46 protein-coding genes and 1 other annotated feature are annotated in these 45,681 nt (G+C 59.7%); of the genes, 30 read left to right on the top strand and 16 right to left on the bottom strand.

The genetic code is table 11. The features are described 5' to 3' along the window. The 4 genes from QZS13_RS05225 to aspS form a co-directional block, all read left to right on the top strand. The coding region (locus QZS13_RS05225) for a HisS family protein (protein WP_295586441.1) at positions 1–823 on the top strand (823 nt) is incomplete at its 5' end. A 3-nt stretch (positions 824–826) separates the two neighbouring features. After that, complete coding sequence (locus tag QZS13_RS05220; protein ID WP_295586438.1) at positions 827–1,363, top strand: hypothetical protein; 537 nt, start codon at positions 827–829, stop codon at positions 1,361–1,363. Positions 1,364–1,416: 53 nt separating this feature from the next. Beyond that, positions 1,417–2,568, top strand: a complete 1,152-nt coding sequence (locus QZS13_RS05215; RefSeq protein WP_295586436.1) for a hypothetical protein — start codon at positions 1,417–1,419, stop codon at positions 2,566–2,568. A gap of 42 nt (positions 2,569–2,610) precedes the next feature. Continuing rightward, positions 2,611–4,386 (top strand): aspartate--tRNA ligase, encoded by a 1,776-nt coding sequence (gene aspS, locus QZS13_RS05210; protein WP_295586432.1) that lies wholly within the window; start codon positions 2,611–2,613, stop codon positions 4,384–4,386. A gap of 32 nt (positions 4,387–4,418) precedes the next feature. On the opposite strand, the gene QZS13_RS10190 is transcribed toward aspS, so the two are convergent. Further along, the gene (locus tag QZS13_RS10190; RefSeq protein ID WP_366557938.1) at positions 4,419–4,595 is read right to left on the bottom strand and encodes a helix-turn-helix transcriptional regulator; all 177 of its coding nucleotides are present in this window, start codon (positions 4,593–4,595) and stop codon (positions 4,419–4,421) included. Between the two features lie 112 nt (positions 4,596–4,707). On the opposite strand from QZS13_RS10190, the gene QZS13_RS05205 reads away from it, so the two are divergent. From QZS13_RS05205 to QZS13_RS05185, 5 genes are all read left to right on the top strand, one after another. Beyond that, the gene (locus QZS13_RS05205) at positions 4,708–4,875 is read left to right on the top strand and encodes a hypothetical protein (protein WP_295586429.1); all 168 of its coding nucleotides are present in this window, start codon (positions 4,708–4,710) and stop codon (positions 4,873–4,875) included. A 343-nt stretch (positions 4,876–5,218) separates the two neighbouring features. Continuing rightward, complete coding sequence (locus QZS13_RS05200; protein ID WP_295586426.1) at positions 5,219–6,382, top strand: glycoside hydrolase family 3 N-terminal domain-containing protein; 1,164 nt, start codon at positions 5,219–5,221, stop codon at positions 6,380–6,382. A gap of 66 nt (positions 6,383–6,448) precedes the next feature. Beyond that, entirely contained in the window at positions 6,449–7,378 is a 930-nt protein-coding gene (locus QZS13_RS05195; RefSeq protein ID WP_295586424.1) for a hypothetical protein, read from the top strand. A 20-nt stretch (positions 7,379–7,398) separates the two neighbouring features. Then, positions 7,399–8,553, top strand: a complete 1,155-nt coding sequence (locus QZS13_RS05190) for an alanyl-tRNA editing protein (protein WP_295586421.1) — start codon at positions 7,399–7,401, stop codon at positions 8,551–8,553. 14 nt (positions 8,554–8,567) lie between these two features. Next, a complete protein-coding gene (locus QZS13_RS05185) occupies positions 8,568–8,873 on the top strand; it encodes a DUF6881 domain-containing protein (RefSeq protein WP_295586418.1) in 306 nt (101 codons plus the stop codon). A gap of 42 nt (positions 8,874–8,915) precedes the next feature. On the opposite strand, the gene QZS13_RS05180 is transcribed toward QZS13_RS05185, so the two are convergent. The 7 genes from QZS13_RS05180 to rpmH all read right to left on the bottom strand — a co-directional run bounded on the left by QZS13_RS05180 (position 8,916) and on the right by rpmH (position 15,668). After that, a complete protein-coding gene (locus QZS13_RS05180; protein WP_295586415.1) occupies positions 8,916–10,871 on the bottom strand; it encodes an LTA synthase family protein in 1,956 nt (651 codons plus the stop codon). An 81-nt stretch (positions 10,872–10,952) separates the two neighbouring features. Next, on the bottom strand, positions 10,953–12,374 hold the full coding sequence (locus QZS13_RS05175) for a glycine--tRNA ligase (protein ID WP_295586412.1): 1,422 nt from the start codon (positions 12,372–12,374) through the stop codon (positions 10,953–10,955). Positions 12,375–12,433: 59 nt separating this feature from the next. Continuing rightward, positions 12,434–12,639, bottom strand: a binding site (T-box leader). Positions 12,640–12,819: 180 nt separating this feature from the next. Next, positions 12,820–13,653, bottom strand: coding sequence for an RNA-binding cell elongation regulator Jag/EloR (gene jag / locus QZS13_RS05170; RefSeq protein ID WP_295586409.1), 834 nt, complete (start codon positions 13,651–13,653; stop codon positions 12,820–12,822). A gap of 9 nt (positions 13,654–13,662) precedes the next feature. Beyond that, on the bottom strand, positions 13,663–14,823 hold the full coding sequence (locus QZS13_RS05165) for a YidC/Oxa1 family membrane protein insertase (RefSeq protein ID WP_295586406.1): 1,161 nt from the start codon (positions 14,821–14,823) through the stop codon (positions 13,663–13,665). Positions 14,824–14,862: 39 nt separating this feature from the next. Then, the gene (gene yidD, locus QZS13_RS05160; protein WP_295586403.1) at positions 14,863–15,072 is read right to left on the bottom strand and encodes a membrane protein insertion efficiency factor YidD; all 210 of its coding nucleotides are present in this window, start codon (positions 15,070–15,072) and stop codon (positions 14,863–14,865) included. After that, positions 15,069–15,413: a ribonuclease P protein component gene (rnpA, locus tag QZS13_RS05155; RefSeq protein WP_295586400.1), complete on the bottom strand. Its 345-nt coding sequence runs from the start codon at positions 15,411–15,413 to the stop codon at positions 15,069–15,071. The genes yidD and rnpA overlap by 4 nt, the downstream gene beginning before the upstream one ends. A 114-nt stretch (positions 15,414–15,527) precedes the next feature. Then, entirely contained in the window at positions 15,528–15,668 is a 141-nt protein-coding gene (gene rpmH, locus QZS13_RS05150; RefSeq protein WP_091131350.1) for a 50S ribosomal protein L34, read from the bottom strand. Between the two features lie 385 nt (positions 15,669–16,053). Here rpmH and dnaA point away from each other — a divergent pair, with 385 nt between their 5' ends. The 13 genes from dnaA to rnhA all read left to right on the top strand — a co-directional run bounded on the left by dnaA (position 16,054) and on the right by rnhA (position 27,881). Next, on the top strand, positions 16,054–17,376 hold the full coding sequence (dnaA, locus tag QZS13_RS05145; protein WP_295586394.1) for a chromosomal replication initiator protein DnaA: 1,323 nt from the start codon (positions 16,054–16,056) through the stop codon (positions 17,374–17,376). A gap of 257 nt (positions 17,377–17,633) precedes the next feature. After that, a complete protein-coding gene (gene dnaN, locus QZS13_RS05140) occupies positions 17,634–18,746 on the top strand; it encodes a DNA polymerase III subunit beta (protein WP_295586391.1) in 1,113 nt (370 codons plus the stop codon). A 30-nt stretch (positions 18,747–18,776) separates the two neighbouring features. Beyond that, positions 18,777–18,992 carry an RNA-binding S4 domain-containing protein gene (locus QZS13_RS05135; RefSeq protein ID WP_295586388.1) on the top strand — a complete coding sequence of 72 codons (216 nt, stop codon included), beginning with the start codon at positions 18,777–18,779 and terminating at the stop codon, positions 18,990–18,992. Then, entirely contained in the window at positions 18,946–20,085 is a 1,140-nt protein-coding gene (recF, locus tag QZS13_RS05130) for a DNA replication/repair protein RecF (RefSeq protein ID WP_307986753.1), read from the top strand. Before QZS13_RS05135 ends, recF begins: the two co-directional genes overlap by 47 nt. 106 nt (positions 20,086–20,191) lie before the next feature. Further along, positions 20,192–20,515: a hypothetical protein gene (locus QZS13_RS05125; RefSeq protein WP_295586383.1), complete on the top strand. Its 324-nt coding sequence runs from the start codon at positions 20,192–20,194 to the stop codon at positions 20,513–20,515. A gap of 3 nt (positions 20,516–20,518) precedes the next feature. After that, positions 20,519–20,785 (top strand): extracellular matrix regulator RemB, encoded by a 267-nt coding sequence (gene remB, locus QZS13_RS05120; protein ID WP_295586380.1) that lies wholly within the window; start codon positions 20,519–20,521, stop codon positions 20,783–20,785. Positions 20,786–20,798: 13 nt separating this feature from the next. Then, the gene (locus tag QZS13_RS05115; protein ID WP_295586378.1) at positions 20,799–21,122 is read left to right on the top strand and encodes a hypothetical protein; all 324 of its coding nucleotides are present in this window, start codon (positions 20,799–20,801) and stop codon (positions 21,120–21,122) included. Between the two features lie 51 nt (positions 21,123–21,173). Further along, positions 21,174–21,497: a hypothetical protein gene (locus tag QZS13_RS05110; RefSeq protein ID WP_295586376.1), complete on the top strand. Its 324-nt coding sequence runs from the start codon at positions 21,174–21,176 to the stop codon at positions 21,495–21,497. Positions 21,498–21,593: 96 nt separating this feature from the next. Then, complete coding sequence (gene gyrB / locus QZS13_RS05105) at positions 21,594–23,537, top strand: DNA topoisomerase (ATP-hydrolyzing) subunit B (RefSeq protein WP_295586374.1); 1,944 nt, start codon at positions 21,594–21,596, stop codon at positions 23,535–23,537. 116 nt (positions 23,538–23,653) lie between these two features. Then, positions 23,654–24,442, top strand: coding sequence for a hypothetical protein (locus tag QZS13_RS05100; protein ID WP_295586372.1), 789 nt, complete (start codon positions 23,654–23,656; stop codon positions 24,440–24,442). Positions 24,443–24,474: 32 nt separating this feature from the next. Continuing rightward, positions 24,475–26,979, top strand: a complete 2,505-nt coding sequence (gyrA, locus tag QZS13_RS05095) for a DNA gyrase subunit A (RefSeq protein ID WP_295586370.1) — start codon at positions 24,475–24,477, stop codon at positions 26,977–26,979. A 39-nt stretch (positions 26,980–27,018) separates the two neighbouring features. Continuing rightward, complete coding sequence (locus QZS13_RS05090) at positions 27,019–27,267, top strand: hypothetical protein (protein WP_295586367.1); 249 nt, start codon at positions 27,019–27,021, stop codon at positions 27,265–27,267. A gap of 176 nt (positions 27,268–27,443) precedes the next feature. Continuing rightward, complete coding sequence (gene rnhA / locus QZS13_RS05085; RefSeq protein ID WP_295586364.1) at positions 27,444–27,881, top strand: ribonuclease HI; 438 nt, start codon at positions 27,444–27,446, stop codon at positions 27,879–27,881. 357 nt (positions 27,882–28,238) lie between these two features. Here the strand turns inward: rnhA and QZS13_RS05080 are convergent, their stop codons facing one another. Next, positions 28,239–29,324: a hypothetical protein gene (locus QZS13_RS05080; protein WP_295586361.1), complete on the bottom strand. Its 1,086-nt coding sequence runs from the start codon at positions 29,322–29,324 to the stop codon at positions 28,239–28,241. 208 nt (positions 29,325–29,532) lie between these two features. Between QZS13_RS05080 and QZS13_RS05075 the strand changes: the two genes are divergently transcribed. The 3 genes from QZS13_RS05075 to QZS13_RS05065 all read left to right on the top strand — a co-directional run bounded on the left by QZS13_RS05075 (position 29,533) and on the right by QZS13_RS05065 (position 33,614). After that, a complete protein-coding gene (locus QZS13_RS05075) occupies positions 29,533–31,464 on the top strand; it encodes an NAD(+) synthase (protein ID WP_295586359.1) in 1,932 nt (643 codons plus the stop codon). A gap of 394 nt (positions 31,465–31,858) precedes the next feature. Beyond that, positions 31,859–32,293: a MarR family winged helix-turn-helix transcriptional regulator gene (locus QZS13_RS05070; protein WP_295586357.1), complete on the top strand. Its 435-nt coding sequence runs from the start codon at positions 31,859–31,861 to the stop codon at positions 32,291–32,293. After that, on the top strand, positions 32,283–33,614 hold the full coding sequence (locus tag QZS13_RS05065; protein WP_295586354.1) for an MATE family efflux transporter: 1,332 nt from the start codon (positions 32,283–32,285) through the stop codon (positions 33,612–33,614). Before QZS13_RS05070 ends, QZS13_RS05065 begins: the two co-directional genes overlap by 11 nt. A 45-nt stretch (positions 33,615–33,659) precedes the next feature. On the opposite strand, the gene QZS13_RS05060 is transcribed toward QZS13_RS05065, so the two are convergent. Genes QZS13_RS05060 through QZS13_RS05050 form a run of 3 tightly spaced genes read right to left on the bottom strand, consistent with a single transcriptional unit; the run spans position 33,660 to position 36,267 of the window. Then, positions 33,660–35,621 (bottom strand): heavy metal translocating P-type ATPase, encoded by a 1,962-nt coding sequence (locus QZS13_RS05060; protein WP_295586351.1) that lies wholly within the window; start codon positions 35,619–35,621, stop codon positions 33,660–33,662. Between the two features lie 26 nt (positions 35,622–35,647). Beyond that, positions 35,648–35,866 (bottom strand): cation transporter, encoded by a 219-nt coding sequence (locus QZS13_RS05055; protein WP_295586348.1) that lies wholly within the window; start codon positions 35,864–35,866, stop codon positions 35,648–35,650. Positions 35,867–35,904: 38 nt separating this feature from the next. Continuing rightward, on the bottom strand, positions 35,905–36,267 hold the full coding sequence (locus QZS13_RS05050) for a helix-turn-helix transcriptional regulator (RefSeq protein ID WP_295586345.1): 363 nt from the start codon (positions 36,265–36,267) through the stop codon (positions 35,905–35,907). Between the two features lie 148 nt (positions 36,268–36,415). On the opposite strand from QZS13_RS05050, the gene QZS13_RS05045 reads away from it, so the two are divergent. Further along, positions 36,416–36,844 carry a PaaI family thioesterase gene (locus QZS13_RS05045; protein WP_295586342.1) on the top strand — a complete coding sequence of 143 codons (429 nt, stop codon included), beginning with the start codon at positions 36,416–36,418 and terminating at the stop codon, positions 36,842–36,844. Between the two features lie 49 nt (positions 36,845–36,893). On the opposite strand, the gene QZS13_RS05040 is transcribed toward QZS13_RS05045, so the two are convergent. Next, entirely contained in the window at positions 36,894–38,243 is a 1,350-nt protein-coding gene (locus QZS13_RS05040; RefSeq protein WP_295586340.1) for a helix-turn-helix domain-containing protein, read from the bottom strand. A 141-nt stretch (positions 38,244–38,384) separates the two neighbouring features. Here QZS13_RS05040 and QZS13_RS05035 point away from each other — a divergent pair, with 141 nt between their 5' ends. The 3 genes from QZS13_RS05035 to QZS13_RS05025 are packed head-to-tail and all read left to right on the top strand — an operon-like array spanning position 38,385 to position 41,668. Then, positions 38,385–39,512, top strand: a complete 1,128-nt coding sequence (locus QZS13_RS05035) for a M20/M25/M40 family metallo-hydrolase (protein ID WP_295586337.1) — start codon at positions 38,385–38,387, stop codon at positions 39,510–39,512. A gap of 33 nt (positions 39,513–39,545) precedes the next feature. Next, on the top strand, positions 39,546–40,745 hold the full coding sequence (locus QZS13_RS05030; RefSeq protein WP_295586335.1) for a hypothetical protein: 1,200 nt from the start codon (positions 39,546–39,548) through the stop codon (positions 40,743–40,745). Between the two features lie 17 nt (positions 40,746–40,762). After that, entirely contained in the window at positions 40,763–41,668 is a 906-nt protein-coding gene (locus QZS13_RS05025) for an AEC family transporter (RefSeq protein WP_295586332.1), read from the top strand. A gap of 55 nt (positions 41,669–41,723) precedes the next feature. Here the strand turns inward: QZS13_RS05025 and QZS13_RS05020 are convergent, their stop codons facing one another. Genes QZS13_RS05020 through QZS13_RS05010 form a run of 3 tightly spaced genes read right to left on the bottom strand, consistent with a single transcriptional unit; the run spans position 41,724 to position 44,728 of the window. After that, complete coding sequence (locus tag QZS13_RS05020; RefSeq protein ID WP_295586329.1) at positions 41,724–42,968, bottom strand: cell wall metabolism sensor histidine kinase WalK; 1,245 nt, start codon at positions 42,966–42,968, stop codon at positions 41,724–41,726. Positions 42,969–43,028: 60 nt separating this feature from the next. Then, the gene (locus tag QZS13_RS05015; protein WP_295586327.1) at positions 43,029–43,709 is read right to left on the bottom strand and encodes a response regulator transcription factor; all 681 of its coding nucleotides are present in this window, start codon (positions 43,707–43,709) and stop codon (positions 43,029–43,031) included. A gap of 23 nt (positions 43,710–43,732) precedes the next feature. After that, positions 43,733–44,728 (bottom strand): DUF4340 domain-containing protein, encoded by a 996-nt coding sequence (locus QZS13_RS05010; RefSeq protein ID WP_295586324.1) that lies wholly within the window; start codon positions 44,726–44,728, stop codon positions 43,733–43,735. A gap of 316 nt (positions 44,729–45,044) precedes the next feature. On the opposite strand from QZS13_RS05010, the gene QZS13_RS05005 reads away from it, so the two are divergent. After that, positions 45,045–45,681, top strand: a 637-nt coding sequence (locus QZS13_RS05005) for a 4Fe-4S dicluster domain-containing protein (protein ID WP_295586322.1), incomplete at its 3' end; no start/stop codon positions are given.

Genomic DNA, 45,681 nt, shown 5'->3' with positions numbered 1-45,681 from the left:
GACGGAAAAGGCGGGCGACATTATGCGCACCGTGGACAAGCTGGACAAGATCGGCGCGGAAAAGGTGGGCACGCTGCTGGTGGACGACTGCGGCCTCACCCGCGAGCAGGCCGATGAGATTTTGCAGTTCATGGCCATCACCGGCACCAATGCCGAAGTCCTCACCGCCCTGGAGGGCTACCGGGGCCGCAGCGCCGCCTTCGATCTGGGTCTTGACGAACTTTCCACCGTGGTGCGGTACCTGGGCAGCTTCGGTGTCCCGGCGGAGAACTTCGCCGTGGACCTGACCATCGCCCGTGGCCTCGACTACTACACCGGCACTGTGTACGAGACCACCCTGCTGGACCACCCGGAAATCGGCTCCGTGTGCTCCGGCGGCCGGTACGACAACCTGGCCGAGTACTACACGGACCGTCAGCTGCCCGGCGTGGGTATCTCCATCGGCCTGACCCGTCTTTTCTACGTGCTGGGTGAGCAGAAGATGCTCAACCCCGACCTCCCCACCGCCCCGGCGGACGTGCTGATCCTGCCCATGACGGAGGACCTGACCGCCGCCATCTCCCTGGCCACGGCCCTGCGGGAAAACGGCATCCGGGCCCAGCTCCACTGGGAGGACAAGAAGTTCAAGCAGAAGATCTCCTACGCGGACAAGCTCTCCATCCCCTACGTGATCTTCCTGGGCGAGGACGAGATCAACGCCGGTGTGGTGGCCTGCAAGGACATGGCCACCGGTGAGCAGACCAAGCTGGACACCGCTGCCACCATCTACCGCATTAAGGCGGGTCTTGCCGAGCGGGAAAAGGGCAGCGTCATCGTGGAATAAGCCATGAAACGGGAAAGACTATTTTACGGCGGAGCCATCGTCCTATTGGTGGCAGTGCTGATCCTGGGCCTTTGGTACAAGCAGCCCAAGACCATCCGGGAGATCACCGGCATCGCTGAGCCGGATGACATCCATATCAGCATCATGCTCTTAGACGAAAACCTGAACGCGGAGCAGCGGGAGCTGACCCTCTCCGCCGGAGACGATGGCTTCGATGCCCTCATGGCCCAGCTGGACGAGCTGGAGTTCCGCCGTCCCCCCACCAACCTTCTGCGCATCGCCCTCCCCTTCCTGCCCGGTCTGGATGAAAGCTCCAAGGAATGGGAGGAGGGAGACTTCCAGCACCTGTACATCACCCTCTCCACCTCCGCCCAGGGCGAATCCTGGCCCAGGGGTGAGGTGAGCTTCTGGGTAGACCAGTGGCTCTATCGGGACTTTGGCCGTCAGCTGACGTTGCCCCTGGCTATGGTGGACGGCAAGGCCACCGGCCAGGACCTGTGCGCCCAGCTGTGGGAAATATCACAGCCAGCTAAATCCTAATTGGAATATTCCATTGTAAATTTACCATTTGTATTGGATTTGGAGGTGTTTTTATGAAGCTTACCCGCTTTGCCGCCCTGACTTTATCGGCAGCGCTCATGGTGTCCCTGGCCCTGCCCGCCCAGGCTGCGGAGGGGGACGACTGGCTGGTGCCCCCCATCCAGGAGGCCACCACCTTCACCGACACGGCAGGCACCATTTGCGAACAAGCCGCAGCCATCTGCTGCCGCACCGGGCTTATGGCCGGTGTGGACGCGCGCCACTTCTACCCGGAGTCTGGGCTGACCCACGCCCAGATCACCGTCATTGCCGCCCGGCTCCACGCGCTGCTCACCGGCGGCACCGCTTCCTTTACCGCCGCCTCTGGGGAGGAGTGGTGGCGCCCCTGCGACACCTATCTGCAAGCGCAGATCCCGTCCCTGGCGTCGGACACGACCTACGCCTCTATGATCGAAAACCCCACCATCAGCTGCAAACGGGGCGAGTTTTTCACGCTGCTGGCCAAAGTCCTGGCGGATACGGCCACTACCCTGCCGGAGATCAACACCGTCACCGCCGTGCCGGACTGCCAGGATGAAGCCATCTTGGACTTTTACCGCTGGGGCGTGCTGAGCGGCAAGGACGAATACGGCACATTGGAGGGCTCCGCTTCTCTGTCCCGGGCCGCGGCCGCCGCCATGCTGGCCCGGCTCATCGACCCCGCCCAGCGGCTGACTCTGTCGCTCCGCCCCCTGGACCTTTGTCGGGATCTGTTGGGCGCGGAGCCGGAGACGGTGATCCTCACCATCGGCGGCCAGGACATCACCGTGGAGCAGTTTGCCCCCACCATCGTCTCCGTGTGCAGCGTCTATAACCACAGCCACTTCGGCGCCATGAGCCTGGAGATGAGCGGCCGCACCACCACGGGCGAGGCCGTGGATACCCTGCGCCGCTACGTATATGCCGAGACCCTGGCCGCGGAGCTAGGGCTGGAGACGCCGGAGCTGGACGTCACCTATGCCGACGGCTACCGGGGCCTCACCGCCGCCGGCCAGACCTGGCGGGAGACCCACATCCGCCTGGTGGATTCCGTCACCAAGGCCCTGGGTGCCTTCCCCACGGAGGACTTGCCCCAGGTCACCTACGCCCCCGCCTGGGACACGCTGAACCTGACCGATCTCAGCCCCCGTGTGGCCCAGCTTCCCTACTGGGGCGGCACATTCTGAGTTATATCCATCACTTTTCAAAATAGAAAGGAACAACCAATCATGATGCAGAATCGTACCCACACCTGCGGGGAGCTGCGGCTCTCCGACGCCGGCGCTTCCGTCCAGATCTGCGGCTGGATGGAAAACGTCCGGGTCGTGTCCGCCAGCCTGGCCTTTGTGGTCGTCCGGGATTTCTACGGCACCACCCAGGTGGTGGCAGAGACCGAGGACATGGTGAACACCTTCAAGGCCATCACCAAGGAGTCCACCATCTCCGTGGCCGGCACCGTCCGGGAGCGGGACAGCAAGAACACCAAGCTGCCCACCGGCGAAATCGAGATCGTGCCGGAGAAGGTCACGGTCCTGGGCCGCTGCCGCCACAATGAGCTGCCCTTCCAGATCAACCGCAGCCGGGAGGCCGACGAGGCCCAGCGGCTCAAGTACCGCTATCTGGACCTGCGCAACCCCGAGGTGAAGAAGAACATCATCCTGCGGTGCAACGTGGTCTCCGCCATCCGCAAGGCCATGACGGAGCACGGCTTCCTGGAGATCACCACCCCCATCCTGACGGCTTCCTCCCCCGAGGGCGCCCGTGACTACCTGGTGCCCGCCCGGAACCACCCCGGCAAGTTCTACGCCCTGCCCCAGGCCCCCCAGCAGTTCAAGCAGCTGCTCATGACCTCCGGCTTCGACCGCTACTTCCAGATCGCCCCCTGCTTCCGAGACGAGGACGCCCGCGCCGACCGTTCTCCCGGCGAGTTCTACCAGCTGGATATGGAGATGGCCTTCGCCTCCCAGGAGGACGTGTTCGCCGTGTGCGAGGACGTGCTGCCTCCCATCTTCGCCAAGTACGGCACCTATGACCGCGCCTCCAGCGCTCCCTTCGTCCGCATCCCCTACACCGAGGCCATGGAGCGCTACGGCTCCGACAAGCCGGACCTGCGCATCGACCTGACTGTCCAGGACGTGACGGAGACCTTAAGCAGCTGCGGCTTCGGTCCCTTCGAGGGCAACCGCGTCAAGGCCGTGGTGGTCAGCGACTTCCACGAGACCCGCAAGTTCATCGACAAGACCCTGGCCGATGTGGAAGTGGTCTCCGGCGGCAAGCCCTACTGGTTCCGCCTGGACGAAAACGGCGAGATCGTGGGCGGCATCGCCAAGTTCGTCGCTCCCATCAAGGAGCAGGTCGTCGCTGCCCTGGGCCTGAAGCCCAATGACTTCGTGGCCCTGTCCGCCGGCAAGCTGACCCAGGCCCAGAAGACCGCCGGCGTGCTGGTCAAGACCCTGGGCGCCGCCGTGCCCGGCCACATGGACAAGGAGCAGTACGCCTTCTGCTGGATCGTGGACTTCCCCATGTACGAGATCGGCGAGGAGTCCGGCGAGCTGGAGTTCTGCCACAACCCGTTCTCCATGCCCTCCGGCGGCCTGGAGGTGCTGCTGAAGGCCGAGCGGGGCGAGATCGATCCCCTCTCCATCACTGCCGACCAGTACGACCTGGTGTGCAACGGCGTGGAGCTCTCCTCCGGCGCCGTGCGGAACCACGACCCCGAGATCATGATCAAGGCCTTTGAGCTGGTGCGTCTGGGCGAGGAGGACGTGAAGGCCAAGTTCCCCGCCATGTACAACGCCTTCACCTACGGCGCGCCCCCCCACGCGGGCATCGCCCCCGGCGTGGACCGCATGGTCATGCTGCTGGCCGGCGAGGACTCCATCCGGGAGATCATCCCCTTCCCCATGAACAAGAACGCCCAGGACGTGATGATGGACGCCCCCAGCGCCGTCACCCAGAAGCAGCTGGACGAGCTGCACATTGCCCTGGTGAAGCCCGAGGAATGAGAAAACGCCCCGCTCCTGATGGAGTGGGGCGTTTAATCTTCTTCAGATTCCTGATAGCAAATCAAGTCCTCCGGTGCGCAGTGCATGATTTTACACAGCTTGCCAAGCGTCGCCGTGGTAACGGGCTGGTCATGCCGGATTCTTTGCAAGGTCGCAGACTCGATTCCCTGATTTGCCAGGTAATAATAAGAAATCTTGTGAATCCGCATATATTCCCGCATGGGCGCGAAAGAAATCGGCATCCAATCACCTCACGCCAATTATATGTGACTTGACGAAAATCATTATAGTAATTATAATGACTATATTGAGGTGACGCAGATGGACTATCAAATGCTCTATCACAAACTTTTCAACGCCTGTACAAACGCGATCTCTGCGCTGGAACAGCAGAATTTCGGACAGGCCAGGGCACTCTTGATTACCGCACAACAGGAGGCGGAGGAGTGCTACATCTCTCAGGAAACCCCCACAGAGGCGGAGCCGTAAGGCCCCGCCTTTTTCGCGCCAGCGGCAGCGGAAAGAGGAGAAACCGGTGTCCGCCCACCGCCCCGGCAGCCTGAATACTTTCCGGCGCGGGCAGCGCTTTTGGCCCGCACCGCGCCCGGACGCGCCCAACGCTTTACCTCCGGGTTCGCAACCCACTGTTTCTCCGGCCCGCGTCCCCCATCGGCCAAAAGGCCGATGGGGCCGGGCGCTTTTCTTTTGGACCGTCCACGGCCCGTTTTCTTTTGGCAAGACAAAAGAAAATGGGGGGTGGAGCTCTCTTTTTTTCCCGGGAAAAATATGATACACTGCTCATACAGCCCGAACGGGCAGAAATGGAGGCACTATGAAACGACTTCTCGCGGCGGCCCTGGCCGTCCTTTGCCTTGCCGCCCTGCCCGGATGCGGCACATCAAAACCGGAGGAGAGCGTCCCCATTCAGGAAGAAGCCCCCGCCCCGCCTCCCGAGCCTACGCCGGAGGAGCTGGCGGCCCAGGAAATCGACGATCTGCTGGCCTCCCTGACCACGGAGGAAAAGGTGGGGCAGCTGTTCTTTGTCCGCTGTCCGGCGGAATCCGCCGTGGAGGACGTCACCACCTACCATCTGGGCGGCTATGTGCTCTTCGGCCGGGATTTTGCGGACAAGACCGCCGACTATGTGATCCAGACCCTCCGCTCTTACCAGGACGCCGCAGCGGCGGACACAGACATCCCCCTGCTTCTGGGCGTGGACGAAGAGGGCGGCACGGTGGTGCGGGTCAGCTCCAATCCCCACCTGCGGGGGGAAAAGTACCGCTCTCCCCAGAAGCTCCTGGCCGCGGGCGGCACAGAGGCCCTGACGGCAGACACGGAGGAAAAGGACGCCCTGCTCTCGGCCCTCGGCATTAACGTGAACCTGGCCCCGGTGGCGGACGTCTCCACCGACCCGTCGGACTTTATTTACGACCGTACCTGCGGCCTGGACGCAGCGGGCACCGCTGACTGCGTGGCTGCCGTGGTGGGGCAGATGGCTGATGACAACATGGGCAGCGTCTTGAAGCACTTCCCCGGCTACGGCAATAATGTGGACACCCACACGGGCATCGCCGTGGACAAACGGCCTCTGGAGCAGTTCCGGGAAAATGACTTCCTCCCCTTTTCCGCCGGCATGGAAGCCGGCAGCGGCAAAACTGCCGTACTGGTAAGCCACAACATCATGACGGCGGTGGACGATTCCCTGCCCGCCTCCCTCTCCCCCGCCGTCCACGATCTTCTGCGCACGGAACTGGACTTTGACGGCGTGGTCATGACGGACGATCTGGCCATGGACGCCGTGGCCGCCTACGCCCAAGACGGCGCTGTGGCCGTCATGGCCCTCCAGGCGGGCAACGATCTCATCATCACCACCGACTACCGCACCCAGATTCCCAAGGTGCTGGAAGCCGTGGAGGACGGCACCCTCTCCATGGACACCGTCGACACCGCCTGCCGCCGGGTACTCACCTGGAAGCAGAGCCTGGGGCTGCTGTAAAACGAATCCCCCGTTTTCCCGTCTTAACTTTTGGAAGGTATCGGAAGATTGGAAAAGGAGGCACTGATGAAACCGACACTGCGTATCCTGCTGCTTGTCGCCCTGGCTGCCCTGACACTCACCGTCTCCGCCCTGGCGGACATGGGCCCCAAGCCACTTTTGACCCTCCGGGTGGAAAACGCCCCTCAGGAGCCCTACTATCTGGACATTCTGGCGGAGGGGGAGTTCCCAAAAAAGGACTACAACGGCATTACCTGGAACTATGACGAGGAAGAACGTGCGGAACTGGACCAGGACCTGCTCGCCGCCCTCCGGGACGCCGTGCCGGAGGGGTGGCACGCCTGCACGGCGGAGGGCTTTGACGGCGCCCCCACCTGGGGAGATCTGTACGCCGAGGCGTGGGCGGAGGACGGCGCTCCCCTCCACAGCTTCGGCTATGTGGGTCTGCCTCAGACCTACCGGGTACTGATCGTGACCCAAAGCGGAGACATCTGGCTGTCTGACCCGGCGGAGCGGGTAAGTCTCCAGTGTACCGCCACCGTGGACTATGCGGCTGGCACTGTGTCTGAGGCACAGATGCTGCGCAACGGCAAGGTGGTGATGAAGCCTGTGTGGCAGGCCTACGCCGTGGAGCTTCTGTGCACCCTGATCCCCACACTGATTGTGGAGGGCATATTGCTGGCGCTCTTCGGCTTTGCAAAGTCCCGCCGCAACTGGATTGTCTTTTTTGCAATGAATCTCGTCACCCAGCTGGGTGTATTCCTCAGTCTGGGGGTGACCGCCGTTCAGGAGGGCGTGGGCCTCGGATACTTTTTGCTGCTGATCGTCGTGGAACTGGTGGTAGTCTTTGCGGAGACCGCCGCCTTCTCCCGCCTCCTGACAGGCCGCACCCGTGCCCGCGCCGCCGCCTACGCCATCACTGCCAATCTCTGCTCTGCCGTACTGGGCTGGTTCCTGGCCGAGCCCGTATGGCGTCTGGTAGTTTCGATCTCTTGATACAGAAAGGAATGTTCCCCATGGAAACGGAAAAGCTCTACTATGAAAATCCCTTCCTGCGGCAGTTCGCCGCCACGGTGCTCTCCTGTGAGCCGGGCAAGGGCGGGTATCTGGTCACGCTGGACCGCACCGCCTTTTACCCCGAGGGCGGCGGACAGCCCGCCGACCACGGCACCCTGGACGGCATTGCCGTCACGGACGTGCACGAAAAAAACGGCGTCATTTTCCACACCTGCGAGGAAAAAGTGGAAATCGGCACCGTGGTCACCGGTATCATCGACTGGGACCGCCGCTTCGACCACATGCAGCAGCACTCCGGGGAACACATCCTCTCCGGCATTCTCTGCGATCTCTACCACTGTGACAACGTGGGCTTCCACCTGGGCGCCGACACGGTGACCATCGACTACAATGCGGACATTACCTGGGAACAGGCCATGGCCGCCGAGCAGCGGGCCAACGCCGTCATCTGGGCCGACACGCCGGTGAAGGTCCTCTATCCCTCTCAGGAGGAGCTGAAGGCAATTCACTACCGCAGCAAAAAGGAGCTCACCGGTCAGGTGCGCATCGTGGCGTTTCCGGGAGCGGACTGCTGTGCCTGCTGCGGCACCCATGTGCTCTCTGCGGGACAGGTTGGCATCATCAAGGTGCTCTCCTGTCAGAAGTTCCGCTCCGGCGTCCGCATGGAAATTCTTTGCGGAAAGCGGGCCTGGCGCTATCTCTCCGCCGCCTACGACCAAACCCACGCCATCGGGCAGCGTCTGAGCGTCAAGCCCCTGGACACTGCCGCCGCCGTGGAGCGCCTGGCGGAGGAGCTGTCCTCCGTCAAGCAGCGGGCGTCCTCCTTGGAGACAGAGCTCTTTTTCCACAAAGCGGAAGCATTTCGTGGAAAAGGGGACGTGCTTTTGATGGAGCCGCCCATGAGCGGCGACAGTGCCCGGCGCCTGGCCGACGCGGTGGCAAAAGCATGCGGCGGACTTGCGGCGGTGTTTGCCGGGGAAAGCGGGCAGTATCACTACGCCCTGATCCGGGCCGACGGAGCGGACATTGCCCCCTTGGTAAAATCCATGAACGCCGCGCTCTCCGGACGAGGCGGCGGCCGCAGCGGCTTTGCCCAGGGCAGCGTCCAGGCGGAGGAAGCCGCCATCCGGGACTTTTTCAACAAACTCTCCTGAAAGGTGGATCACTCATGCGCTATATTCTGGTGGAATACGCCCACGCCCAGGACGACGACCCTGTCCGGGTCTACTCGGAGGTGGACCGGGAAGATTTGGAGACCCGCCGGGTGGAGTTTTACGACAACGGACTGTGGTTTGCCTACGGAGAGGAGCACGGCGGCGACGAGGCCCTCTCCAAGGCCCCCTTCCCTGCCGACGTGCGGGCACTGAACGTGCCCGGTGAGGTGACGGCCCGGACCATCCCCGCCTCCGTATTCCGGGAGGTGTGGGACCAGGCGGCTGAGCGGCCTGACGGCTTCATGGGCATGTTCTTTTAAATCATTAAAAAAACGCACCCGGCATGAGCCGGGTGCGCTTTTTTACGAGCCGGCGGGCTCGTTCATTTGTTTTGTGATGTACTGCTCCCCGTAAAAGGCGTCGTAAGTGACAGCCCGCCGCAGCTCCAGCAAGTGGCGCTGCTCCTCCGTCAGCGGCGCAGCTGCTTCCGAGGCATAGGCCGTTCCCTGACCGTCCACAAAGTAGAGGTCCGTATCCGTCAGGGAGAACTTCCGCTGCTCGTTGAGCAGCGCCCACCAGCGACTCCAGCTGCTGCCGGTCAGCTCCAGCAGCTGGGGCCCCAGGGCCGTCACGCTGCTCTCCTGGCGGGTTCCCGCCTGGCCCTTCAGCAGCGCCGGATCATTGGCCCAGATCAGGTAATCCGTGGAGTACAGGTCATTGACCTGTTCCGGCGTCCACTCGGCCGCGTCGTTGGATGGGCACAGGCCCAGCTTGGTGTATACGGTGTCTCCGTCCGTCATAAAGAGATTGGGCCGGTGGTCGCCGAAAAACACCACGATGGTGGGCCGGTCCACCTGACGCAGGGCGTCCGTCAGCTGTCCCAGAGCCTCATCCGCCCGGGTGATGCCCTCCAGCATGACCCGGACAATGGCCATGTTCTCATCGCTGAGAGTCTGGCTCTCCACACCGATCTGACACTCATAGTTGAACTTCTCCGCGTCGAAGGGCTGGTGGTTCTCCATGGTGATGGCGTAGAGGAACGCGGGAGAGCCGCTCTCGTTGATCTCCTCCATCTGATCCAGCAGTCCGGTGAAGAGATAGGAATCCTTCATGTAGTAGCCTCCGTAGATGCTGCCCTGCCAGTCAAGGCCCAGATTCTGGATGTCCTGGGAGAATAGCAGCTTGGAAAAGCCCATGCGGGGATAAGTCACCGTGCGGTTATAGAGACTGTCGTTGTAGCCATGGAGCATCCGGGCCGTGTAACCCCGGTCCACAAAGGCCTGCGGCATGGAGTCCAGCCGGGAATAGCTTTCGTCGGACAAAAAGCAGAGATTGGTACCGGCGTTGAAATCCAGATCCGCAATCCCCTCCAGCATGGACATCTCGATATATCCGGTGCCGTAGCCCAGATAGTGGGAATGGAATATACCGCTGATGCTCTCTTTCTCCAGGGCGTGGAAATTCTCCAGCGGGTCCCGCTCGTAGGTCAGATCCGGCAGCCTCGTCAGATCGTAGAAGGACTCGGAGAGAATCATGATGACGTTGGGCGTCTCCTGGGACACATTCTGGTTGTAATCTGCCGTCATCTGGTCGATCTCATGGAGTACATCCTCCATGTATTCCTGACTGTACCCCTCCGGTCCCGCCATGGACTGCAGGAAGCCGTCCCTCCAGAGACTCAGGGTCAGCCCGTAGCGGTCATGGCTGACGGAGGCAGCGGTACGGGTGTAGATATCCACTCCGAACACCGGTCCCACCAGCCTCGCGCCCACACCACTGCACAAAAACGCCCCCAGCACCAGACATACCGCACCGCCGGCCAACCGCTCCCGGCCCTGCAGCCGTGTAAAACGCCGGGTCAGCACCAAAATCGCCACACACAGGACCAGGGCAAGAAGCGCCAGCCAGAAGTCCCTGGGAGGACGCAGCTCTCCGGCCACACCGGCCACCGCCTTCAAATGCGAGGCAAGGTTAAAGTCCGCTACCTCCAGCGGCGCACCGTTGATGGCGGTCTTGAAATAATCAATCAGTGCCAGGGTCATTGCCAGCACCACCGTAACGGCGCTGCCGGCGGCCAATGATCCCAGAGCTGCCCCCAGGAATCCCACGACCACGCCGCACAGAATTCCTGTCAGCAAAAGATAACCGGGATTTTCCACAAACCAGGGAAAAACCTCCTGAAATACGGAGCCGGTGACGATCCACTGTACCGCCACCGTCACCGCAAGGCCCATTACCCAAGCCCCGCAGGCAAACAGGCAGCCCCGCACCCAGCGCCGGGGAACCGGCTGCTTTTGTACTCTTTTTCCTACTTTCATGTTTCTTTCCACAAAACCTCAGAAATTGTTGAAAGCGGGACCGCGGCTTTCGCGGCCCCGCCGGAAAAATCACATGCTGAATCAGTAAGCCAGCTTTTCGGCAAGATACGCCTTCAGCTCGCTGATGGGCAGGCGCACCTGCTCCATGGTGTCACGGTCACGAACGGTGACACAGCCGTCGCCTTCCTTGTCCGCGTCACCCACGGTATCAAAGTCCACGGTGACGCAGTAGGGCGTGCCGATCTCGTCCTGACGGCGATAGCGCTTGCCGATGGAGCCGGTCTCGTCAAAGTCCACCATCCAGTCCTTGGCAAGCTCGGCCTGGATCTCCCGGGCCTTGTCGGAGAGCTTCTTGGAAAGGGGCAGTACCGCTACCTTGAAGGGAGCCAGGGCGGGATGGAAGTGCAGCACCACGCGCACGTCGTTCTTGGCCTCGTCCACGACCTCCTCGTCGTAGGCTTCGATCAGGAACGCAAGGGTCACCCGGTCGGCGCCCAGAGAGGGCTCCACCACATAGGGGATATACCGCTCGTTGGTCTCGGGATCGAAGTAGGTCATATCCTTGCCGGAGGTGTTCTGGTGCTGCGTCAGGTCGTAGTCGGTGCGGTCCGCCACGCCCCACAGCTCGCCCCAGCCGAAGGGGAACAGGAACTCAAAGTCCGTGGTGCCCTTGGAGTAGAAGCACAGCTCCTCGGGGCTGTGGTCACGCAGCCGCAGGTGCTCCTCGCTCATGTTCAGGTTCAGCAGCCACTCCTTGCAGAAAGAGCGCCAGTACTGGAACCACTCCAGGTCGGTGCCGGGCTTGCAGAAGAACTCCAGCTCCATCTGCTCAAACTCCCGGGTGCGGAAGGTAAAGTTGCCCGGGGTGATCTCGTTGCGGAAGGACTTGCCGATCTGGCACACGCCGAAGGGCAGCTTGCGGCGGGTGGTGCGCTGGACGTTCTGGAAGTTGACGAAGATGCCCTGGGCGGTCTCAGGCCGCAGGTACACGGTGTTCTTGGCGTCCTCGGTGACGCCCTGGAACGTCTTGAACATCAGGTTGAACTGCCGGATGTCGGTGAAGTTGTGCTTGCCGCAGCTGGGGCAGGGAATGTTGTGGGACTCGATGAAGTCCTTCATCTCCTCCTGGGAGAAAGCATCGATGGGCTTGCCCAGCTCCACGCCGTTCTCATTGGCCCAGTCCTCAATGAGCTTGTCGGCCCGGAAGCGCTCCTTGCACTCCTTGCAGTCCATGAGGGGATCAGAGAAGCCGCCCAGATGGCCGCTGGCCACCCAGGTCTGGGGGTTCATCAAAATAGCGGCGTCAAGGCCCACGTTATAGGGGTTCTCCTGGACAAACTTCTTCCACCAGGCCTTCTTGACGTTGTTCTTGAGCTCCACGCCCAGAGGACCGTAGTCCCAGGTGTTGGCCAGGCCGCCGTAGATCTCGCTGCCGGCGAAGATAAAGCCCCGGTTTTTGCACAGGGCAACCACTTTTTCCATGGTCTTTTCGCTGTTTTTCATGGTGTTTTCTCCTTCTATCTTCATTTTGATTGGAAACAAAAAACGCCCCGAGCCTCTCGGCTCAGGGCGAACTTTCCTCAGTCCGCGGTTCCACCTGATTTTCCCCCGCAGGGGACACTCTGCCCGGTAACGGCGGGGACCGGCGGGGCATTTCCGCTCCGCGGCTCCAGGGTGCCTTCCCGCCTCTTCTCCGGAAGGGCTCGCACCGTCCGCCCTCTCTCTTCGCCGGAAAACAAGGGGTACTCCTCCCTGTCGCAGCCTTTTGCATATCGTCTGCACTCTACCACGTTTTCCCCGACCTGTCAAGAAGTTGGCCGCTTTTTTTGAAAAAGCAGAACAATCCGGCCGTTAATTCAAGATTTTTCCCCGCTTGACAGGTATGTTTTCCACAATCTATAAAAAATTGTGCAAAAGAAAACCGCCGCATTTTGCGGCGGTTTTCCTCTTACTTTTTCTCCCGGTCATAGGCCACGATCACGCGGCGATTGGGCTCCGTGCCGGTGGAATAGGTGGTGACACCGGGCACATCCTGCAATGCCGTGTGGATCACATGGCGCTCATAGGCATTCATGGGCTCCAGCGTCACGCTGCGGCGGTACTTGGTCACCTTGCCGGCCACCTTGCGGGCCAGGTGCTGGAGGCTCTGCTCCCGCTTTTCCCGGTAGCCCTCGGCATCCAGCTGCACCCGTACCCGGCCGCTGCCGCTGCGGTTGACCGCATAGCTGGTCAGCTGCTGGATGGCGTCCAGGGTCTCGCCCCGGCGGCCGATGAGTGCACCCAGGTTTTCACCCTCCAAAATGACCTTGTAGCGGCCCTTTTCCGGCAGATATACCCGCACCTGCGCGGGATTTTCCATCTGCTCCAGCAAGCCGGAGAGGAACGCGCGGATGGCTGCGGCCTTTTCGTCGTCCACTTCAGGGCCGAAGTCCTGCTCCGCCTTGGGGGTCTTTTCCGCCTTGGGAGCTGCCGCCTTCTCCTCCTTGGGAGCGGCAGGCGTCTCCTTCTTTTCCCTCTTCTCCGGTCTGTTCTCAGGCGCCTTTTCCGCTTTGCGGACCGGCTCTTCCGGCACAGCGCTTACCGGTTCCACCGGAGCAGCCTCTTCCTCCGGGCCGTAGCTGACCCGGATTCTGGCCGGGCAACTGCCAAGGCCCAAAAAGCCGGACTTGGCGCGCTCCAGAATCTCCACGGACACATCATCCCGCTCCAGCCCCAGCTGGGCCAGAGCCTTGGCAATGGCCTCTTCCTCCGTCTTGCCCGTTACCTCGATATACTCTCTCATAACGGCTCCTTACTGTTCACTGTCATAGCGATCGGCCTTGTAGGAACGGCCCCGGGCATAGGGACGGTCCCCGATCCGGCCGGCCTCGCTGGTGGTAATCTTCTTCTTGGTGGCCTTGGCCTCCTGGGCAGCCCGCTGCTTTTCCTTGAGCGTCATCTTGGGGGCAGGCTCCTGACGCAGCTTCTCCTGCTGGCGGCGCCCCTCCTCCATCCGCTTCTGGCGGTCGGCCTGACGGGCCTCATAGCGGGCAGCTTCCTCTTCTTCCAGCTTCTTGTTGTAGAACTTGCCCATGATGAGCTCCTGGACCATGGAGATCAGGCTCTGGGCAATCCAGTAAACACCCAGGGCGGCAGGCATGATGAACGCAAAATAGATACTCATCAGCGGCATCATGTACATCATGGTCTTGGTGCTGCCGGCGCCGGGGCCTTCCATAGCGGGCTGCTGCTTCATGGTGATGCGGGAGAACAGCAGCTGGCTGCCGCCGGCCAGCAGGGGGATGAGCAGCATGCCGATGAACACGCCCGTGATGGCCCAGGTGGACACCACGCTCCAGGGCGTGGAGGACAGGTCCAGTCCCAGGAAGTTGTAGTTCATGTTGATCCAGCCGTCCACACCGGAGGTAAGCTCAGGCATGGAGCTGGCGATTTTGGCAAGGCCGATCTGGCCGTAGGGGGTCAGCTGGGTGATGCCGTCGGTCACCACGGCCACGCCGTCCTTCATCTGTACGATGGAGGACATATCCACGCCGGTAGCGCTGACCGCGGTCACCAGCTTCTGCACCACGTCCTCGCCCAGCATCATGAAGTGGGTGATGGGCTGACGGATGATGGAGTACAGAGCCAGCAGGATGGGCAGGGGAAGGAAGCTCCACAAGCAGCCGCTCATGGGGTTGACGCCCTCCTCGGCATAGAACTTCTGGATCTCCTCGTTCATTTTCGCCTGGTTGTTGGCGTACTTCTTCTGGATCTCCTTGATCTTGCCGCTCATCCGGTTCATGCGCACCATGCTCTTTTTGGACTTCATCTGGAAGGGCAGCAAAATGAGCTTGATGGCAAGGGTGAAGAGGATAATGGCGACGCCGTAGGAGCCTGTCAGGTTATAGAACAGACGCAGCAGCGCCGCAAACGGGATACAGATGTAGTATCCGATGGTACCGAAAAATCCCATTGGATTTCCTCCGTCATTCTTTTGTTTTGAGTCCTGTGCTCAGGGTACCGGGTCGTAACCGCCCTTGTGAAACGGATTGCAGCGGAGGATTCTGCGAAAAGACATCCAGCCGCCCTTGAGGGCGCCGTATTTTTCGATGGCCTCCAGGGCGTATTGGGAGCAGGTGGGGATATAGTTGCAGCAGGGCGGACGGTACGGCGAAATTGCCCGCCGGTAAAACCGGATCATGGCCAGCAAAATTCTCTTCATACCGTCTCCTCCAGCAATGAGAGCTTGCGGCAAAGCCGCAGGAAGGATTCGTTGAGTTCCTTCCAGGGCGCACTGACCGCGCGGCCCCTGGCCACCAGGACAAAGTCATAGCCCTGGCGCAGCGCGCCGCTGTTGAGCCGGTATACCTCCCGCAGCCGCCGGCGGGCACGGTTGCGCACCACCGCGTGGCCCAGCTTCACGGACACCGTAATGCCCAGTCGGTTATGGCCCAGCTTGTTTTTCCGGCAATAGAGCACCATGCTGCCGCACACCGCCGAGTTGCCCCGCCGGTACAGATTGCGGAACTGATGGTTTTCCTTCAGTGTCACCGCTCGCTTCATGCTTCTCCCCTGTTCAATCTGCCTGGAAACTCTTCTAGGGACGGAGGAATCCAAAGAAAATTCCCGCCGTCCCTAAGATGTCTTATCAAGTGTCTCCCGCGCGTTCCGTTTCGCTCAGTGGGTCAGGCGGGCGCGGCCCTTGGCGCGGCGACGGGCCAGGACCTTGCGGCCGTCAGCGGTAGCCATTCTCTTGCGGAAGCCGTGAACCTTGGAGCGATGCAGCTTCTTGGGCTGATAGGTACGTTTCGTTGCCATGTTGAGACACCTCCTGTCAGTATTCCGGCCGCCCTTGCGGACGGCACTTACTCGACGCCGGCCTTTTGGGCCGACGCAGTAAACATTTCTCGCGCGTCATTGTGACGCACACGATAGTATACAGACTTTTTCAATTTGTGTCAACAAAAACTTGCAATTTTTCGAAAAAAACCGTAGTTTTGGCCGCTTTGCACACCGGTTTCAAAATGTTGTGGCCGAGGCAGAATTTTGATCAACATGTAGTTTTCCGGTTCTATCGAAGCGCGGTACATTTTTTTCGGTTTCCACTTTTATATTTAGAATAAGTATTGCCAGCCATTCGTTTTTTTGCTATAATATTTTCGATTTGTTTTGTCCATTTTTAACTAGAGAGAGGTGTTTCTTTTTGAATTCCGTCGCTGACGTGTGGGACAACGTCCTGGCCCAGCTGAAAGGTGAGCTGTCGGAAACCACCATCAACACCTGGTTCGATGAACTGGAGGCTGTGGACATCCAGGGCAATACATTCATCCTGCACTGTACCAACGATTTTAAAAAACGATACATTGAGACGCTGTTTCTCAAAAGCATCAAGGCGGCATTGAAGGACATTTTCTCCGTGGAGTTTGAAGTGCGCATCTGGGACGACGCCGAATTTGCCGAGCGCAGCGGCGCCGCGCCCAAAAAGCAGAACGACCGCTTCACCTCCGACGAGTTTACCTTCGAGACCTTTGTAGTGGGCCCCTCCAACAAGCTGGCCTACGCCGCCTCTGTGGCAGTAGCCGAGCATCCCGCTCAGAACTACAACCCTCTTTTGATCTACGGCGACTCCGGCCTTGGCAAAACCCATCTCATTTACGCCATCGCCAATGTCATCAAGCGCAACGACCGCTCTGCCAAGATCGCTTACGTCAAGGGAGACGATCTGACCAACGAGCTGGTGGCCGCCATTCAGGCCGGTCCCAACAAAACCGCCGAAATGCGGGAGAAATACCGCCAGGCAGACCTGCTGCTGGTGGACGACGTGCAGTTCATCGCCGGCAAGAAGCAGACCCAGGAGGAATTTTTCCATACGTTCAACAACCTCTACGAGTCCGGCCGGCAGATTGTCCTCACCTCCGACCGTCCCCCCTCTGAGATGACCCAGCTGGAAGACCGGCTGCGCACCCGGTTTGAGTGGGGATTGCTGGTAGACGTGGCGCCCCCGGATTTTGAGACCCGCCTTGCCATTGTCAAGACCAAAGCCGCCATGCTGGGACTGGACCTGCCGGACAAGGTTTCCGTGTACATTGCGGAAAACGTCACCGCCAACGTCCGTCAGCTGGAGGGCACCATTAATAAGATCATGGCCTTTAAGGACTTGCTTGGCAATGACACCGACGAGGAAACCGTCACCCGGGCCATCCAGGACATGCTCAAGCGCTCCAACGAGTATATTCCCTCCCCCGAAGCCATTTTGGAGTACATCAGCAAGTACTACAACCTGGAGGAGTCTGTTATCCGCGGACAGCAGCGGGTACGGGACGCCGTGGCCGCCCGGCAGATTGCCATGTATCTGATCCGCTCCATGACCAATCTTTCCCTGGACGACATCGGCAAACAGTTCGACAACCGGGACCACTCCACCGTTCTCTATTCCATCAAGCAGGTGGAAAAACAAATGAAGAAAGACGCCGCCTTTGCCGAGACGGTCAAGGCCATCAAGACCAACATCAACGCCCGGAAATGAGGCGTTTTTTCTCCACTTCTTCTGTGGAAAACTAAAAACTTTGGTGTGGATAAGTTTTGTGAAAAAAAGGCCGGTGAAAAACGACCTGATTTTTCAACAACCCCTGTGAATCTTCCAACCCTTGCAATTTCCGGGGTTTCCCGCCTTTTCCACAGTTTTTCCTTCTACGGCTGCTTTTTCTAACAAATAATTTTTCTTTTTTCTCTTTAAGCAGACAACCAACGACTCAATCCTCCTACATGAAAGGAAGTGCAACCATGAAATTCTCCTGTGAGAAAGCCCTTTTGCAAAGCGCCATTGCCGTCACCAGCCGGGCCGTTGCGCAAAAGAGCTCAATTCCCGCCCTGGAAGGTCTCTTATTGCAGGCAGATCACCAGCTGACCATCTCCGGCTACAACATGCAGACCGGAATCCGGACAAAACTCTCCGCTGATGTTGTGGAACAAGGTGAAATCGTACTCAACGCCCGTCTTTTCGGCGACATTGTCCGCCGCATGCCTGACGACGTAGTTACTTTCAGCTCCGATGATAAGCTGGTTGTCCACCTTCACTGTGGAGACGCGGACTTCGACATCCTGGGTCTTTCCGCTGCAGACTATCCGGAACTCCCCGCTGTGGAAGACGAGTACTCGGTCACCATCCAGCAAAAATCTCTCCGGGCCATGATCGAAGAGACCGCCTTCGCTGTGTCCACCAACGAAAGCCGCCCGGTACACACCGGCGCACTGTTCGAAATTACGGACAAAGGACTGACCATGGTGGCGGTGGACGGCTTCCGCCTGGCAATCAGAAGGGAAAAACTGGAAAAAATTGAAGGCGGCGCATTTTCGTTTGTGGCTCCCGGCTCCGCACTCAGCGAGGTCAAGGGCATCTGTGCCGACACGGAGGACACTGCCTCCGTCACGCTAGGCAAGCGCCACATTCTCTTTGAAGTAGGCGATACAGAGCTGATCTGCCGGCGGCTGGAAGGAGAATTTTTGGATTATAAAAATGCCATTCCCCGGAAAAACCCCATTGCCGTGGTAGCGGACACCAAGCGCCTCATCGAGAGCATTGACCGGGTGAGCGTGGTCATTTCCGACAAGCTCAAAAGCCCGGTTCGCTGCATGTTTGACCAGGATCGCGTCTTTTTGTCTGCAAAAACCGGCAACGGCGAGGCCAAGGATGTGTGTCCCATCAGCGGGGACGGCCGCGGGCTGGAGATTGGCTTCAACAATCGCTATTTGATGGAGGCACTGCGCTACGCACCCGCCGATACCGTGCGGATTGAGCTGAATACCGGAGTCTCCCCTGCCATCATTGTGCCGGTGGACGGAGAGGAAAATTTCCTTTATATGGTGCTTCCCGTGCGGCTTAAGTCCGCCGATTAAACCGTCCCGTACAGGACAGTCAGGAGTGTTATGGAAACCATTATCATCAAAACAGAGTTTATCAAGCTCCAGGATCTGCTGAAGTTTGCCAACCTTGTGGAAAGCGGCGGAGAGGCCAAGGAACGGATTCAGTCCGGTGAGGTTACCGTGGGAGACGAGGTGTGTACCCAGCGGGGAAAGAAGATCCGCCCCGGAGACGATGTGTGCTTCCAGGGTAAGCACTATACCGTGGCCTATGCGGATTGATTCTCTGGAGCTGACGTCTTTTCGCAATTATTCCGCAGTAAAAGTAAAGTTTGACAGCCGTTGCAACGTGATTTTCGGGGAGAACGCCCAGGGAAAGACCAATCTTCTGGAGGCACTGTTCTACCTCTCCTGTGGAAAATCTCCCCGGGCCCGGACAGACCGGGAGCTGATTGCCTTTGACGCCGACTGTGCCGCCCTTTGTGCCCAAGTGACGGCCAGGGAACGGACGTTCCAGGTGCTGGCCCAGCTGTATCGGGGCAAACGCCGCCATCTGGCGGTCAATCAGGTGACGGCCAGATCCGGCGCTGAGCTGAGCCAGGTTTACAACACGGTGTTCTTTTGTCCCGATGATCTGAGTTTGATCCGCCAGGGCGCCGCTGCACGGCGAAAATTTTTGGATATAGCATTATGTCAACTTCGCCCCCGGTACGCCTCCGCCCTCTCCGACTACGGCCGGGCCTATGAACAAAAGACCCGGATTCTCCGGGACGCGGAGGAGCGGCCGGATCTTCTGGCGGTGCTGCCGGACTTCAACGAGCGGCTCATCCATTTGGGCGCCATTCTCATCCACTACCGTGCGCAGTTTGCCCGGCGGCTGGGAGAGTATGCTGCCATGCACCACCGGGAGTGCTCCGGCGGGCGGGAGACACTGGAGGTGCGCTATCAGACCGTGTCCTCCGTCTCCGCCCCTGACGCGCCGCTGGATGTGCTGGCCCGGCAGCTGCGGGAGCACATGGATGCCCACGCCCAGGCCGAGCGGGCATCCCGGCTGTGTCTGTCCGGTCCCCACAAGGATGACCTCTTGGTGTATATTAACGGCCGGGAGGCCCGGCAGTATGCCTCTCAGGGACAGACCCGAACGGCGGCACTGTCCCTGAAGCTGGCCGAGCGGGAGATCTACCACAGCGCCGTGGGCGAGTATCCGGTGCTGCTGCTGGATGATGTTCTCTCGGAGCTGGACCCCAAGCGGCAGGAATTTGTTCTGAACCGCATTGCCGGCGGACAGGTGTTCATTACCTGCTGTGAAGACGACCGTCTGGCGGAGCTGCTGGGCGGCAAGGTGCTCCACGTCCACGACGGCGCGCTGGTGTGAGCGGGAGATGAACGCGCGGCCGAGCGTTTCCCATTGCCATGTCCCACAGATGAAATGATGATGTAAACTTTCACGAACCTGTACGGATTGAAGAGGAGGCACGGATATGTTTCATCTTCTGCTGGCGCTGCCGGCTTTGACGGTTTTCGGCGCTGCTGCGGCGATGGTGCTGGCAGCCATGCTGACGCTCTGGGGCGCGGCCTTCGGAGTGGAGCTGCTGCTGGGGCTTTTCTGTCGGAAGCGGCGGTGGCTGCTGGCACTGCCGGTTCTTGTTGGTGCAGTTGGCTTTTTGCTGACGATCTTTGCAAGGTTCTATCCCATAGAGCTGACATTTATCCTGATTTTATGGGGAGGATACGGCCTTTGCCTGCTGCTGGGGTGGGCAGTCAGTGGGGCGCTTCGCAGTCTGTACCGCTGGATCAGGAGGTAAGCCATGTATCTGCACATCGGACAAAACGAGATCATTCCGGATAAACGGATCATCGGCATTTTTGATCTGGACAAGTGCAGCTATGAAAAAAGAACCCGGGAATACCTGGCCGCCGCGGAACAAGAGGGCGTGGTGCTGGATGTGTCCGGGGAGCTGCCCAAGTCCTTTGTGGTATGTGACCATCCCTATCACCGGCAGATCGTCTATCTGAGTCAATTGAATTCCGTCACCTTGAAAAACCGCGCCGAGAGCAAAAAGCCGGAGTTTTGAGAGGAGGCTGCCTATGAATCAGTTTCTGACCCTGTACTTTTTTGAGTCGATCCGGACATTTTACGCCTGGGCGTTCCCCCTGAACGTGATGGTAAGCGTCAGCATGCTGCTGGGCCTTGCCGTGGGGCTTTTTTCCCGGCGGGGCGGTTGGCTGCGGCGGGTCTTTGCAGTAGTGTGCCTGGTGATCCTGGCGGCTGCGGAACTGATCGGACAGCTGTACCCCTCGGAAGATATGATTTTCTTTTATGTCTGCGGCTGGTGCGGCGAGGCGGCGTTTCTTTGCCTGTGCATTGGCATGGCGGTCCGCTTTCTTTGGAACAAGGTCCGCGGACGATAAAAATTTCGTGATGTACTGAAGCGCCAAAAGCCGTCGTTTGGGAGGTGCCGCATGAACTTCATCACATTGGATTTCTTTTACACGATCCGGGCGTTTTACGCCTGGGTGTTTCCACTGAACGTGATGGTAAGCGTCAGTATGATCGCGGGCCTTGCGGTGGGCCTTTTCTCCCGGCGGAAGTCCCGGCTGCGGCGGGGCTTTGGGGCGGTGTGCCTGGTGAGCCTGGCGGCCACGGAGCTCATCTGGCAGCTGTACCCTTCGGAATATTTGATTCTTTTCTTTTATATCTGCGGCTGGTTCGCGGAAGCGGCGTTTCTCTGCCTGTGCATTGGCATGGCGGTCCGCTTTCTTTGGACCAAGGTCCGCGGACGATAAAATTGCATTGTATTGTAGTTTGGCGCAAGGCAGGGAGAAACGGGCCGGAAGTGTCCGGCCCGGCTCTTTCTGCCCTGCTATGGAAGGAGTTATTCTATGGAAGAAAATGAGATCCTGACCACATCCCAGACCGAGCACGAGTATGATGCCTCGGAGATCCAGGTGCTGGAGGGGCTGGAGGCCGTGCGCAAGCGGCCCGGCATGTACATCGGCTCCACCTCCCTCTCCGGCCTGCACCATCTGGTCTATGAGATTGTGGACAACGCCATTGACGAGGCTCTGGCCGGCTACTGCACGGATATCCTGGTGCAGATCAACGCCGACAACACCATTACCGTGGTGGACAACGGCCGCGGCATCCCCGTGGATATCCAGGCCCAGACCGGCAAGCCCGCTCTGGAGGTGGTGTATACCGTGCTCCACGCCGGCGGTAAGTTCGGCGGAGGCGGCTACAAGGTGTCCGGCGGCCTTCACGGCGTAGGTGCCAGCGTGGTCAACGCCCTGTCCGAGTGGCTCACCGTCCAGGTCCACCGGGACGGCAAGATCTACGAGATGAAGTTCTCCCGGGGCCATGTGACGGAGCCCATGACCGTGGTGGGTACCACCGATCACACCGGCACCACCGTCACCTTCAAGCCCGACCCGGAGATGTTTGAGGATACGGTGTACCACTATGATGTGCTCCACACCCGTATGCGGGAAGAGGCGTTCCTGAACGCGGGACTGCGCATCCGTACCGTCGACAAGCGTCCCGGCCAGGAGCAGGAGGACAACATGTGCTATGCCGGCGGCATCCGGGAGTTTGTCACCTGGCTCAACAAGTCCAAGGACCCCCTGCACAAGGACGTCATCTATATGGCCGGCGCCAAGGAGGACTCCATGGCGGAAGTGGCCATGCAGTATAACGACGGCTACAACGAGACCATCCTCTCCTTTGCCAACAACGTCCACACCCCCGAGGGCGGCATGCACGAAGAGGGCTTCAAGCGGGCGCTGACCAACGTGCTCAACGCCTACGGCCGCAAGATCAAGCTGCTCAAGGACGATGAAAAAGTCTCCGGCGAGGACTGCCGGGAGGGCCTCACCTGCGTCATCTCCGTCAAGCTGACGGAGGCCCAGTTCGAGGGCCAGACCAAGGCTAAGCTTGGAAACAGCGAGATCCGTACTCTGGTGAATAATATCGTCTCCGACAAGCTGGAGACATTCCTGGAGGAGAATCCCCAGGTGGGCCGTATGATTCTGGACAAAGCGCTGACGGCAAACCGTGCCCGGGAGGCCGCCAAACGGGCCCGGGAATCCATCCGGAGAAAGACGGCCCTGGGCGGCGCGGCCATGCCGGATAAGCTGCGGGACTGCAACGAGAATAACCCCGAGCTCACCGAGCTCTACATCGTCGAGGGCGACTCCGCAGGCGGCTCCGCCACCCAGGGGCGGGACTCCCGGTTCCAGGCCATTCTCCCCCTGTGGGGCAAGATGCTCAACGTGGAGAAGGCCCGGGCCGACAAGGTCTACGGCAACGACAAGCTCCAGCCGGTCATTACGGCCCTGGGCGCCGGTATCGGTGACGAGTTTGACCTTAACAAGCTGCGCTATCACAAGGTGGTTATCATGGCCGATGCCGATGTGGACGGCAGCCACATCCGCACGCTGCTGCTGACCTTCTTTTTCCGCTTCATGCGTCCCCTGCTGGAGCACGGCTACGTCTACTCCGCCGTTCCGCCTCTCTATAAGCTCACCCGGGGCAAGACCACCCGCGTGGCCTTTGATGATGCCGAGCGGGAGAAGATCGCCGCAGAGCTGCGGGGCGACAACCCCAACGCCAAGATCGACATCTCCCGGTTCAAGGGCCTGGGCGAAATGAACCCCCACGAGCTGTGGGAGACCACCATGGACCCGGAAAAGCGTACCCTGCGCCGCATCACTTTGGATGATGCCGTCAAAGCCGACGAGACGTTCACCATTCTCATGGGCGAGAAGGTGGAGCCCCGCAAGGAGTTCATCGAGAAAAACGCCAGGTACGCCGTGAATCTGGATTACTGAGGAGAAAATCCATCTGGCTGCCTCCGGAGAGTACAGAGAAATAAGCCTGTCCTTTATGACAGTTTTATGGGAAGGAGGACCATGCGATGCACTGCCCCCTACGATCGGATTTATGGGTGACTGGAAAGAGAGCTGCATGGTCTGCCGTACTGCTGGGGACCCTTGTCCTGACCGGATGCGGCGCAGATCCGGAGCCTTCCCGCCCGGAGGAACTTTCACCTGCTTCCGACCAGGAAAAATCCGACAGTCCCTCCAGCGCCCGGGAGGCGTATGCCCAGGCCCTGGAGCGTCTGATGAGTGACCATATTCTTCCGGACGGCACCGACCGTTCTGCGGATTTTGACCCGATGTACGGAAATGAGAGAGTGGACATCGGGAAAAATCAATTTGCTGTGGCGGATGTGGACGGTGACGGCACCGAGGAGCTGGTCATTCAATATCTCTCCACTGACGGAGCCGGAAAGAGAGGCCTGGTGTCCTCCTGGGATTCGGAGGACGGATTGAGCACTGCGGTATTTGCCAACTCCTCTTTGACTTTCTATGAAAACGGCGCTGTCCGGGAGGACTGGGGACACAATCAGGGCCGGAGCGGCCGGCAGTGGCCCTTTTTCCTCTACCGGTATCTGCCGCAGACAGACAGTTATGAGGAAGTCGGCGCCCTGGAAGCCTGGGACATCCGCGTCTGTGAGGATGATTTTCCCCGGGAAACCGACACCAGCGGCAGCGGTATGGTCTACTACATCTATCCTGCGGAGCTGGATGCCAGCCAGTGGGATATGGTGGAGCCTGTGGACCGGTCTGTCTATCAGATCTGGTTGGACGAGACGCTGCAGGGTTCACCGGAGCGGGCGCTCACCTATTTTCCCCTGACGGAGGAGAACATCCGGCAGATTTGTCAGGAATAATCACTCCTTCTGCAAAAGAAAGGTTGTTTGAAATGTCTAAAAAACCCCAATACGATCCCGAGGAGATCCGGTATCCCGATCAGAAGATCGTGGAATCTCCTCTGGTTCCAGAAATGGAGAAATCCTACATTGAATACGCCATGAGCGTCATTGTGGGCCGGGCCCTGCCCGACGTACGGGACGGTCTCAAGCCCGTCCATCGGCGCATCCTCTACGCCATGTACGAGGATAATCTCACCTACGACCATGCCTTCCGCAAGTGCGCCACCGCCGTGGGCGACGTGCTGGGCCGGTATCATCCCCACGGCGACGCCAGCGTCTATGACGCCCTGGTGCGTCTGGCTCAGGACTTTTCCATGCGCTATGTGCTGGTGGACGGCCACGGCAACTTTGGCTCCGTGGACGGCGATCCCCCGGCTGCCTACCGTTACACGGAGGCCCGGATGTCCCGCATTGCCGACGAAATGCTGCGGGATATCGAAAAGGACACCGTGGACTGGGACCCCAACTTCGATGAGACCCGCAAGGAGCCCCGGGTGCTGCCCTCCCGGTTCCCCAACCTGCTGGTCAACGGCTCCTCCGGTATCGCCGTGGGCATGGCCACCAACATCCCGCCCCACAACCTGCGGGAGGTCATCGGCGCGTGCATCTGCGTGCTGGACAATCCGGAGGCTCAGCTGAGCGACCTGATGCAGTATATCAAGGGACCGGACTTTCCTACAAAGGGCATCATTATGGGACGCAGCGGCATCCGCGCCGCCTACGCCACCGGCCGGGGCCGCATCGTCATCCGGGCCCGGCATGAGTTCGAGGAGTTCGGCAAAGACCGCACCCGCATCGTCATCACGGAAATCCCCTACCAGGTTAATAAGCGCATGCTCATCAAGAACATGGCCGAACAGGTGGAGGACAAGCGCCTGGAGGGTATTTCCGACATCCGGGACGAGTCCGACCGCAACGGCATGCGCATTGTCATTGAGCTCAAACGGGACGCCAATCCCCAGGTGGTCTTGAACCGCCTGTTTGCCCAGACCCAGCTGCAGACCTCTTTTGCCATCAATATGCTGGCCCTGGTGCAGAACCAGTCCCAGCCCAAAATCCTCTCCCTGCGCCACATCATCGACGAGTACCTTGCCTTCCAGGAAGAGATCATCGTCCGGCGGACCCGGTACGATTTGAAGAAGGCTCAGGAGCGGGCGCACCTGCTGGAGGGTCTGTTGATTGCCGAGGACAACATCGACGCGGTCATCAAGACCATCCGGGAGTCCTATGACGACGCCAAGCAGAACCTGATGAGCCGCTTCGGTCTGGATGATGTCCAGGCCCAGGCCATTCTGGACATGCAGCTCAAGCGGCTCCAGGGATTGGAGCGGGAGAAGCTGGAGGCGGAATATAAGGAGCTGGAGGAGAAGATCGCCTATTATAACCGCATCCTCTCCGACGACGCCCTGGTGCGCCAGATCCTCAAGGAAGAGCTTCAGGCCATCGCCGATAAGTTCGGCGACGACCGTCTCACGGAGATTCAGGACGTGGAAGATGAGATTGACATCGAGGATCTCATTGAGGAAGAGGAGTGTGTGTTTACCCTGACGCAGGCGGGCTACATCAAGCGTACCCCCGTCAGCGAATATACCGCCCAGTCCAAGGGCGGTATGGGCAAAAAGGGCATCACCACCCGGGAAGAGGACGTGGTGACAGATCTGTTCACCGCCTCCACCCACGACTACCTCTTCTTCTTTACTGACAGCGGCAAGGTCTACCGGAAGAAGGGCTATCAAATCCCTGAGTCCGGCAAAACCGCCAAGGGCACCAACATCGTCAATATTCTTCAGGTGGAACAGGGCGAGCGGATTCAGACCATGATCCACACCCGGGAGCTGGAGGATGAAAACCGTTTCCTGGTGATGGTCACCCGCAACGGCACGGTCAAGCGCCTGCCGGTGATTGCCCTGAAGAATATCCGGGCCAGCGGCATTCGGGCATTGCGGATGGACGAGGGCGATCAGCTGATCTCCGTCCGGGAGACGGATGGCACCCGGAAGATTCTCATTGCCACCCACGACGGACAGGCGATCTGCTTTGACGAAAACGATGTCCGGCCCATGGGCCGTGACGCCATGGGCGTCCGGGGCATCCGTCTGCGCCAAGGCGACTACGTGGTAGGCGCCGCCCGGGCCCGGGCCGGCAAGACCGTCCTCTCCATTACGGAGAACGGCTACGGAAAGCGCACTCCCGTGGAGGAGTACCGTATTACGGGCCGGGGGGGTCTCGGCATCCGCAACTACGCCGTGACGGAAAAGACCGGCGGCGTGGTAGGCATCAAAGTGGTGGACGGCAGCGAGGATCTGCTGCTGGTCACCCAAGCAGGTATTCTGATCCGCACTGCTGTGGACAACATCCGTGTGGCGGGCCGTTCCACTCAGGGCGTGATCGTCATGCGCTTCAAGGAAGAGGGCGACCAGGTGATCTCCATGGCCCTGACCGACCACGAGGAGGAGACCGCCGAGGAAGTGACGGAGGGCGAGCCCCAGGCGTAAACACGTTCCATCGTTCCATGTGTGCAAGGGGGGGAGAAGATGTACGGTGTTTTTCTGAACCCATCCTCTGCCAGTGCCGAACAGGCTGGAGTCATTCTCGTCTTCGGTCTGGCGGCGTTTGGACTGCTGCTTCTCTTCAACACTTACCAGAAGAAAACCTTCAAAAAGGGCGGCGGCCGCACCAAACGGCCCAAAACGCCCCGGGAGAAAGCCGTCCTTGTGATAGGCGGCGTCCTGGCGGGACTGCTGCTCGTCATGGTCCTGGGAATGTATCTGGAGAGGACCTGAAGATGCAAAAAAGTGAGGGCACGGGAAACCGCGCTCTCACTTTTTACATTGTATTTTCGGGCGATCCAGTGTATTCTATTTTTACCTTGCGGGGAGAATGGGACATTGGTCCTCTGGACAAAAGAACCGATGTTGCCACCGGCACAAACATATACAGGAAGAGGAATCCCACCGACATGAAAACCGTTACCATCTATACCGACGGCGCCTGCTCCGGCAATCCCGGCCCCGGTGGCTGGGGCGCCATTTTGATGTATGGCGCCCATAAAAAGGAGATTTCCGGCGGCGCGCCGGACACCACCAACAACCGCATGGAGCTTACCGCCGTCATTTCCGCCCTGTCCCTTTTGAAAGAGCCCTGCACGGTGGAGCTGTGGTCGGACTCCAGATACGTGATCGACGCCCTGGAAAAGGGCTGGGCCCGGGGCTGGCAGAAGCGTGGCTGGGTGAAAAGCGACAAAAAGCCCGCGTTGAACCCGGACCTCTGGGAAAAGCTCCTGGCCCTGGCGGAGATCCATACCCTTCGTTACCACTGGGTCAAGGGCCATGCAGAGAATGAGTATAACAACCGCTGTGACGAACTGGCAGTAGCAGAAAGTCGGAAATACAAGTAATTTTCCCTTTGTGATGCTTGAACTGTAAGTTTTCCCACAAAAAACGGGCTTTTGAGGAAAAATAGGCAGCATCCAATGGAAAATTCACAAAAAAACTTCAAAAATCACGGTTCTTTTCCACATTTTTTAAAATATTGTGGAAAAACATACGAATTTTGGGAGAACTGAAAGGTAATCGATTTCTTGCGAAAACATTCACAAACTGTTCATAAGAAGAACATAATTCGGTAAAAATTATCCGGTATCTTAATACTCAAGCAAAGGGTCCTCCCAAACCCGATGCGTTTTCTCCCTCCTAAAACACACACACAGCAAAAAGAGCCGCCATTGGCGGCTCTTTTTGTGCGTTTTTTTGCCTTACATCAGCTCCAGGCCCTTGCTCAGGTTGACAATAAAGTCCTGGGCGTTGGTAACGATGCCCCGGGCGGAGAGACTTCCCCGGTCCGAGAGTTTGTTGACGGTGAACTCGGAGATATCCACACAGTAGAAATACACCTGCCGCACGGTACCGTCCGGCAGCACCCGGTAAGAGGGGGTCATGTTGCCGGTGGCGATAGTGTGGAGGGCGGTGGCCATGCAGATGACGGTGGTGGCGGAGCGCACCTGGTTGCGCATGGCGTCCTGGGCGTCGTATACATTGCCGATCACCGGCGGCAGGGGGCCGTCGTCCCGGATGGAGCCGGCCAGCACATAGGGCACGCCCATTTTCTCGCAGGCCCACAGGATGCCCCCGTGGATGCCCTCCCCTTTCAAAAAAGCGGGAATGGAGCCGTAGCGGCGCACGGCGTTGATGGTGTCCAGGTGGTTGTAATGTCCCAAGGGGCGGCTTTCCTGGGTGTAGATGTCCTGGCCCAGGGCGGTGCCCAGGTACGCCGCTTCCAGATCGTGGGTGGCCAGAGCGTTGCCCGCCAGCACCGCGTGGACATAGCCCCCCTCCACCAGCCGGGAAAAGGCGGTGCGTGCGTCGTGGTCAAAGGCAAAGGCCGGGCCCATGACCCAGACAACCTTTCCGTGTGTCCGCTCATGGCGCAGCAATTCGTAGAGCTCGTCATAGTCCCGGGAAAAGGCCGTTTCCCGGGAGCGGCCCTGCCGGAAAGCAAAGGACTCCCGCTGGGCAGAGGGCTCGTGGAAGCCATTGGGGTGGACCAGAATGCCCTCCTCCCCCTGTTCCGTCCGGCCCACCGCCACCAGGTCGCCCCGGCGCAGGTGGCGGAATTCCCGCACGATGATGCGGCCCTCTTCCCACACGGCCACGCAGTCCATGCGGCTTTCTTCGGCCAGGTGCCACATTTCACCGATGTGGAAGTACTCCGGGAAGATGCTCATGGCGTGATAGCCCTCCGGGGCCACGCCGTCGGCAGGGGCGGGACACAGCCGGACCTGGGGCGCATCGTGCAGGCCGGAGAAATCCGGCGGCGTGTAGGGACGGAGCTGAAAAGACATGGGAAAACGCCTCCTTGTTGAAAATAAAAAACCGGCGGCGGCGCAGGGCCGTCTCCGGGCACATCCGCCCCAAAATCGGAGCGGGGGATGTTCTTTCCATCAGCATAGCAGAACGGGACGGAGGAATCAACCCCGCGCCTTGTAAAACAGCGCCGGGCGGTGTAAAATAACAAAAGCAGAAATTGCTCTCGTAAGGAGGTTTTTCCATATGAAAGACGGATTTGTCACCGTAGCTGCCGCTACTCCCAAAATCCGGGTGGCCGACTGCCGCTACAACGCCGAGCAGATCTTTACCCTGATGCGTCAGGCGGACCAGCAGGGCGTGAAGGTGATCGCATTCCCGGAGCTGTGCCTGACGGGCTACACCTGCGGCGACCTTTTTTTGCAGGATACGCTGCTGCGGGGCGCTGAGGAGGGCCTTCAGACGATCCTGGAAGCTACGAAAAATCTGGACATGGTGGCGGCCATCGGGCTGCCGGTCCGGGATAAGTGGAACAACAAACTGTATAACTGTGCCGCAGTTATACAAAAAGGAGAGATTCTGGGGCTGGTGGCCAAGACGTATATTCCCAACTACGGGGAGTTTTATGAGCAGCGGTGGTTTGCACCCTCCGGCGGTCCGGGCGGCGTGGACCACAATGTGACGCTCTGCGGCCAGGACGTGAATCTCAGCTGCAATGGAATTTTCGCCTGCACCGGCATGGAAAACCTGGTGGTGGGTGTGGAGATCTGTGAGGACCTGTGGGCACCGGAGCCTCCCTCCGCTGCGCTGGCCAGGCAGGGTGCTACCATTATTTTGAACCTGTCCGCCTCCAACGAGACTGTGGGCAAGGCCGCGTATCGCCGCTCTCTGGTGACGGGCCAGTCCGGACGGCTGGTGTGCGGCTATGTGTATGCCGACGCCGGAGAGGGAGAATCCACCACGGATCTGGTGTTTGCGGGACATAACCTCATTGCCGAGAACGGTACGCTGCTTTGTGAGCGCCGTTTCGCCACGGGGCTTACCGTCAGCGAAATCGATGTGGACAAGCTGGCGGCAGAGCGCCGCAGGATGAACACTTATACCGCTGCAGAAAAGGGGCCGGAGATCTGGCGGGTACACTTTGACATGGATCTGACCAAGACCCGCCTGACCCGCCACATCTCTCCCACCCCCTTCGTGCCGGAGGATGCGGAGAGCCGGCAGGACCGATGCAGCGAGATTTTGTGCATTGCGGCTCTGGGCCTTAAGAAGCGTCTGGAACACACCGGTGCCAAGACGGCGGTGGTGGGTCTGTCCGGTGGGCTGGACTCCACTCTGGCAGTGCTCATTACGGCCCTGGCCATGCAGATGCTCTCCCGCCCTGCTACGGATATCATCGCCGTCACCATGCCCTGCTTCGGCACTACGGACCGCACCAAGTCCAACGCGGTGCTGCTGGCGGAGCGGCTGGGTGCCACGCTGCGGACAGTGGACATCTCGGGCAGTGTCCGCACGCACTTCAAGGACATTGGACACGATATGGAGGATCACTCCGTCACCTTTGAAAACGGTCAGGCCCGGGAGCGCACCCAGGTGCTTATGGACATTGCCAATCAGACCGGCGGCCTGGTCATCGGCACCGGAGACCTCAGTGAGCTGGCGCTGGGCTGGTGCACTTACAACGGCGATCATATGAGCAACTACGCAGTCAATGCCGGCATACCCAAGACGCTGGTGCGGCATCTGGTGAGCTTCATCTCCGACGACAAGGAATCTGAGGACCCCAAGCTCTCCGGTGTGCTGGAGGATATTTTGGACACCCCTGTCTCTCCGGAGCTGCTGCCTGCGGTGCAGGGAGAGATCAGCCAAAAGACGGAGGATCTGGTGGGTCCCTACGAGCTTCACGACTTCTATCTGTATTACGCCATCCGCTGGGGCTTTGGCCCGGGCAAGGTGCTGCGTCTGGCGGAGCGGGCCTTTGCCGGGAAGTACGACCGGGCGGTGCTTTTGAAGTGGCTCAAGCGGTTCTATGTCCGCTTCTTCTCCCAGCAGTTCAAGCGCTCTTGCTTGCCCGACGGGCCCAAGGTGGGCTCTGTGGCCCTCTCCCCCCGCGGCGACTGGCGGATGCCCAGTGATGCGTCCGCTGCGCTGTGGATGGCAGAATTGGAGACGCTGTAAGAAGAGCCTATGTTCCGCCAGTCGCCTTGACGGGCCCCCGGATTAAACCAGCGAAGCGTTTGAGACGGGGAAAGGAGGCGCAAGGAAGCGGGCGGAGTTTCTGCCAAAGGCGGAAAGGAAGCAAAGCGGACTTTGCGCCGACGCGGCGGATGCCCAGCGATGCGTCGGCCGCGCTGTGGATGGCAGAGCTGGAGACGCTGTAAGAAAAAGCTACGCCCCGCCAGCCGCCTGAAAGGGCGGTCCTGCGGTAGAATATCCCCCTGCCTGGATCGTTTCCGGGCAGGGGGTGTTATTATGAGGAAAAGACCTTCACTTGACAATAGTCCGATTTCGTACTATACTGCTCCCTGCACTCAATCGTCCGAAATCAGACTTTTTTAAGGGGGGGAAAACCATGAACCTCAGAGAGCAAAACGAGCTGATCTGTACGTGCATCTGCCGTCAGACAGAGCTTTACTGTGAGTGGGCCAAACGCAGCGGAATGAGCTACAATACCATGATGACCCTCTACGCATTGCACCTGGAGCCGGGGATCACCCAAACGGCCATCACCCAGGGGTGGCTTTTGCCCAAGCAGACGGTGAACACCGTAGTCAAGGAACTCCAGCGGCAGGGGTATGTGCGCCTGGAGGTGGGAAAAGATCGGAAGGAAAAGCGCATCTTTTTCACGGACAGCGGCCTTGCCTACGCCCAAGAGCGGCTGGGGCCGTTATTTGCCCTGGAGGACCGGGCCCTGGAAGCCATCGGGGCCCAGGCGGCCCAGGCGGTGGTGACGGGCCAGCTGGCATTTACCGCTGCCTTTGAACGGGAGGTACACCGTGGAACGTAACGCACTGGAGCGGCATTTCACGGCTGCCTCGCTGCTGCGCTTTGCTCTTCCAAATATTGTCATGATGGTGTTTTTATCCCTTTACACCATTGTGGACGGCATGTTTATCTCCCGGTATGTGGGGACACTGGCACTGTCGGCGGTCAATATGTCCTACCCGCTCTCTTCCGTTCAGCTGGCAGCTGGCATCATGCTGGGCACCGGCGGCAGCGCCGTCATTGCCAGGAAGCTGGGCGAGGGCAAGGAGGAAGAGGCCCGGCAGGACTTCACCTGGATTGTACTGGCTGCCGCAGGAGTGGGCGTAATTTTTATGCTGCTGGGAAATGGCTGCCTGCCACGGATTCTGAAACTGCTTGGAACTAGTACTGCCCAGTTTCCCTTTTGCCTACCTTACACCCGGATTTTGCTGTGGTTTGCACCAGCTATGTTCTTGCAGACGGCATTTCAGGTGCTGTTTGTCACAGCGGGACGTCCGGGCCTGGGGCTTGCGGCTACCGCGGGCGGCGGTTTGAGCAACATTGTGCTGGATGCGCTGTTTATGGGCCCCATGGGCTGGGGCATCACCGGTGCTGCCGTGGCCACAGGGATCGGCTACTGCGTGCCTGCCGTGACGGGAATTGTGTATTTTTCCCTGGAAAAACACTGTCCTCTGCGCTTTACCCGGCCTGTACCCCGGTGGCGCATGCTGGCAGGTGCCTGCGGCAACGGAGCGTCGGAGATGGTGTCCAATATTGCTGTAGCAGTGACCACCTTCCTGTTCAATATTCTTTTCCTGCGCTACTGGGGCGAAGACGGCGTGGCGGCCATCACCATCGTTCTGTACTTCCAGTTTGTGTTCAGCGCCGTGGACCTGGGCTTTTCCATGGGCGTGGCCCCGGTGGTGAGCTACAAGTACGGTGCCGGGGATCTGCCGCAGCTGCGGCAGGTGCACCGGGTGTGTATGGGATTTATCCTCTGTACCTCCGCAGCTATGTACGGTCTGAGCCGGTTGGTCATCTCCGCCTGCCTGGGCCTGTTCACAGAGCTTGAAGGACCCGTGGCGGCCATCACCCTGGAGGGCTTCCCACTTTTTGCAGTGAGTTTTCTCTTTATGGGAGTGAACATCTACGCCTCGTCGCTGTTTACTGCATTTTCCAATGGTGTGGTGTCCGCGGTCATCTCCTTTGCCCGGACGTTCCTCTTTCTGGTAGGGGCGCTGCTTCTGCTCCCCTCCCTGCTGGGCCGCACCGGTATCTGGCTGGCGGTGCCCGTAGCGGAGCTGCTGGGCCTTGCGGTATCCGGAGCTTTTTTGCTGTGGGGAAAACGGCGATACAGATATTGAAACAAGCCGGCAGTCTCAAGGACTGCCGGCTTGTTTATGGGGAAATCAGGACTTGCTCAGATGGAGACAGCGGGTGGCATTGAGGATGGCCAGAAACGCCACGCCTACGTCGGCGAAGACGGCCTCCCACATGGTGGCACTGCCCAGAGCGCCCAGCACCAGCACGGCTCCCTTCACGGCCAGCGCCAGTACGATGTTCTGACGGACAATCCGCAGCGTCTTGCGGGCGATGCGAATGGCCAGGGGCAGTTTGGTGAGCTTGTCGTCCATAAGCACTATATCTGCGGCCTCAATGGCAGCGTCGGAGCCCAGAGCGCCCATGGCGATGCCAATGTCCGCCCGGCTGAGAACGGGGGCGTCGTTGATGCCGTCCCCTACAAAAGCCAGCTTTCCGCCGCTGCTCCGCCGGGCGAGAAGCCGTTCCGTCCAGTCCACCTTGTCGGCAGGCAGCAGCTGGGCATGGTATTCATCCACACCCAGGGCGTCTGCTACGGCTTTTGCGGCATTTTCCGTATCGCCGGTGAGCATGACCACCCGTTTGACGCCGGTGGCCTTCAGTGCGGCGATGGCGGAGGCGGCTTCCTCCTTGGGAAGGTCCGAGATCACAATGGAACCGGTGTACACGCCGTCCACCGCCGTATACACCACCGTGCCGCCGTCTTTCGGGGCGTCCACGGAAAGACCCTGTTGTTCCATGAGGCGGTGGTTGCCTACCAGCACCTGCCGTCCGTCTACCACGGCGCTGACACCGCAGCCGGCGATTTCCTCACACTGGGACATGCGGCCCGGGGCGGCAGTTTGGCCCCAGGCATTGCGCAATGACAACGCAATGGGATGGCTGGAATCCTGCTCGGCCAGAGCGGCGAAGGCAAGCAGTTCCTCCTGGGAAAAGCCTTCGGCCGGATGGACGGCGGTGACGGCGAACGTACCATGGGTCAGTGTGCCGGTCTTGTCAAAGACCATTGTTTCTGTGCGGGCCAGTGCCTCCAGATAGTTGCCCCCCTTGACCAGAATGCCGCACTTGCTGGCACCGCCGATGCCGCCGAAAAAGCTCAACGGAACGGAAATCACCAGAGCACAGGGACAGGAGACCACCAGGAAGATCAGCGCCCGGTGGAGCCATTCCGACCAGACGGTGCCTGCCAGAAATGCGGGCTGGACCTCCGGCGGGATCAGGGCCAGAGCCAGAGTGGGGAGCAGAAACAGCGCCGCGGCAAACAGTACCACACAGGGGGTATAGTACCGGGCAAACCGGGTGATAAACGCCTCACTGGCGGCTTTTTTCTCACTGGCAGACTCCACCAGCTCCAGAATTCTGGACACGGTGGATTCCTCACAGGGCTTGGTGACCCGGACACGCAGGGTGCCGCTCTGGTTGACGCAGCCGCTGATAACGTCCTGTCCCGGCCCCACGTCCCGGGGGACGGATTCGCCGGTGAGGGCGGCGGTATCCAGAGACGAGGTGCCGGTGAGCACCACGCCGTCCAGAGCCACCCGCTGGCCCGGACGCACCACGATCACGTCCCCTACGGCCACGTCCTCCGGGTCGGCCTCTTCCACGGACCCGTCCGCCTGCTCCACCAGCGCCGTGTCCGGACGGATATCCATCAGGGCGGCAATGGACTGGCGGGAGCGGCTGACGGCGTAGTCCTGAAACAGCTCGCCTACCTGATAAAAGAGCATGACAAAGACGGCTTCGGCATATTCGCCGGTGAAGAAGGCACCCACGGTGGCCAGCGCCATGAGGAAGTTCTCGTCAAACACTTGGCCGTTGAGGATTCCCCGCACGGCCCGGCTCAGCACATCGCAGCCGATGACGGCGTAGGGGATCAGATACAAAGGCCAGAGCAGCAGCGGATAGCCGCCTCCGTCCTCTGCCGGCCCGGTGAGCAGTGCCACAGGGTGGGAGACGTACCAATCCGGCAGCAGAGAGATCACCGCCAGCAGCAGCGCGGCGGCAAGGATCCGCAGCGCGTTTCGCCGCTGCTTCCGGGTGAGCGTATGCATGGAAAAGACCTCCTTTGAGCCTGCCCTTACAGATGGATCTCGCAGTCGGGCTCCACTTTCTTACACACGGAAACCACCTGCGTCATAATATCGTCAAACCGGTCGTCGTCGGCGTCGATGGTGAGCTTTTGGGTCATGAAGCTGACGGTGGCGTTGTGGACGCCGTCGATCTTGCGGATGGCAGCCTCCATTTTGGCGGCGCAGTTGGCACAGTCCAGATCGGTCATGGCAAAACGCTTTTTCATGATGAATTCCTCCCAATATTTTATAAGATGTGGAAAACTTACTCGCTTACATGTTCCAGTCCCTGGTCCAGGATGGCTTTGACATGCTGGTCGGCCAGGGCGTAAAACACGGTTTTTCCGTCCCGGCGGGCTTTCACCAGCCGGGCGTTTTTCAGCGCCCGCAGTTGGTGGGAGATGGCGGACTGGGTCATGCCCAGCAGCGCCGCCAGGTCACATACGCACATCTCCGATTCCAGCAGTACATACAGAATACGGACCCGGGTGGAGTCGCCGAAGATGCGGAACAGCTCCGTCAGATCATACAGGGTGTCCTCCCCCGGCATTTTGCTGCGCACCTTTTCCACAATCTCCTCGTGGGCGTGGATAAAGTCACAGCACTCTACGTTGTAGCGGTCCTCCATGGCACCGGCCCCTTTCATATGAATATCTGTTCATGTGTTCAGTATAGCAAGGGAAACGGATTTGTCAACCCCTAGGTGAAAAAAAGTGGAAAGTAGGCACGGAACGTGGTAGAGTAAAGGACGAGATATTATAAAAAGGAGCAAATTCATGAACGAACTGGAACAGGAAATGGCCCGGCGCGAGGAGAAAAACGGCTTTATGCACCACAACCATATTGAGATGGAGCTGGTGGAAAAGGACCATGCGGTGTTTCGACTGACCATCCGTCCCGAGAGCAAGAACCCTTACGGGATGGTGCACGGCGGTGCCATCTATACGCTGGCGGACAACGCCACCGGTGTGGCTGCCCATACGGACGGCCGCTATTATGTAACGCAGACCAGTGCGCTGCACTTCCTGCGCAATCAGTCGGAGGGCACGGTGCGGGCCTCGGCCATCGTCCGCCACCGGGGCAAGTCCACGGTGCTGACGGCAGTGGACATCACCGGAGAGGGCGGCAAGCTGCTGGCCACCGGAGAATTTACCTTCTTCTGTGTGGACAAGGCGCTGATGGACTCCAAGGTGGCCCAGAAGTAACAGCGACGGACATAAAAAGAGAGCCGGGAGCATTGCTCCCGGCTCTTTGTCACTCTGTTCTGAAAAACGGATTTTCCCGCTCCTCCCAGCAAAGGCTGTCCGGCAGGGTGATTTTCATAACCCGGGCGGGGCGGCCCTTTCCGGTGGAGCGTCTGCCCACCACGGTGACGCAGCCCTCCTCCTCCAGCCGGGTGATAATCCGGTTGACGCTGCGGGCGGTAATGCCCATGGCCTGGGCCAGTTCGTCGGAGGTGAGGGTGTCCCCCTTGGTCCGCAGGCATTGGCGGATCTTGGACAGGGTATCCATACTGACCTGAATCTTCCGGGCAAAAAAGGCGGCCGCCTGCTCCGGCTGGGGTGCAGGGGTGGTATCCAGAGGCGTCAGCGCGCAGCCCTCCTCCTCCATCAAAAACGAGGTGCCCGAGTGCTCCCGTACCGCGTGATTGAGGGCCATGGCGGCCCGGGACTTGGACTCGAGCATGGTGTTTCCGATGCCGATGCCCATCCACACCTGAAACTCCGCAGACCGCTGGCCAAACTGCAGCAGTTTCCAATGCTCCTTATTCTTCAAAAAGGCGTTCATGAGCATGCTGCGGGTGGTGACGATAAAAAAGTGGTTCAGCCCTTCACCGAATACCGCTGCCTCCATCCGCTGGGCGGCGGTGTATACCCGTTCCCGGAATTCGTTTTGGTACTGTACCTTTTCCCATTCCCGGATAAACAGGTCCTGCTCGCTGTCAAAGGTGTAGTCAAAGTGAATGGCGATGACCGCCAGCTTGCCCTGGTTCTCCCGGGCCGACAGGTTGAGCACCTGCAGGTGGTATACCTGTTCCTGGACAATTTCCTCTGCTGGATAGATCCGCACGCAGGGGATTCCCTCCGCCACCAGCGGCTCCATAATGTGCTCCATGCTGGTAAAGCAGGCGCTTACTTCTCCGCGGAGATAACAGCCTCTGTGGAAATCCTGAAGCTTTTTCTCATAGCCCGGCTCTTCAAAGTCATAGGGGGCCAGAAGAATCTCCGAGTTGTGGATGCCGGCCCGTTCCAGAACCTGCCGCATGAGAGGCGGCTCATACCGGTCCAGACTGATGGCTTTCAGATCGCTGCCGTGGACGGCCACGGCTTCCAGCAGTGCCTGCAGCGCTGCCGTGCGGCTGTGGGGCAGGTAGCTCCAGGGGATAGTGGGCGCCACCCGTTTGCGGGCGTAGGCGAAGTTGGTGGGGCCGGTGAAGAGAATGGCATCCACCTCCCGGTCCGCTTGAAAGGCGGCGGCCATTTCTGCGGACTGTTCATAAAATTCCGAGCAATGATAGATAAATTGCACATCAGAGAGATCCCGCTGAGCTACATTTTTGATGATATTGACTGTGATGGAGGGACCAATAACACCAATTTTCATGGGGATATTTCTCCTTTTTTAACGATTAAAGACGTAAAAAATCATTTTGGACATAATTTTACGCCTATTAAAGACATTAGTCAAGTGCTACTTTAAAGAAATAAAATACATTGCGCTGCAATCCAACGGGAGGGAGAAACTATGAAAAATGATGCAATGTACCAGGAGCTGCTGGAGCTGCTGAAAATCGGCTCTGCCTCCGGAAAGGAGTCCGACATCGCGGACGTGCTGGAAAAGAAGCTCACCGAGCTGGGCTTTTCCGTTACCCGCGACAACGCCGGCGAGACATTCGGCGGCGAGTGCGGAAATCTGATCGGCATCCTGGAAGGACAGCTGGACGGCTCTGTGATGTTCAGCTCCCATATGGACCGGGTCCCCAACGGCTATGGGATCAAGCCGGTGGAGAAGGACGGAATCCTCTATTCCGACGGTACCACCATTCTGGCGGCGGACGACATTTCCGGCGTGTGCGCCATTTTGGAGGGCGTGCGCCAGGCCAAGGCCTCCGGCAAGCCCATGCCCCGTCTGGAAGTCATTTTCTCCGTGGGCGAGGAGACGGGACTCTACGGCGCCAAGGCCATTGACGTCTCCAAGCTGAAGTCCCGCATCGGCTACATCTTTGACTCCCCCGGCGGAATCGGCCGGTTCGTCAACGGCGCGCCGGGCATGTATCATTTGAATGTAACGCTGACTGGCCGGCCGGCCCACGCGGGCAACGAGCCGGAAAAGGGCCTGGATGCGGCCCACGCCATGTGCGACATGCTGGGAACCCTGAAGCAGGGCCGCCTGGACCCCCAGTCCACGTCCAACTTCCCCATCCTCTCCACCGGCTCCACCTCCCGCAATGTGGTGTGCGACCTGGCTTCCTTCAAGGGCGAGGCCCGCAGCCGGGATCTGAAGAAGCTGGAGGACTATGTGGCATATTTTGATGCTCACTGCCGCGAGGTGGCCCAGAAGTACGGTGTCGGCATCGAGATCGAGAAGATCCAGAACTTCCTGCCCTTCCTGATCCCCGAGGACGACCAGGTGCTCCAGGTGGCCAAGGCGGCCAGCGAGAAGCTGGGCCTGCCTTACCGGGTAGAGGTCGGCGGCGGCGGTATGGACGCCAACATCTACAATGCCCAGGGCATGGCCACCGTAGGCGTGGCCACCGGCTACACCAAGAACCATACCAAGGCCGAGCAGCTGGTGCTGGATGACTTCTTCCAGTCCGGCAAGCTGTGCCAGACCCTCATTGAGACGTTCGCGGAAACCTGCGCGTCTAAATAAATTGTGTTGTGTAAAACCTGAGGAGGCAAGAAAATGGAAATGTCAACCTATCAGGCAGTATTTGCCGTACTGCTCATCTTCTTTGTGGGCGACTTCGTGGGCGCCATTACCAAGGCGAAGATCTCGTCCATGTTCGTCATCATGATGGGATTCCTGGTTCTGTTCCTGACCGGAATCTATCCCGCCAACATCATGGAAGTCTCCGGCTTTGCCGGCGTGGCCAGCCTGGGCCAGTACTTCCTGCTGTTCAACATGGGCACGTCCGTTGATATTGCCACGCTGAAGAAGGAGTGGCGGACCGTGCTGTGCGCCGTGGTGGGCATGGCTGCCGCCATTTTGGGCTGCGCCGTGGTCATCCCCCTGATCGGCAAGGACTTCGCCCTGGCCGCCGCTCCCGTGGTCAACGGCGGCATCGTGGCCACCACCACCATGGTGGACGCGTGCAGCAAGCTGGGTCTGGATACCGCTGCAGCTCTGGCTACCTTCATCTACGCCGTGCAGAAGTTCGTGGGCACCCTGCCCGCTTCCAACTGCGGCCTGGGCGTGGCCAACGCCCTGGTGGCCGACCTGCGGGCCAAGCACGCCGCCGACCCCAACTACAGCTGGTATGCCGAGCAGGCTGCCTCTGTGGGCGGTGAGAAGAAGAGCTACTTCTGGGAGAAGTACAAGAAGTACTACACCACCTTCATCTGCCTGGCCATTGCCGCTTTGTTCCTGTGGATTTCCAAGATCCTGGGCGACCTGTGCCAGGGCTGGGTGAACATGTCCATCTGGTGCATGGTGTTCGGCATCATCGCCCGCAACACCGGCCTGGTTCCCTCCAACCTGCTGCGTGACTATGCCAAGGCCAACGGCTTCTTCTCCTTCCTGTCCCTGTGCACCATCATCCCCTCCCTGGCCAAGGTGGACCTTTCCATGCTGCCCACCATCGGCTTTGCCACCGTGGTCATCTTCGTGGCCGTGCTGGTGTTCACCTTCATTGTGTTCTATCTGACTCCCGCCTGGAAGATCGTGGGCAGCAAGAACCTGTCCATCGGCATTGCCATGTGCCAGATGATCGGCTATCCCGGCACCGAGCTGATTGCCACCGAGATCACCAACGCTGTGGCCCAGACTCCCGAGGAGCGGGACGCCGTGTCCGCCAAGATTCAGACGGCCTACGTGATCTCCGGCTTCACCTCCGTCACGATCCTCTCCGTGTTCATCGCCAGCGTGCTGGCCAATATGCTGTAAGGATCTGAGACGGCGGTATGACTTTGATTCTGCTCAGGCAGATCGCCATTATGGCGCTGCTGATCGCGGTAGGTGCGGTGCTCAGCCGCAAGGGCTTTTTGTCGGAACAGGGCACCAAGGATCTGGGCGCGATCTTACTGCGGATCATCATCCCCTGCGTCATCATCAAATCGTACATTGTGGACTACTCCCGGGAGCGCCTGCTGGCGCTGGCGCTCTCGGCGGGTCTGGCACTGGTCGCCTCTGTGGCAGCCATGGCCGCGGCCTATGTGGTCTACGGTCAGCGCCGGCGGGTGGAGAACTTTGCCGCGTCCTTCTGCAACGCGGGCTTCATCGGCATCCCCCTGGCCCAGGCGGCCATCGGAGACGAAGGCGTTTTCTATGTGGCGGCTTCCGTGGCGCTTTTGAACCTGTTTCAGTGGACCTACGGCGTCTATATCCTCACCGGCCGTCGGGATGCCGTCCGCGTCCGGACGATCCTGAAAAACCCGGTGCTCATTGCCATTGTCATCGGTGTGGCGCTGTTCATCAGCGGACTGCCGGTGCCGGAGATCTTCACCAGCACGCTGGGTTACATCGCCGGCATGAATACGCCGGTGGCCATGATCCTCATGGGAACGTATCTTGCCAAGCTCTCATGGCGGGAGCTGCTGGATCGGCGGGCTTACAGCTGCGTACTTATGCGGCTGGTGGTGGCTCCCCTGCTGACGCTGCTGATTTTCTGGATACTGCCGGTGTCCAATGAAAATGTGATTCTGGCCGCTTTCCTGGCCGCTGCCACGCCGGTGGGCGCCAACATCTGTGTGTTTGCCCAGCAGTACGCGTGTGACTACAAGCTCAGTGTGGTAACCGTGTGCCTGAGCACGGTGGTGTCCATCGTCACGGTGCCTGCCATTGTGGCCCTGGCGCAAATGGTACTGTAAAACAGAAAAAGAAGCCTCCCGCTCAAGGCGGGAGGCTTCTTTTTTCAGCGTTTTTTCACTTGCGCAGAGGCATGGTGAAGATAAACCGGGTGGACACGGCGTCGCTCTCGGCTCGCAGCGTCCCCTTGTGCTGGGCGGCAATGGTGGCGGCAATGGCCAGACCAAGGCCGAATCCGGACTTCTCACCCCGGGAGTCATCAGCCCGGTAAAACCGTTCGAACAGATGGGGAAGCTTGTCCGGCGGAATGGGATCACCGGGGTTGGACACGGTCAGCCGTACCTGCCGGTCCAGTTTTTCCAGTGTCAGCGTGATGGTACCGCCGTCGGCGCCATACTTGATGGCGTTGTCCAGCAGAACGGAGATCAGCTGCCGCAGCCGGTCGGCGTCCCCCTGGACCAGGACCTCCGGCGCGATGTCGTAGTTCAGGGGCTTGCCGGCCTCAAAGGCCACCGGCTCGAAGGCCAGCACACAGTCCTCTGCCGTTTCGGACAGGGAGACCTGGGAAAAGACCGGCGCGGCGGTCATGTTGTCCGCCCGGGCCAGGGTCAGCATCTGCTCCACCAGGGATTTCATCTGCCGGGCCTCGGAATGAATGTTGTCCGCCCAGCGGGCGGGGCGCTGTTCCAGACCGGCTTCTTCCAGAAGCTCTGCGTTGGAGAGAATGACGGTCAGCGGTGTCTTCAGCTCGTGGGAGGCGTCCGAGAGGAACTGGCGCTGCTGGCGCCAGGCCTTTTCCACCGGCGCCGTGGCCCACCGGGAGAGCACCACCGACGCGCCCAGCAGCAGCAAAAACGCCCCCAGGGCAATGGGCAGATAGGAAAGCAGCGTCCGCCGCAGCATGGCCTGCTCCATGGACATGTCCACAAAGGCGATCTTTTCGTACATGCCGTTGTCCTGGCGCAGGTATCGCAGGCCGTAGCTGGAGATAGTGCCCTCTGTCTCCTCCTGGCGCAGGCACTCATTTAGGATATCCCGCAGCACGGCGGTATCCTCCAAATTGGAATAGGTGCCGCCGGTTACATAGGCCACGCCGTTTTCCGGCCAGACGTTGACAGTGAAGTAGGGCAGCAGTACCCGTTCTTCCCCCCGGAAAATGGCGATGTCCGGCCGGTCCTCCCGGCCGGAGTAAGGCACGGTATCGTCCTGAATTACCTGATAGAGCACCTGGCGGCTGATGGCCTCAATGCTGCGCTGTACGGAAAAATTGACGGAAAAGAAGATGCACGCCAGCACCACGGAAACCAGCGACATGCTCAGCGCCACAAACTTGATCCGCAGTTTCCGGATCAACGGGATCACCCCCCTTGTGGAAAAGCTTGTTGAAAAAGTGGATAATTCTGTGGAAAAGTGGAAAAAAGGTCATTCCTTTGGAAATTCCAGGCAATAACCTACCATACGGATGGTCTTGATCCGCACCTGAGAGTGCAGATGTTCCAGTTTTTTGCGGAGAAAAGAGATATATACCTCCACATTGTTGTCCTCTGCGTCGGACTCATAGCCCCAGATCTTCAAAAGCAGGGATTCCTTGGTGATGACCTGCTTTTGATTGAGCATCAAAAGTTCCATCATGTCGAATTCCCGGCGGCTGAGCCGTACGCTGCGCTCCCCGCAGGAGAGGGTGAAGGAGCTCTTTTCCAGTGTCAGATCCCCGCAGGTAATTAGATCGGTCTGCCGCAATTCCGGCTGCCGGCGGGTCAGAGCCCGCACACAGGCCAGCAGTTCCTTGGGTTCAAAGGGCTTGGTCAAATAGTAATCCGCCCCCTGATCCAGGCCCTGCACCCGGTCGGAAAGCTCGCTGCGGGCGGTGAGCATCAGAACCGGCGTGGCGCATCCGCCGGCGCGCAGCTGCCGCAGCACCGTAAAGCCGTCCATTTTGGGCAGCATCACGTCCAGAATCATCACGTCGTAAATACCGGTCAGGGCGTTGTCCAGACCGGATTCCCCGTCGTGGCAGATGTCGGCCGAATAGCCCTCCAGCTCCAGCAGATCCTGGAGCGTGGCGGCCAGCCGCACTTCGTCCTCCACAATCAATACGCGCATGGAAGCCTCCTTTTCAGATTCAATCAGCCGCCCAGCCCGTTCTGGGCGATGGAGAGAATGGTGTCCACACCATCGGAGGAGAGCTGGTAGACGGCGGTGTCATCGTTCAGGCGGGCGTAGCGGCCGCTGCCGTCCACGGCGGCGGCACCGATGGTCAGCGTCATGGTCTGCTCCGCACCGGCGTCGGTCAGGTAGACTACCTCCACCTGGGCGGAGGGTGCGTCAAAGCCGCAGATGCTCACGGCCTTGTCGGAGGGACGATAGTCCACGCACTTGGTAAAGGTCAGAAGCTCCAGCTCCGAGAGAAGGTTTTTCACGGTGTCGCTGCCGGATACGTCCTCCCCGCCGCACGTCCAGGCCTCTGCCGCTCCGTCGCCGGTGCGGGCGGCGGTGATGGTGGTCTCGGCGGCACCGGTGACAAGGACGGAGCAGATGGTCCGGTCCGTCAGGGCCGGGGGTACCGGCAGCTTCATCATGTCGTAGATGGCCACAGACAGCTTGTCCACCAGGGCACCGTCAAAGATGTACAGGGTGGACGGATCGTCGTCTTTGAGCGCGTAGTAGCTCTTTCCGTCGGTGGTGGTCTTGCCGAAGGTCAGGCGCAGCGTGGAGCCGTCGGCCCGGGTCGCGGAGATAAACACGGAGTCCGTGTCCAGATTGTAGTCCTCCAGGGCACCGTCGGCCTCGAGCGTCTGCTGAGGGGTCAGATCCGTCAAAAGGGCGCAGATCTCCTCCACGGTGGTATCGTCCAGGGGGAAGGAAGGGTCATCGGTCCAGATCCACTGGTCCGTCTCCGGGTCCACGGAAAATGAGAGCGTGGTGGTGCCGTTGCTGTAAGACAGAGCCGCCCAGCTGTGGTCGGAGTCTGCCGACAGCTGCACCGTGTCCTCCGGCACGGCCTGGGACTGGCGGTACTGATGGTAGCGCACGCCGCCCACCAGCAGCACCAGAATGACCAATACCAGTAAAATCGAGGAAAGGGCGGTGATTTTCCGCCGCTGTTTCCAGTCCATCTCCATAAGGGGAAATCCTCCCATCATCAGAATCGGCCCGGGCGGGGGTATGAGCCGGGGCCATATATGGAAATATTATAACACCAACCGGCATGACCGGATAGTGGTCATTATGGAAAAACAAGCTGAAATGCACCTGAAAAGGGCGCTTTTTCGGAAATAACCGTCCGCAGATGAAAAGAAATTGTAAAAATTTCCTTTTTCTCCGGGAAAAGGATGGGATTTTCCTTGCAAAAAAAGACGCCGTTCTATATAATAATTACGCCAATTCACACTACCCGGGACGGAATGCGACCGCCCGGTAAAAATGGAGGAAATGAACGTGAGAGGAGTTCACAGCGCAGTCGACGATATTCGCCGCAACGTATTCACGGAGGTAGCCCGCCTGGCCTATGAGGGCGGGGACATGAGCCGCGTGGACATGATCCCCTACAACATGATCCAGGGTGAGGTGGCCCACCACCGTCACGACGTGTTTCTGGAGCGGGCCATTGTCCAGGAGCGGGTGCGCCTGGCTTTGGGCATGAACCTGGAACCCGCCGGTGCCCAGGCCCCTGTCAGCGCCCATATCCAGGAGGTTGTGGAGGCCGACGACAAGTATTTCGAAGAGCCGCTGGTCAACATTATCCCCTTCGCCTGCAACGCATGCCCGCCCAAGCAGATCCGGATTACGGACAGCTGCCAGGGCTGCATCTCCCACCCCTGCATGAATGTGTGCCCCAAGGATGCCATCTACCTGGATGAGCAGAAGCACTGCCACATCGATCAGTCCAAGTGCATCAAGTGCGGCAAGTGCTTCAACCAGTGCCCCTACCGGGCCATCAGCAAGATTGAGCGCCCCTGCGCCGCCGCCTGCGGTATGGACGCCATCGGCTCCGATGAGCTGGGCAGGGCCAAGATCGATTACGACAAGTGCGTCTCCTGCGGCATGTGCCTGGTGAACTGCCCCTTCGCCGCCA

The organism is uncultured Oscillibacter sp., from assembly GCF_900546705.1.
Taxonomy (GTDB): domain Bacteria; phylum Bacillota; class Clostridia; order Oscillospirales; family Oscillospiraceae; genus Oscillibacter.
This window is presented reverse-complemented; position numbering and strand designations above follow the sequence as displayed.

Bases quoted from the DNA above. Each gene is read 5' to 3' on its own strand.
- QZS13_RS05110 (WP_295586376.1), top strand. From the start codon at position 21,174: ATGAACTTCATCACATTGGATTTCTTTTACACGATCCGGGCGTTTTAC.
- QZS13_RS05035 (WP_295586337.1), top strand. From the start codon at position 38,385: ATGAAAAATGATGCAATGTACCAGGAGCTGCTGGAGCTGCTGAAAATC.
- QZS13_RS05090 (WP_295586367.1), top strand. From the start codon at position 27,019: ATGTACGGTGTTTTTCTGAACCCATCCTCTGCCAGTGCCGAACAGGCT.
- QZS13_RS05190 (WP_295586421.1), top strand. From the start codon at position 7,399: ATGGAAACGGAAAAGCTCTACTATGAAAATCCCTTCCTGCGGCAGTTC.
- gyrB (WP_295586374.1), top strand. From the start codon at position 21,594: ATGGAAGAAAATGAGATCCTGACCACATCCCAGACCGAGCACGAGTAT.
- QZS13_RS05075 (WP_295586359.1), top strand. From the start codon at position 29,533: ATGAAAGACGGATTTGTCACCGTAGCTGCCGCTACTCCCAAAATCCGG.
- yidD (WP_295586403.1), bottom strand. From the start codon at position 15,072: ATGAAGAGAATTTTGCTGGCCATGATCCGGTTTTACCGGCGGGCAATT.
- QZS13_RS05055 (WP_295586348.1), bottom strand. From the start codon at position 35,866: ATGAAAAAGCGTTTTGCCATGACCGATCTGGACTGTGCCAACTGCGCC.
- remB (WP_295586380.1), top strand. From the start codon at position 20,519: ATGTATCTGCACATCGGACAAAACGAGATCATTCCGGATAAACGGATC.
- rpmH (WP_091131350.1), bottom strand. From the start codon at position 15,668: ATGGCAACGAAACGTACCTATCAGCCCAAGAAGCTGCATCGCTCCAAG.
- QZS13_RS05135 (WP_295586388.1), top strand. From the start codon at position 18,777: ATGGAAACCATTATCATCAAAACAGAGTTTATCAAGCTCCAGGATCTG.
- QZS13_RS05205 (WP_295586429.1), top strand. From the start codon at position 4,708: ATGGACTATCAAATGCTCTATCACAAACTTTTCAACGCCTGTACAAAC.
- QZS13_RS05115 (WP_295586378.1), top strand. From the start codon at position 20,799: ATGAATCAGTTTCTGACCCTGTACTTTTTTGAGTCGATCCGGACATTT.
- rnhA (WP_295586364.1), top strand. From the start codon at position 27,444: ATGAAAACCGTTACCATCTATACCGACGGCGCCTGCTCCGGCAATCCC.
- QZS13_RS05165 (WP_295586406.1), bottom strand. From the start codon at position 14,823: ATGGGATTTTTCGGTACCATCGGATACTACATCTGTATCCCGTTTGCG.
- QZS13_RS05060 (WP_295586351.1), bottom strand. From the start codon at position 35,621: ATGCATACGCTCACCCGGAAGCAGCGGCGAAACGCGCTGCGGATCCTT.
- QZS13_RS05220 (WP_295586438.1), top strand. From the start codon at position 827: ATGAAACGGGAAAGACTATTTTACGGCGGAGCCATCGTCCTATTGGTG.
- QZS13_RS05025 (WP_295586332.1), top strand. From the start codon at position 40,763: ATGACTTTGATTCTGCTCAGGCAGATCGCCATTATGGCGCTGCTGATC.
- QZS13_RS05010 (WP_295586324.1), bottom strand. From the start codon at position 44,728: ATGGAGATGGACTGGAAACAGCGGCGGAAAATCACCGCCCTTTCCTCG.
- QZS13_RS05195 (WP_295586424.1), top strand. From the start codon at position 6,449: ATGAAACCGACACTGCGTATCCTGCTGCTTGTCGCCCTGGCTGCCCTG.
- QZS13_RS05125 (WP_295586383.1), top strand. From the start codon at position 20,192: ATGTTTCATCTTCTGCTGGCGCTGCCGGCTTTGACGGTTTTCGGCGCT.
- QZS13_RS05030 (WP_295586335.1), top strand. From the start codon at position 39,546: ATGGAAATGTCAACCTATCAGGCAGTATTTGCCGTACTGCTCATCTTC.
- QZS13_RS05200 (WP_295586426.1), top strand. From the start codon at position 5,219: ATGAAACGACTTCTCGCGGCGGCCCTGGCCGTCCTTTGCCTTGCCGCC.
- dnaN (WP_295586391.1), top strand. From the start codon at position 17,634: ATGAAATTCTCCTGTGAGAAAGCCCTTTTGCAAAGCGCCATTGCCGTC.
- recF (WP_307986753.1), top strand. From the start codon at position 18,946: ATGTGTGCTTCCAGGGTAAGCACTATACCGTGGCCTATGCGGATTGAT.
- QZS13_RS05175 (WP_295586412.1), bottom strand. From the start codon at position 12,374: ATGAAAAACAGCGAAAAGACCATGGAAAAAGTGGTTGCCCTGTGCAAA.
- QZS13_RS05045 (WP_295586342.1), top strand. From the start codon at position 36,416: ATGAACGAACTGGAACAGGAAATGGCCCGGCGCGAGGAGAAAAACGGC.
- QZS13_RS05015 (WP_295586327.1), bottom strand. From the start codon at position 43,709: ATGCGCGTATTGATTGTGGAGGACGAAGTGCGGCTGGCCGCCACGCTC.
- QZS13_RS05215 (WP_295586436.1), top strand. From the start codon at position 1,417: ATGAAGCTTACCCGCTTTGCCGCCCTGACTTTATCGGCAGCGCTCATG.
- QZS13_RS05180 (WP_295586415.1), bottom strand. From the start codon at position 10,871: ATGAAAGTAGGAAAAAGAGTACAAAAGCAGCCGGTTCCCCGGCGCTGG.
- QZS13_RS05185 (WP_295586418.1), top strand. From the start codon at position 8,568: ATGCGCTATATTCTGGTGGAATACGCCCACGCCCAGGACGACGACCCT.
- aspS (WP_295586432.1), top strand. From the start codon at position 2,611: ATGATGCAGAATCGTACCCACACCTGCGGGGAGCTGCGGCTCTCCGAC.
- QZS13_RS05050 (WP_295586345.1), bottom strand. From the start codon at position 36,267: ATGGAGGACCGCTACAACGTAGAGTGCTGTGACTTTATCCACGCCCAC.
- gyrA (WP_295586370.1), top strand. From the start codon at position 24,475: ATGTCTAAAAAACCCCAATACGATCCCGAGGAGATCCGGTATCCCGAT.
- QZS13_RS05070 (WP_295586357.1), top strand. From the start codon at position 31,859: ATGAACCTCAGAGAGCAAAACGAGCTGATCTGTACGTGCATCTGCCGT.
- QZS13_RS05040 (WP_295586340.1), bottom strand. From the start codon at position 38,243: ATGAAAATTGGTGTTATTGGTCCCTCCATCACAGTCAATATCATCAAA.
- QZS13_RS05080 (WP_295586361.1), bottom strand. From the start codon at position 29,324: ATGTCTTTTCAGCTCCGTCCCTACACGCCGCCGGATTTCTCCGGCCTG.
- QZS13_RS10190 (WP_366557938.1), bottom strand. From the start codon at position 4,595: ATGCGGATTCACAAGATTTCTTATTATTACCTGGCAAATCAGGGAATC.
- rnpA (WP_295586400.1), bottom strand. From the start codon at position 15,413: ATGAAGCGAGCGGTGACACTGAAGGAAAACCATCAGTTCCGCAATCTG.
- jag (WP_295586409.1), bottom strand. From the start codon at position 13,653: ATGAGAGAGTATATCGAGGTAACGGGCAAGACGGAGGAAGAGGCCATT.